The organism is Microbacterium sp. Yaish 1 (assembly GCF_002245215.1).
Lineage (GTDB): Bacteria > Actinomycetota > Actinomycetes > Actinomycetales > Microbacteriaceae > Microbacterium.
On the sequence record NZ_NPMR01000001.1, the window covers coordinates 847,673 to 905,343 of the forward strand.

The window sequence follows — 57,671 nt, forward strand, 5'->3', positions numbered from 1 at the left end:
GCGATCACGTAGGCGGTCGCGAGGTTGGCGTCGTGCGAGAGCGACAGGTGGACGGCGGTCACCCCGCGCGCCGCGACGGTCGCGGCCGTCTCGCCGGTGAGCGCGAACACCGGGCGCCCCGACGTCTCCGATGCCACCTCGATGTCGACCCAGTGCACGCCCTCGGAACCGCCCAGGGCCTTGATGAGGGCCTCCTTGGCGGCGTAGCGGGCGGCGAGCGAGCGCGGTTTGAGCGCACGCTCGCTCGGCGAGAAGAGCCGGTCGAGCAGGCGGGGCGTGCGCTCGAGCGAGCGCTCGAAGCGCGGCACGTCGACCAGGTCGACGCCGATGCCGACGATCACGGCATCCCCTTCCGCCCCGACCGGCTCACTCGACCGTGACCGACTTGGCGAGGTTGCGCGGCTGGTCGACGTCGAGGCCCTTGGCCGTGGCGAGGCCCATCGCGAAGATGTGCAGCGGCACGACGGCCAGCAGCGGCTCGAACAGCGGCTCGGCGAGCGGGATGCGCAGCACCTCGTCGGCGAACGGGAGGACGGCGGCATCCCCCTCTTCGGCCACCGCGATGATGCGGGCCCCCCGCGCGCGGATCTCCTGGATGTTGGAGACGACCTTCGCGTGCAGCAAGGGCGAGCTCGTGGGCGAGGGCACCATGACGAACACGGGCTGACCGGGCTCGATGAGGGCGATCGGGCCGTGCTTGAGCTCGCCGGCGGCGAAGCCCTCGGCGTGGATGTAGGAGATCTCCTTGAGCTTGAGAGCGCCCTCGAGCGCGATCGGGTAGCCGACGTGACGGCCGAGGAAGATCACCGAACGGGTGTCGGCCATCCAGTGCGCGAACTGCTCGATGTGCTCCTGCTCGCCCGCCAGCACGCGCGCGATCTTCTCGGGCACGGCCTCGAGCTGGGCCACCTGCTCGGCGATCGCCTCGTCGGTCAGGGCGCCGCGCACGCGGCCGACGTGCAGGGCCAGCAGGTACAGCGCCGTGATCTGCGCGACGAACGCCTTGGTCGAGGCGACGGCGACCTCGGGGCCGGCGTGCGTGTAGACGATCGCGTCGGACTCGCGCGGGATCGTGGCCCCCTGCGTGTTGCAGATCGAGAGGGTCTTCGCGCCGGCCTCGCGGGCGTACTTGACGGCCATGAGGGTGTCCATCGTCTCGCCCGACTGGCTGATCGAGACCACGAGGGTGCGGGGTCCGATGACGGGGTCGCGGTAGCGGAACTCGTGGGCGAGCTCGACGTCGACGGGCACGCGCGCCCACTGCTCGAGCGCGTACTTGCCGACCATGCCGGCGTAGGCGGCCGTGCCGCACGCGATGACGATGACGCGGTCGATGCCGGTGAACAGCTCGTCGAGACCGTCGAGCTCAGGGATCTGGACGAGGCCGTCGTGGACGCGGCCGCGGATCGTGTTGGCGACGGCCTCGGGCTCCTCCGAGACCTCCTTCGCCATGAACGACGACCAGCCGCCCTTGTCGGCGGCCGCGGCATCCCACACGACCTCGAAGGGCTCGACGTCGACGGCGTCGCCGGAGAAGTCGGTGACGGTGACCTCCTGCGGGGTGATCGCGACGATCTCGTCCTGACCGATGGCGAGGGCGTGACGGGTGTGCTCGACGAAGGCGGCGACATCGGAGCCAAGGAAGTTCTCGCCGTCGCCGAGGCCGATCACGAGCGGCGAGTTGCGCCGGGCGCCCACGACGAGACCGGGCTGGTCACGGTGCAGGGCGAGGAGGGTGAAGGCCCCCTCGAGGCGCGACACCGTCGCGCGGAACGCCTCGACGAGGTCGCCGGATGCCTGGTACTCGCGCCCCAGCAGCACGGCGGCGACCTCCGTGTCGGTCTCGCTGCGGAAGGTGTATCCCTCGGCGACGAGCTCGGACTTCAGCTCGGCGAAGTTCTCGATGATGCCGTTGTGGATGACGGCGAGCTTGTCGTCGTCGGCCAGGTGGGGGTGCGCGTTGGCGTCGGTCGGGCCGCCGTGGGTCGCCCATCGCGTGTGGCCGATGCCGGTCGTTCCGTCGGCGAGGGGATGAGCGGCGAGATCGTCGCGGAGCACCTGGAGCTTGCCGGCGCGCTTGCGCGTGCCGAGGCCGCCCTCGCCGTCGATCACGGCGATACCGGCGGAGTCGTAGCCGCGATACTCGAGGCGGGCGAGACCCGAGATGAGGATGTCCTGCGAGGGACGGGGGCCCACGTAGCCGATGATTCCGCACATGGGCTCCATCCTAGATCGGCAGCCCGGGTGCGCTCGTGTCAGGCCGGCGAGGGGCCGCGCAGCGCGGCCAGCACAGCGTCGACGACCTCGAGGTTCGAGAAGATCGCGTCGTGTCCGCACGCCCCGCCGAAGGGCGGCGCGGCGACCTGGCCCGACAGGACCATGCCGACTCCCGCGGCACCGGGCGGCAGATCCGTCCGGCACGTGATGACGGTGGTCTCGCTCGCACCGGCGAGCGCGGAGTCCTCGGCCACGAGCCCGTCACCGAGGCGGGCCTCTCCGATCCCCGTCGGCAGCGGCATCGTGACGACGGCCGATCCGGCGATCGCGTGCACGTGCAGGCCCGCGGGCCAGTCGGGCAGGTCGGCGAGGTCGGCGGACCCGGCTCGCAGCGCGGTGCCGGCCGGCCCCAGCGCCGCGATCCCCGTCCGGATGATGGGCGGCAGATCGCAGCCGCCGCGGGCGTCGGTGGCGAGCTGGTTGTTGCAGACCGCGCCGATCCAGGGCAGCACGAGGTTCTGCAGCACCGGCACCGTCGACATCGTGGCGCGGATCGCCGCGGCGATGTCGACCGCGACGTTCGCGATGTCGGACCCCTGCGAGGGGGCGGCGACGGTGACGACCTCGCCGATGAGCGCAGCGATCGCGGGGTCGTCTCGCAGCGCGTAGCGCAGCGCCAACCCGCCCATCGAGTGCGTCACGATGTCGACCGGACCGTGGACGCTGTCCGCGATCGACCGGATCGCGGCGGCGAGGTTGTCGGCCGACCCGTTCGAGCCCACCCATCCCGCCGAGTTCGCGGAGTAGTCGAAGGCGTACACCGCGAGGCCGGGCTGCGCCTCGAGCCGCTCCTGCAGCGAGGCCGTCATCCCGCGTGCCACCGGGGCGCCCGAACCGTCGCGCCACTGCACGGGACGCGAGAACGGCGATCGTGCGTAGGAACGCTGTCCGTCCGCAGCGGGGAGCACCGTGCTGAGCCAGCCGTGCACCAGCAGCACCGCCCGCGAGTCCTGCTCGCCCTCCTGGCTGAACCGCACGACGCGGTCGCCGAGCGCGGCCGCGACTCCCGAGCCGGCGGGGGCGAACGCCGACGACGCCGCCGCGGGGGCGAGCGTGGCGGTGGCCGCGAGCACGACGACCGTGCTCAACGCGACGAGCGGACGCCACCGGGAACGCCGACGCCGCACCCGCGAGCGCGCGTGTACCACAGCGCGCGCGAGCGCGCGTGAGCGCCGCCCCAGTTCCATGGATCCATACCTAGCAGGTTGCGATGACGGGTGCGTAACGGAAGACACCGGAGCTTAGCGGGGGCTCGCTGACAGAACGCCGGTGCGGGACGATCAGACCTTCCGCAGGAGCACCCGCTCGACCGCGTGCGACGCTCCCTTGTGGAGGATCAGCGTCGCGCGGTGCTTCGTCGGCAGGACGTTCTCGACGAGGTTCGGGAGGTTGATGTCGTTCCAGAAGCCGCGAGCCATCTCGACCGCTTCGTCGTCGTCGAGATCGGCGAAGGTGTTGAAGTACGACGAGGGGTTGTTGAACGCCCCGGCCTTGAGCGCCATGAAGCGGTCGACGTACCACTGGCTGATGTGCTCGGCATCCGCGTCGACGTAGATGGAGAAGTCGAACATGTCGCTGACGGCCACCTCGTGCGGCGCGGGCGGGGGCGCCAGGACGTTGAGCCCCTCGACGATCACGACGTCGGGGCGGCGGACGGTGATCTGCGCGTCGGGGACGATGTCGTACCGCATGTGCGAGTAGAACGGCGCATGCACCTCGGGGGCACCCGACTTGACCTCCGTCAGGAACTCGATGAGCGCACGACGGTCGTAGCTCTCGGGGAACCCCTTGCGCGACATGAGGCCGCGGCGCTCGAGCTCGGCATTGGGGTAGAGGAACCCGTCGGTCGTGACGAGCTCGACGCGGGGCGTGCCCGGCCAGCGGCTCATCAGCTCGCGGAGCAGACGCGCCACGGTCGACTTGCCCACCGCGACCGAGCCGGCGACGCCGACGACGAAGGGCGTCGTACTGTCCTCCTCGCCGAGGAACGCGTCGGTGTCGGCACCGAGGCGCCGAGTCGCGCTGGCGTACAGCGACAGCAGCCGACTGAGCGGAAGGTAGACCTGCGACACCTCGCCGAGGTCCATCCGGTCGCCGAGGCCGCGGAGCTGCACGATCTCGGTCTCGGTCAGCGGCTGGGTGACTCCCGCCGCGAGACGGGACCAGTCGGCGCGGTCGATCTCGCGGTACAGCGCGGGGGCGAGCGGCGCCAGCGCCTGCACATCTTCAGGGGACATCGCGCTCATCGTAGCCCCCGTGCGCCGCCCCGCCGGCGCGCCCGGCCTGCCACTACTGTGAACTCGTGCGTCTGGGAGTCCTCGACATCGGTTCGAACACCGTCCACCTGCTCGTCGCCGATGTCCGCCCCGGTGGGCGCCCGCTGGCCCGGACGAGCAAACGGACGGTGCTGCGACTCATGCGCTACCTCGAGCCCGACGGCTCGATCAGCGACGAGGGCGTCCGCGCGCTGGTCGCCGCCGTGACCGAGGCGGTCGCGGTGTCGCGCACCGAGAACGTCGCCGAGCTTCTCGCGACCGCCACGAGCGCCGTGCGCGACGCGACGAACGGACCGCAGGTGATCGCGGCCATCGAAGCGGCGCTCGGACAGGACCTGCAGGTCCTCGGCGGAGAGTCCGAGGCCCGCTTCACCTTCCTCGCGGTGCGTCGGTGGTTCGGCTGGTCGGCGGGCGAGATCCTGCTGTTCGACATCGGCGGCGGCTCGCTCGAGATCGCCGCGGGCAGCGACGAGCTGCCCGACACCGCCGCTTCGGTACCGCTGGGAGCGGGCCGCATGACCGTGCAGTTCCTGCCCGCCGACCCGCCGGGCGAGGGGGCCGTGGAGGTCTTGCGCGAGCACGCGCGGGCGACACTGGGCCCCGTGGTCTCCGCGATGTCGGCCGGTCCCCGCCCCGATCACGTCGTCGGGTCGTCCAAGACGATCCGTTCGCTCGCGAAGCTCGCGGGATACCCGGTGCCGGGCTGGTCGGGGATCGAGCGGATGACGCTGCCCCGCTCGGCGCTCGGCTCGTGGATCCCGCGGCTCGCCCGCATCCCGGCATCCGCCCGTCAGGAGCTGCCGGGTATCACGGCCGATCGCACCTTCCAGATCGTCGCGGGCGCGGTCGTGTTGCACGAGGCGATGCGGGCGTTCGACGTCGACGAGCTCGAGGTCTCGCCCTGGGCCCTGCGCGAGGGCGTGCTCCTGCGCTACATCGAGTCGTTGTCCTGGAGCGCCCCGCGCCCCTGACCGCCGCTGACGCCGACGCCCGCGCTGACGGGCACGGACGCTTCGAGCACGACGTGACGGCCGTTCTGGAACACGCGCGCCGATGGTCCGAGGCCGGCCACGCCCAGACCGGGCGCCGTGCCCGCGTCGGTTCGCAGTCTGCCGGGCGTGCGGACGCGCACCGACAGCGACGCTCCGTCGGCGGCCCCCCGGACCTCGATGTCCGCCGAGCGTGCCGCGGCGTGCTTGACCGCGTTCACGAGCCCTTCGGCGACGATCGCGACGACGCGGGTCGTCACGATCGCGTCCGACATCGCGACCGTCGCGACCGGATCCACGTCGGTGGACACCGTCAGAACGGGTCCCCAGATCGCGACGGTCTCGGCGAGGTTCGCCGATCGCGCAGCCGGGGCCCCGTCGGCACCGAGGGCATCGGACAGCCCCGCGTCGATCGCCAGCTCGAAGTCGCGGATGTCGGCGACGGTGGCGATCTCGTCGTCGACGCGGGCCGCCAGGATGACGCAGGTGGCCTGGACTCGGCTGTGGAGCACGTCGGACGCGTGCGCCAGGTCCTGCCGCGTGCTGGAGGTCTGGTCCGCGGCGGATCGGACGACCGCCTGCAGCGCGCGGCCGAGCCGGCGCGTCTCGACCCGGCCACGGTGGATCGCCTCGGCGCACAGCGCCGCGACGACCGCGATGCCCGGCAGGGCGAGGGCGGGGATGACCGGCACGAAGCTCGGCTCCCCCACGATCACGGCCGCGGCAGCGGCCACGACGAACCCCGCGACACCCCAGACCGCGACGAGGCGGATGCCGCGCTGGCGCCCGGAGCAGCGGCCGGCGAACCGGCGGGTGAGCCGGTCGACCGCGAGACAGAGCGCGAAGACGCCCGCGATGAGGACCGCCGCGACGACGGGCCCCTCGGTACGCAGCGCGAACGGCGCGCTGCCCGCGGCGAAGATGGCGCCGACGAGGCCCGGTGCGGGCGGACGCAGTCGCTCGAACAGCGTCCGCGCCGCGTCCACCACCGTTGCAGCCGCGGGGTCGGGAAGGATGCCGGTGAGCTCCGCTCCGGCGCGATCCCGAGCCCGGTGGCTCACCGAGCGGACGTTGTCGGAGAAGTCCCGCACGCGCTCGAAATCGAGCGGGGAGGCGACGAGCGCCGCCAGCGCGGTGCGCAGAGCACTGATCTCCGACGCGAGGAAGTCACGCGTCTCGCGTTCGTAGCGACCGGCGCGGCGCTGCTCATCGGTCACGGTCCGCAGCGCGTCGGCCAGACGCGTCTGCGCCGTCCGCGAGCTCGCGTAGAGCTGCTCGGTGACGGCCACGAGCGAGAGGACGCTGACCCACGCGACGACGTTCGTGACGATCCGTTCGCTCCAGGCCGGATCCGACCCGAGGCCGAACACCCCGACGGCCAGCGCGTCGTTGAGGAAGGGGCGCGAGACGGCGGCGACGGCGAGAGCAGCCAGCACGAGCGCACCGCGTGCCGCCCGCGACGGGATCCGCCGTTCCGCGAGCACGACCGGCAGCAGGCCCGCGGCCAGGACCGCGGCGGCGACCAGCCCGGAGAGCTGCGCCGCGAGGAGCTCCAGCGGCGTGTCCACGGTCGCGTAGGGCGCCAGGACGACAGCGGACACGGGGAAGGCGACGAGGGCGCTCCACCGCGTGAAGAACCTGCCGCTCGAGACGGCATCCCACCAGATCGCGACACCCGGACGAACCCGCGCTCGATGTCGCGATGTTCGCCCCCGGCTCACATCCGCCCCCTCGACTTCGGCGGGCCCCTGCCGCACCGGCCGAAATCCTAGCGAACCCGAGCGACGCCGCTGTTAACGCGCGCCGCGCATCATACGCGCGCCCCGAGGCGATGGCACGCGCTGGGATCGGCCCTGCCCCGCCCCCTAGCGTGAGCGGATGCAGAGCTACGACTACCTCATCGTCGGCGGCGGGATGGTCGCCGACGCGGCCGCCCGCGGCATCCGTGCACTCGACGAGAGCGGCACGATCGGCATCCTCAGCGCCGACGTCGACGAGCCCTATACGCGCCCGGCGCTGTCGAAGAAGCTGTGGACCGACCCCGATTTCACGTGGGATCAGGTTCCGCTGGGCACAGCGGCGGACACCGGGGCCGACGTCCGCCTGCAGGCCCTCGTCACCGCGATCGATCGCGACGGACGGTCGGTCGTCGTCGGCGACGGCGAGGGCGAACGCGTCGGCTACCGCCGGCTGCTCCTCGCCACCGGTTCGCGTCCGCACGAGATCGATGCGCCCGACAGCGACCGGGTGCTGTTCTTCCGTTCGGCGGAGGACTATCGCCGGCTGCGCAGGCTCGCGACCGAGGGCCGACGAGTCGTGGTGGTCGGCGGCGGCTACATCGGCGCCGAGCTCGCCGCGGCGCTCGTCCAGAACGACGTCGAGGTCGACCTGGTCTTCCCGAGCCGCACGCTCGGCGACGGCACGTTCCCGCCGGAGCTCGCCGAGCGTTACGAGGGCTTGTTCCGTGACGCCGGTGTGCGCCTCATCGCCGGCCGGCGAGTCGACGAGGTGGTCGCGGACGGGAAGGATGCGGCGGACGATGCTCTGGAAGTCGTCCTCGACGACGGGTCGCGTCGGGGCTGCGACGCGGTCGTGCTCGGGCTCGGCGTCTCGCCGGTGACGGACCTCGCCGAAGCGGCCGGCCTCGCCGTCGACGACGGCGTCGTGGTCGACGAGCTGCTCGCGACCAGTGATGATGCGATCTGGGCAGCGGGCGACATCGCCTCGTACCCCGATCGCCTGCTCGGCCGCACGCGCGTCGAGCACGTCGACAACGCCCAGGAGATGGGCCGCGCGGCCGGGCGCGCGATGGCGGGCAGCGGCGAGGCCTACCGGCACACCCCCTCCTTCTACTCGCAGGTGTTCGGCGTCCGGTGGGAGGCCGTCGGCACCCTCGACCCCGATCTCGACACGCTCATCGTGGACATCGGCCAGGACGAGTCGGGCCCGCGGACGGTGGTGTACTACCGCGACGAGACGGGCGCGCCGGTCGGCGTGCTGCTGTGGAACGTGGCCGGCGCGACGGATGCCGCACGCCTCGTGCTCGCCGAGTCGCCCACCGCCGCGGCGGAGTTGCGCGGGCGCATCGCCTGACCGGGACCTCAGTGAATCCTGAGCGGATTCTGATGGTTCACTCAGGCGCTGTCAAGACGTTTCCTCCGGTGAGGACGGCTCTCTAGCTTCGCGGGCAGACGCGCGCCTCAGGGCCGCCGTCGGCCGCGTGACGATGGTCGCGCGGCTCCGTTCGATGATGAGGGGGACCCGGTGGTCGATGCGAGCACGGGAACGAGGAAGCGGCCGACGACGAGAAGAGGAGGACGCGCACCCGACCGGCCACCACGACGCTGGCTGCCGTTCCTGGCAGCCGGCACCGCGCTGGGTCTGACGGCGGGCTCGCTGGGCGCCGGTGCGGCGATCGCGGCACCGACGGATCGTGCGGAGTCCGAGGCGGTCTTCCTCTCGAGCAGCGGAGCGCTCGACCTGGACAGCATCGCGGCCCTCGCCGGCGCCTACGGCGCCTTCCCGCCGGCCTCCGAGTCCTCCAGCTCGCTGGACCTCTCGCTGCTCGGCGCGATCGACATCGGTCTGGGGCTGCAGCTGTTCGGGCCGAACAGCATCGTCTCGCTCGGCGCGACCGAGCAGTATCAGCGGAGCACCGCCACCGAGGCGTACGCCGCGACCGGCCTGCTCGCGGCCGACGGCGCTATCGCCGTCGGGGACGGCAGCCCCGGTCAGAACACGACGCTCAATCTCACGCCCGTCCTCGGCGCAGTGGGTGCCGACGGGCTCATCAGCCAGCTGTCGGTGGAGCTCGGTGCGGTCTCGGCATCCGCTCTGGCGACCCGCGCCGCGGGCGGCGTGACGACCTCGGGCGACTATCAGATCGCCAGCGGGCTCGTCACCGCGAACGCCCCCGCCCTCACGGGCCTCACCACCGCGCTGGATGCCGACCTCACGACGATCGGCGAGTCCGTCACGGCGCTGGGTGCGACCGGCGGCCCCGTCGATACGACGGTCGGCGGACTGCTCGGCGGCATCGACACCGTGCTCGAGACCGCTCTCGGCGGCCTCGTCGACCTCGAGGACCCGACGGTGACCACGGGGCTCGCCCTCGACCTCAGCGGGGTCCTGGACACGGCGACGGCGACTCCGTTCGTCTCCGGTCCGCTGACGGTGACGCTCAGCACGGGCGAGATCGTCATCGATCTCGACGAGGTGTACGACCTCAACGCTCTGGCGCCCGGGACCGAGCTCATCGACGCGGCGACTCTGAACGGCGAGGTCACCGCTGCCCTCAGCGACATCCTCACCGCTCAGCTGCCCGCGCGCGTCGGAACGGCGCTGACCGCGGCGCTCAACGGGACGGCGGCCACCATCGTGATCGACACCGGTGTCGCGGTCGCGCTGCCGCTCGTGCCCCCGAGCGTCGGCGACCTCACGATCACGGTCGACGGCACCGTCGGCGGGCTGCTCGGCACGCCGGGCTCGGCCGCCCCGGTCGTGACGGCCGACGGGACTCTGCTCGGACTGCCGCTCGGCCCCCTCGCCGACCCGATCGTCGATGTCGTGGTCGGCTCGATCCTCCCCGCCGTCGGAGACCTCATCGAGACGGTGCTGAGCACCGACGCGGTCGAGGACCTCGTGACGACGGCGGCGACCGGCACCGTCACGACGCTCGCGCCGCTGGTCGACGTGCTTCAGGACGTCGTGTCCCTCACCGCGAACGTCCAGGAGGCGCCGGGTGACTTCCGTGACCCGCGCGGCCTCGACGACGGCTCCTTCACGCAGCGCGCGCTCGTCGTCGCCGTCGCTCCCGCGCTTCTGGGGGTGGAGCTGAACCTCGCGTCCGCGACCGTGCGCGCCGTGCCGCTCGCGGTTCCCGCAGACCTGGCGATCGACCCGGCTCGGGGTCCCGTGACCGGCGGAACCACCACCACCATCTCCGGAACGGGCCTCGACTCGGTGACCTCCGTCGACTTCGGCGGCGTTCCGGCGACGTCGTTCACGATCAACCCGGACGGGACGATCACCGCCGTCACCCCGCCGCAGGCCGCGGCCGGAGTCGTTCCGGTCACCGTCACGAACGTCGACGGTGCCGATGACTCGCTCGCGTTCGAGTACTTCGACGTCACCGCCGTGGATGCGATCGCACCGCCGTCGGGCTCGACGCTCGGCGGGGACACCGTCACGATCACCGGAACCTGTCTCACGGGGACGACCGCCGTCCTGTTCGACGGCGTCGCGGGAACCGACCTCACCGTCGTCAGCGACACGCAGCTGACCGTGACGACGCCGGCGGGAACCGCGGGCGCGGTCGACGTCGAGATCGTCAACCCCACCGACTGCGGCGGCACCGTCGTCGATGACGGATTCGTCTACGTCGAGCCCGGCGCACCGGCTCTCGCCTCGATCACCCCGGAGCGCGGCACCGAGCTGGGCGGCACCGTCGTGACGATCACGGGCGAGGACTTCACCGGGACCACCGCGGTCACCTTCGACGGCATCGCCGCCACCGACTTCGAGGTCGTCAGCGACACCGTCATCGAGGCGACGACGCCGGCCCACGCACCCGGTGTCGTGGATGTCGTGGTCACGAACGAGGCGGGAGCGTCAGCACCGCTGGACTTCGAGTACATCGACGTCGCCGAGATCGATGAGGTCGCGCCCGGCAGCGGGCCCGAGGCCGGCGGCAACACCGTCGTGATCACGGGCGACTGCTTCACCGGTGCGACCGGCGTCACCTTCGGCGGAGTCCCCGCGACGAGCTTCACCGTCGACGGGCCGACCCAGATCACGGCGGTCGTCCCGGCGGGGACGGCCGGCACGGTCGACGTCGTCGTGGTGGGTGCGGGCGACTGCGGCGCGGCGGAGCTCCCCGACGGCTACGAGTACGTGGCACCGCCGGTCGTGACCGATCTCGAGCCGGCAGCGGGCCCCGAGACCGGCGGGACCGTCGTGACGATCGACGGCGAGGGCTTCACGGGCACCACCGGCGTCAGCTTCGGCGACACCGCCGGCACCGACCTCGAGGTCGTCAGCGACACCGAGATCCGGGTGACGACGCCTCCGGGCGCACCGGGAACGGTTCCCGTGGTCATCAGCCACCCCGGCGGTGACGTCGTCGCGGGCGACTTCGAGTACCTGGACGTGCCCGCCGTGACGTCGATCGACCCGGCCACCGGGCCCGAGGACGGCGGCACGGTCGTGACCATCAGCGGCGAGGGCTTCCTCGGAGCCACCGCGGTCACGTTCGACGGGCTCGCCGGTACCGATCTCGAGGTCGTCAGCGACAGCGAGATCCGGGTGACGACACCCGCGCACGCACCGGCACTCGTCGACGTCGTGGTGGTGCACCCGAACGGCGACAGCGCACCGTTCGGCTTCACCTACGTCGCGGGCACCGAGATCGACGGCGTCACCCCTCCGGGCGGACCGGAGGAGGGCGGGAACACCGTCGTGATCACGGGCTCGTGCTTCACGGGCGCGACGGCGGTCCTCTTCGGCGGCGTGCCGGCGACCAGCTTCACCGTCGAGAGCGACACGCGCATCACCGCGGTCGTTCCGGCCGGCACCGGCGTGGTCGACGTCGAGATCGTGGGTGCTGCGGCGTGCGGCAGCGAGACGCTGCCGGACGGGTACGAGTACACCGACGAGCCGGTCATCGGCACGATCGCCCCGGATCGCGGGCCCGAGACGGGCGGGACCGTCGTCACCGTCACGGGAACCAACTTCACGGGCGCGACATCCGTCACCTTCGACGGGGTCGCGGGGTCGGACCTGACCGTCGTCTCGGACACCGAGCTGCGCGTGACCACTCCGGCCCACGCAGCCGGTGACGCCGCCGTCGTCGTGACCACCCCCGCGGGATCGAGCGACGCCGGTCTGTTCACCTTCTTCGCCGTGGCCGACATCGGCGGGGTCGCGCCGGGCACGGGCCCGATCGCGGGCGGCACGGTCGTGACCATCACGGGCCAGTGCTTCACCGGGGCGACGGCGGTGCTGTTCGGCGAGGTGCCCGCGCAGTTCGAGGTGGTCAACGACGGCGTGATCCGGGCGGTCTCGCCGTCGGCTGCGGCGACGGGCGCCGTTCCGGTCACGGTCGTGGGCGCGGGCGAGTGCGGCACGGCCGTCGAGCCGGGCGCGTTCACCTACACGGTCGGGGCGACGGGGTCCGCAGCGTCGGGGCCGAACGGGAACGGCAGCGCCCTCGCCGCCACCGGTGGCGACGGCGCGGGAGCGGGCGCGCTCGCGATGACGGCCCTGATGCTCATGCTGGGCGGGGCGCTGGTGATCGCGCGACGCCGACTCGCCTGAGACTTCCGTCAGACGGCACGAGCGGCCCTCTCCTCCGCAAGGAGGAGGGGGCCGCTCGGCGGTCAGAGCGCGAGACGGTCGGCCACGACGGCCGCGAGCTCGTCGGCGATGGCCCGGGCTTCGTCCTCGGTCGTGGCCTCGACCATGACGCGGACGAGCGGCTCGGTACCGGAGGCGCGCAGGAGCACGCGACCGGAATCGCCGAGGCGCGCGGTAGCCGCGGCGACGGCATCCTGGACGCCCGTGTCGCTGGCGACCCGCTCGCGATCGACGCCGCGGACATTGACCAGCACCTGCGGATACACCGTCATGACAGACGCGAGCTCGGCCGCGGTCTTGCCCTGGCGCGCCATCTCGGCGGCGAGGTGGAGCCCGGTCAGCAGACCGTCGCCGGTCGTCGCGTAACGGCTCATGATGACGTGCCCGCTCTGCTCACCACCGAGACCGAAACGGCCCTGGGTCATGCGCTCGAGCACGTAGCGGTCGCCGACGGCGGTCTGCTCGACGGTGATGCCGTGCTCGGCCATCGCGCGGTGCAGCCCGAGATTGCTCATGACCGTCGCGACGAGGGTGCTGAAGGGCAGACGTCCGCGCTGCTTCATCGCCACCGCGAGGATGGCCATGATCTGGTCGCCGTCGATGACGCGCCCCTCGGCGTCGACCGCGAGGCAGCGATCGGCGTCGCCGTCGTGCGCGATGCCGATGTCGGCCCCGGTGCGGATGACCTCGGCCGCCACCCGGTCGAGGTGGGTCGACCCGACGCCGTCGTTGATGTTGAGGCCGTCGGGGTCGGCGCCGATGACGGTGACCTTCGCACCGGCGTCGCGGAACGTCTGCGGCGACACCCCGGACGCCGCGCCGTGCGCGCAGTCGATGACGACGTGGATTCCGTCGAGCGTGTGCGGCAGCGAGCCGAGCAGGTGGACGACATAGCGGTCCTCGGCGTCGGCGAACACCCTGATGCGGCCGACATCGGCGCCCGTGGGCTGCAGCTTGGGCCCCGTGAGGGCCTCTTCGATCCGGCGCTCGACCTCGTCGGGGAGCTTGACGCCGCCGCGCGCGAAGATCTTGATGCCGTTGTCGGGGGCGGGGTTGTGGGATGCCGAGACCATGACCCCGAAGTCAGCGTCGATGTCGCCGACGAGGAACGCAGCGGCCGGAGTGGGCAGGACGCCCGCGTCGAGCACGTCGACGCCCGACGAGGCGAGCCCGGCGGCGACGGCGGCCGAGAGGAACTCCCCCGAGACGCGGGGGTCGCGTGCCACGACAGCGGTCAGCCGCTTGCCGGCGGCCTTGCGCGCCTCGGCGATACGGCCCTGGCCCAGGACGACGGCAGTCGCCTGGGCCAGGGTGAGTGCGAGTTCGGCGGTGAGGGGGCCGTTGGCCAGCCCCCGAACACCGTCCGTACCGAACAGCGCCACGGAGCTTAACGCTTCGAGTACTGCGGAGCCTTACGCGCCTTCTTGAGACCGGCCTTCTTGCGCTCCTTGACGCGAGCGTCGCGCGAGAGGAAGCCGGCCTTCTTCAGGGTCGGGCGGTTGTTCTCGGCGTCGATCTCGTTGAGCGCGCGGGCGATGCCCAGGCGCAGCGCGCCGGCCTGACCCGAGGGGCCACCACCGGAGATGCGCGCGATGACGTCGTACGAGCCGGCGAGCTCGAGCACCGTGAACGGGTCGTTGATGAGCTGCTGGTGCAGCTTGTTCGGGAAGTAGTCCTCGAGCGTGCGCCCGTTGACCGTGATGGTGCCCGAACCGGGGATGAGGCGCACGCGGGCGATGGCCTGCTTGCGACGGCCCACGGCGGCGCCGGGGACCGAGAGGACCGGACGCGGCGCGGAAGCGGCGGCGGCCTCCGAGGCGGGCGTCTCGGTCGAGTAGTTCTGGGGGGTCTCCTCGAGGGAGTCAGCGATCTTCGCCATCAGTGTTTCCTTGAGTGTTTTCGCGGCGCTTACTGGGCGACCTGGTCGAAGGTGTAGGTGGTGGGCTGCTGCGCAGCGTGCGGGTGCTCGGCACCGGCGTAGACCTTGAGCTTCGAGAGCTGCTGGCGGCCCAGGCTGTTCTTCGGGAGCATGCCGCGGATGGCCTTCTCGACCGCGCGGACGGGGTTCTTCTCGAGCAGCTCCTCGTACGAGACGGCCTTGAGGCCGCCCGGGTAGCCCGAGTGGCGGTACGCCATCTTCTTCTGGAGCTTCTGACCGGTCAGCGCCACCTTGTCGGCGTTGACGACGATGACGAAGTCACCGGTGTCGACGTGGGGCGCGAAGGAAGCCTTGTGCTTGCCGCGGAGGAGAACGGCGGCGTGCGAGGCGAGGCGGCCGAGGACGACGTCGGTTGCGTCGATGACCAGCCACTCGCGCTGGATCTCGCCAGCCTTGGGGGTGAAAGTGCGCGTCACAGTAGTGCTGCTTTCTTGAATCGAACGGAGGAGTTCGTGAATCCCGCTCCGGGGTGGTTCGTCCGAGACGAACACGCCAGTGGAGGGCTCACGTTCGTGGCGACACGCCTGCGTGGCATGCGCACCAAAGAGACAGCGTACGCTATCGGTCGACGTTATCAAAGCCGCGCCTGTCCCCCCGGGCCGTCCTCGATCTCTCATGCACCCTCGATCGGAGACCCCGGAATGCCCCTGTTCGAACCGCAGCGTGCGCGCGCCGGGCGCATCCGGGTGTTCACTCGCGCGCAGCTGCCTTTCGTGATCGGCACGTTCGTCGTGATCGCCGCTCTCGCCGTCGGGGCGCCGTCGTCGCTCTCGTCACCGTTCGTGGGCGCCGCGGTGGTCCTCGTCATCGTGGCCTCGATGGCCGGCGCGCTCGTCCCGTGGGAGCTGTTCTCGTCGTCCTGGCTGATCGCCCTGGCCGTGGCCGACATCGTCGCCGTCGCACTCCTGCGCACCGAAGTCGTCTGGCTCCTTCCCGGGGTGAGCATGCTGGCGATCTTCCCGATCCTCTGGATCGCGTACGGCTTCCCGCCGGTCGCGTTCACCGCCGCGGTGGGCGGCGCGGCGTTCATGACGTCGCTCCCCTTCATCGTCCGCGGCAGCTGGCCGGCGACGCCGCTGGAGTGGGCCAACGTCTTCACCCTGCCCGGACTCATCCTGGCCGTGGCCGTCGTCGTCAACATCGCCGCCCAGCATCTGCGGCGCAACGCACGCCGCTTGAGCGCATCGCACGAGGAGCGGGCCCGCGCGCTCGCGCGGGCGCACGACAACGAGCTCGTCCTGCGCACCGTGCTCGACACCGTCCGCAGCGGCGTCGCGCTCTACGACGATGCCGGCCGCCTCGTCCTGGCGAACCGCACGGCCGAGGACCTGTCGCGGGCGATGGGCTTCTCCCTCGACGAGGCGCCCTATGCGGGGGATGCCGTCCTCGCCGCCGATCGCAGCACGCCGGTCCCCCACAACGACCAGCTCATCCCGCGCGCCCTGCGCGGCGAGAGCGTGGGCGAGGCCGTCGAATGGGTCGGTCCGCCGGCCGAGCAGCGCGCCATCCTGGCCGACTCCGACCGGGTACGCCGCGCCGACGGCACTCTGCTGGGAACGCTCGTCGTCGCCCACGACGTGACCGAGATGGCCGACGCCGCGCAGATCCGTCACGATTTCCTGCGGACCGTGTCGCACGAGCTGCGCACGCCCCTCACGAGCGTGACCGGCTATCTCGATCTCCTCACCGAGCGGGTCCGGCCGGACGATCCGGCCGCGACGCGCTATCTCTCGCTCGTCGAGCGCAACGTCCTCGTGCTGACGGACCGGATCAACGAGCTCCTCGCCGCCGCCTCGACCGACACCGAGGTGTCACCCCGGCCCGTGGCCCTCAGCGACCTGATCGCCTCGGCGGTGCGCGCCGTCACGCCGCAGGCCGAACGACGCGGCAGCTCGATCCAGCAGATCGGGGCGACGGACGAGCGCGTCGTGCTCGACCCCGTCCGCATCCGCCAGTCCCTCGAGGAGCTGCTGGTGAACGCCGTGAAGTTCAGCCCGCCCGCTTCGGTCGTCGTCATCGGCCAGCGCGTCGACGACTCGGGCATCCACATCGTCGTCAGCGACAGCGGCCCCGGACTGACCTCGCTCGAGCGGACCCGGGTGTTCGATCCGTTCTACCGGACCCCCTACGCTCGCCAGCACGCGATCCAGGGCTTCGGCATCGGGCTCTCCGTGGTGCGCAATGCTGTCGTGGCGCACGGCGGTCGCGTCCGGGTGGCGGCATCGGCGTCGGGCGGCACCGCGATGGCCATCGTCCTGCCGACTGTCCTGCCGACCACCCCGCCGGGCGAACGGGCCCTCGAGGCCCCGATGTCAAGTCCAGGCGGGACATTCGTCGCGACAGGAGAATGATCCCGACGCTGAGACTCTCGACAACTCGGCCCGTTCGAGGTGACGACGACGATGAGCGCTTCCCCCTACGACCACGCCCCCGCGGCCGAGGCCGCCCTCGCCGGCGCCGCGACCGACTGGGCGGCGCAGGTGACGTCGGTCGGGATCGTCGAGCTCGACGACGCCGGCGTCGTGCGGTCGTGGAACCCCGGGGCGGAGCGATTGAAGCGGTACGCCGCAGCGGAGGTCATCGGCACGTCCTTCGCGCGGTTCTACCGGGCCGAGGACCGCGAGCGCGGCCGTCCGGAGCGGCTGCTCGCCACCGCGCGCGCCGAGGGCTCGGTCGAGGACACCGGCTGGCGGGTCCGCGGTGACGGCTCGCTCGTCTGGGCGCACGTGCTCATCACGGCCGTCCGCGACGAGGACGGCGCACCCGCGGGGTTCGTGAAGATCGTGCGGGATCTGAGCGAGGCCAAGCGCATCGATGACGAGAAGGACGGCTTCCTCCGCGCGTTCGCGCACGACCTCCTCTCTCCCATCACGGCCCTGCGCGGGTATGTCGACCTGCTCGAGGACGAGATCCCGGAAGCTCAGGCGGGACTGCTGCAGCACGTCTCGCGCGTCACCGACCACATCATCGCGATGGTGGGCGAGCTGTCCTCGCACGTACGGGGAGGTCACGGCGACGAGAGCGAGGAGACCGATCTGCTGGCGCTCGCCCGCGAGGCGGCCGAGCTCGTGCTCCCGGGAGACGTCAACGAACGGGTGGACGTGCGCGGCGCCGGGCACGCGCACGTGTCGACCGATCGCGCACTGCTGCGCCGCGCGCTCGCGAACATCATCGACAACGCGGCGAAGTACAGCGAGGACGCGATCGTGATCTCGGTGTCGGAGCAGCCCGATGCCGCGGTCGTGTCGGTCGCCGACAGCGGGCGAGGCATCGATCCGGCCGACCTCGCGACGATCTTCGAGCCCTACCGCCGGGGACGTCTCTCCGACCCCGGCGACGGCGGCACCGGCGTCGGACTCGCGAGCGTCCGCGACATCGCGCGCCGGCTGGGCGGCGAGGCGTTCATCGAGAGCACCCCGGGGGCCGGGACGACGGTCACCCTGCGGCTGCCGCCCTCACAGTGACGGCGGCGGGATGACCGTCTCGAGGACGACGTCGCCGCCGTCCTGGAAGACGCGGCGTCCGATGGTCCCGAGGCCGCGTCCGGGGCGCGGGGCGAGCCGGCCCGGCGAGGCGACCCGCAGCAGGAGCGATCCCGACCCGGTGACGCGTGCGATCACCTGAGCGCGACGCGCACCGGAGTGCTTGACGGCGTTGACGAGCGCGTCGGTGACGACCGAGGCGACGCGCTCGGCGGTCTCGGGGTCGCGCAGCCGCAGCCGGACGGCGTCGTCGATCCGCTGCGTGACGGCGACGGCGGGCGTCCACGCCTCGATCAGGCGATCGAGCGATTCGCCCGGCGGCATCCTCTCGTCGGATCCGGCGTGGAGGATCTCGCGGAACGCTGCCTCGGTGCGGCTCCGGAAGTCCGCGATCTCGTCGGGCGTCGGGGCGCGCTCGTCGACGCGGGCCGCGAAGACGACGCACGCGCCCTGCGCGCGGCCGTGCAGCACGTCGATCGCGCGACGCACCGGTGCGCTCTCGTCGACCTCGGCCGCCTCACGGGCGACCTCGGCCAGTCCGCCCGCCGCACGCCGCTCGTCGGCGCCGGCCCGCGAGAGGGCGTCGCGACAGAGACCGACCAGCACCGCGACGACGGGGACCGCGAGCACCGGGACGAGCCCGAGCACCCCGATGCGCGGCAAGAAGAGGTAGGTGACGACGCTCATCCCCACCCCGGCGGCGGTCCAGACGGCCACGAACGCGGCGGGACGCGGGGGACGGGCCCAGCGGCGCACGGCGGCGCCGGCGACGAGGTCGACGAGGATGCCGCCGACGAGACCCGCGAGCCCCACCCCCGCTCCGCCGGCCGCGACGGCGTAGGGGAAGCAGGCCAGGGCGTAGAGCGGTGCGACGCTGAGCCAGGGCGGAGCGACCAGCCGCATCGACAGGGGCGCGTCCGCGTCGTGCGGCAGCGCCCCCGGCGCAGCGCCGTCGTCGTTCGAGCGCAGCAACCGGTCGACGCGGTGGCTCAGTCCGCGGACGTCCTCGGAGAAGGCGCGGACAGCCTCGAAGTCGACGGGACCGTCGAGCATCCGCTCCCGGGAGCGGCGGAGTGCCGCGATACCGCTCACGAGCGCATCCCGCGCCTCCGCCGCGACGCGCTGCCGCTGCGCCTCGGCGCTCGCGACCCGCGCGAGGGCGGTGCGCAGCCGCTCGGCGGCAGCACGCGAGGCGGCGTGCCGCGAGGTGATGACGGCGACGATCGACAGCAGCGCGAGAGCGGTCACGAGGTTGGTCGCGATGCGCGAGGGCATCGGTCCGCTCGGGATGATGCCGAACAGCGCCGAGCTGATCGCGTCGTTGACGAAGGATCGCATCGTGGCCACCACGAGCAGGCCGCCGAGCACCAGCGCACCGCGGCCGGCCCGCGACGACAGGCGGCGTTCGGCGACGGCGACCGGAACGAGCAGCGCTGCGAGGACCGCCCACCCGAGGACGGCCACCGCCGCGCCGCGCAGGTAGGCCTCGATGCCGACGCCGCCGACGGAGGGCACCGAGAAGATCCCCGCCACCAGCAGTGACACGGCGGCGCTCCAGCGCGTGTAGAAGCCGCCGCCCGAGACCGCGTTCCACCAGGTCGTCATGCGGGCTCCGTGCCGGTCCGAGGACTCAGGCCGCGAACGTCCCGATGAGGGCGAGGCCGACGCCCGACAGGTTGTATACGACGTGCGCGACGACGCCCGTCCAGATGCGCCCGGTCACGAGCACGAGCCCCGCGCACACCGCGCCCACGAGCGCGATCGACAGCACGCCGTCGACGCCGAGGTCGCCGCCGACGAGATGGCTGACGAGGAAGACGGCGGTCGAGACGAGCAGGGCCGCGACACCGGCCGTCGCCGGTCCCGCGGGACGGCGCAGCAACGTGTAGACGGCGACGAGCACGACACCGCGGAAGAAGAACTCCTCCAGGACCGGCGCGACGAGGCCGGCGGCGGCGGCATCCGTCAGCCACCAGCTCGCGGGAAGCCCGCCGTCGACGAGCAGGAGCCCGGGGAAGCGGGCCTGCCCCTCGACGCTCTGCTGGATGAGCCCCTGGGCCAGACGCAGCACGGCGCCGAACCCGAGCCCGATGAGGAGGTCGGCGGGGCGGAACCGGAGGAGCCCTGCGGGCCGGGAGAGGCGCAGCGCCAGGACGACGGGGATCAGCATCCCGAGCCAGAGCGCCGCCGTCGCCGCGATGCCGGACCACGACGCCGCGGGCTGGAGCCACAGCACGAGATACCCGAGCATGATGCCGCCGCCCAAGCTGACGAGCGACCAGGCGAGCATCATCTCGCGCCAGTCGCGCACGCTGGATCCGCCCTGACGCCAGTCGATGCGACGGCGACGCGGGCGGCGCGAGCGCGACGGCTCGTGCTCCGCCGACGGGTCGACGGCGGGATCGGCGCCGGACGCGACCGGCTCGCTAGGGTGGGTGTGCACGCGCCCACGTTACCGGCGGCCCGCCGACCGCCGCTGCCCTTCTGCGGAGGTCCCCATGATCGAGATCGCGACGATCTGCACGGGGAACATCTGCCGCTCCCCCCTCGCCGCGCTGCTGCTGCAGACGCGGCTGGCCGGCAGAGACGTACGCGTCGCGAGCGCGGGGACGCGCGGCCTGGCCGATCACCCGATGACCGCCGAGGCGCAGCAGCTGGCGCTGGCTCGCGGCGTCGCGGCCCCCGATGCCGCCGCACATCGGGCGCGTTTCCTCACCGAGCAGCACCTGGGCTCGGCGGACCTCGTCCTGGCGATGGCTCGGGAGCACCGGCGCGCCGTCGCCGAGCTGGTCCCCGCCCGCACCCGCGTGGCGTTCACGGTGCGCGAGTTCGGACGCCTCGCGGCGTCGCTGTCCGACACCGCCCTGCGCGATGCCGTCGATGCGGCCGCGGACCAGGATGCCGCCGGACGCCTGCGCGCCGCGGTCGCGGCGGTCGCCGGACAGCGCGGACTCGTGCTCCCGCCGGCCGACCCCGCCGACGACGACGTCATCGACCCCTACCGGCGGTCGTGGGCGACCTACGAGACGTCGGCCGCTCAGCTCGATCCGGCCATCGATCAGGTGGTTCGCGTCGTCGAGTTCGCGACGGCGACGACGGCCTGATCCGGCACGCGCGATCCGACTCCGGCCGGAAACATGGCTGTGGCAGACTGATCCGAGTTTCCGCCGACGCCCTCGTGGCGAGCACCGAAGGGCAGCATGGAGCTCTCCGACTACATCCGCATCCTCCGCAAGAACTGGATCGTGATCCTCGTGGTCACCCTCGTGGGTGTGGGTGCGGCTGCCGCCTACTCGCTGACGCGCACGCCCACCTACGAATCGTCGAGCACGGTCTTCGTGTCGACCCAGACCTCCGGCAGCGTCGCCGAGCTGCAGCAGGGCTCGACGTTCGCGCAGGCGCGCATCAACACCTACGTCGGCCTCGTCTCGACGCCCATCGTCATGAACCCGGTGATCGCCGAGCTCGGCCTCGGCATCACGGCGGGCCAGCTCGCCGAACAGGTGAGCGCGAGCGCCGCCCTGAACACGACGCTCATCACCATCACCGTGGTCGACACCGATCCCGTCGCCGCCGCCGACATCGCCAACGCGCTGGCGGCGAGCCTGTCGGCCGCGGTCCCGGCGATCGAGCCGGCGAGCGACTCGGGCGCGAGCCCCATCCAGCTCTCGCGCGTCCGCGACGCGCAGCCGGCTCTGAGCCCGTCGAGTCCGAACGTCCCCCTGAACCTCGCGCTCGGCCTCCTCGTCGGCCTCGCGCTCGGGATCGGGATCGCGGTGCTGCGCACGGTCCTCGACACGCGCATCCGCAGTTCGCGCGACGTCGAGCAGGTCACCGAATCGCCGCTGATCGGCGCGATCGCCTTCGACCCGAAGGCGAAGGACCGGCCGCTCATCGTCCACGCCGACCCGCTGAGCCCGCGCGCGGAGTCGTTCCGAGCGCTGCGCACCAACCTGCAGTTCCTCGACATGGGCGGCCGCTCGAGCTTCGTCGTCACCAGTTCGGTGCCGAGCGAGGGCAAGTCGACCACGACGATCAACCTCGCCATCGCGCTCGCCGACGCGGGCAAGAAGGTCGCGCTGCTCGACACCGACCTGCGCAAGCCGAAGGTCGACGAGTACCTCGGCCTCGAAGGCGGAGCGGGGCTCACCGACGTCCTCATCGGCCGCGCGCGTCTGGGCGACGTGATGCTGCCGTGGGGCGGGCGGAGCCTGTACGTCCTGCCCTCGGGCAAGATCCCGCCGAACCCGAGCGAGCTTCTCGCGTCGCCGCAGATGCGCCAGCTGCTCGAGGTGCTCGAGCGCGACTTCGACGTCGTGCTGTGCGACGCCCCACCGCTCCTGCCCGTGACCGACGCGGCGATCCTCGCGCGTGCGACCAGCGGCGCGATCGTCGGCGTCGCCGCCGGGCGTACGACCCGTCACCAGCTCACCGGTGCGATCGACGCCCTGCAGACCGTCGACGCCAAGGTCGCCGGGATCGTCCTCACGATGGTGCCCACGCGCGGGCCCGACGCGTACTACGGCGGGTACGGGTACGGCTACGGCTACACCCAGGAGGAGACCGCGGCACGCGAGGCGCGACGGGGCACGCCCGCCGCGCGCGCGAAGCAGCCGCGCGGTCGGCGCCGCGGTGCGCGGACGAGCGAGCCGGCGGCCGCCCCGACGCTCGACGAGCTGGGGTTCCGCACGCGCTCGTCGGACGACTCCCGGCGCTCCGATCCCTCTGCGAGCTGATGGCGCATGGCGCGACGTGACCTGACCGGATCGCCGATCGCCCGCGCGCTGTCGGTGGCCGGGGTCGGCGTCCTCGCGCTGGTCGTGGTGGCCCTGACGGCCCTGGCGCTGCAGACCGACCGCGGCGCGCAGCCGGCCGTCGCCCCGACAGCGGGGCCGGTGCCGAGCTTCTCGTTCCGCAGCGAAGGCCGCCCGCCCGCGACCCCGTCGCCGACCCCGACCGCGGCGCCCGCCGCGAGCGGCGCCGACGAGCGGTTCCTCGCCCGTTCCGCCGAGGGCACGCTGTGGCGCGCCACGGCGGGGGCGTGCGGCGCCGAGGAGCCCGTCGTGGAACGCTCCGACGACGACGGCACCAGCTGGGTGGATGTGACGCCGCGTTCGCGCGGCATCGGGCAGGTCCGCGCGCTGTCGGGGCTCTCCGGCACCGAGGCCGAGCTCGTGGCGGACCTGGCGGAGTGCGCTCCGCAGCTGCTCCGCACGTTCACGCAGGGGCGGTTCTGGGACCCCTACCCCGATCTGCTGGCGCGCGCGACGTATCCGTCGGGATCGGCCCCGACGGTGCTCGCGTCGCCGTCGGGGGAGGCGCCCCTGCCGTGCGCCTCCCCCGCCAGCGTGCGCGTGGGAGCGCAGCAGACGGCGCTCATCTGCGAGGGCGTCCCCTACACGCGGGTCGGGACGGGCGCCTTCGCTCCCCTGCCGCTGACGGATGCCGTCGCCCTCGACGTCCTGGGCCGTTCGACGGCGGTCGCGCGTGTCCACGCCGGCACCTGCGACGGCGCCCTGTCCCTGTCGTGGGTCGACGCGGCGGGTGCTGTTTCGGCGCCCGAGTGCGTCCCCGGCACCGATCCGGCGGCCCCCGCCGCGATCGCGGCGTTCGAGGACGAGGTCATCGTGTGGGCGGGCGACACGGTCGCGACGATCGCCCGCTGACGACGCGGGGCCGGGCGAGGGGCGGACGATCCCCCCGGCCGTCCGGCCCTCACCCCACCGTTCCTTTCCATCCTCAGCGTGCGCGTCGCCGCGCGTCACCCGTCGCCGCGGAATTCACCCGCCGGTTCACCCGTCAGCGCAGGTGCCCACCGCTCACGCCGAGGTGCGCGCGCCCGCGAGTCGCGGACCGATGAGCTCGCGCGCCGTCACGTCGAGTTTTCGCATCACCCGGTACACGTGGCTCTCCACCGTGCGAGTACTCACGACGAGGGCGACGGCGATCTCCTGGTTGGTCATTCCGGAGGCGACCAGCTCTGCGACCTGGGTCTCCCGTTTGGTCAAGCGCGATGCCCACACCGAGAAGCGCGCCGAGTTGACCGTCCGATTCCCGAGCTGCTCACGCAGGGCATGCTCGAGCTGCGTCGCGACCGCCGCCGCCTCAGCATCACGGTCCTCGGCCGCCCACCCTGCGATCGCGCGGTACGCCGCCATCGCCATTCCCGACCGCCCGTAGCGCTGAAGCGCTTCCCCGGCGCTGCGCAGCGCGGCCGGGTCGCGCTCGAGAAGCGCCCGGTGGTACTCGCCCTGAGTGCGCAGGACGACGAGGTCCGGGGTGTCCTCCAGGAACCGGAGCACGCTGTCGAGCCGCTCCTGGGAGGGATGGATCTCGACGGCGGCCAGCATGCCCAGATGGGCGGCGAACAGCGCGCCCCGTCGGCGGAGCGAGAGCGCGTCGTCCCAGAGCAGCTGCGCGGCCGCCTCAGGCCTACCCGTGATCGTCTCGACCGCGGCATCGATCCACGCGAGCGACTGGCCCGGGAACGACCCACCGACGACGCCTTCCTGGCGCGCTAGGGAAGCATATTTGGTACAGAGGTCGCTCTGCCCCCGCCCGGCGGCGAGCATCGCCGCCGCCACCAGGATCATGGCGCGTCCGCCCGGCGGCAGCGGCGCGAGGGCCCCCGTCGAGAGGGCGACGTCGACCAGGTCGCCCAGCGCTCCCACGTCGCCCACGTGCAGGTGCGCGTACGCCGCTCCGCACGAGTACGCACGGAATCCATCGAGGTCGAGCGCGCCGCGAGCCTCCGCCAGACCTGTGAGCAGGTCCTGATACGCCGGCTCGAACGTTCCCCCCGCCAGCTGCGCGATGGATGCGATGATGCGCGACTCGGGGTATTCGCGCTCCGGTTCGAGTCGCCTCAACTCGGCATACGCCGCCTCGGATGCTCGCAGCGCGCCGGTGAGAGCGAAGAGGTAGACCCTCGCCTCGAGGAGAGCGATCTGCGCCTCGAGGGGCAGCCCGTCCGCGACCTCCAGCTCAGCCTCCCACCCGCGTGGCAGTGCGCGCAGGTCGGCGAGGATCGAAACGCGCGTCGCATCGAGCACCCGGCCATACCCCGACAGCTCGCCCGCCTGATCGCTGAGGAAGGCGACGGCCGCGTCAGGGTCGCCGAGACCATATGCGAGCCATCGCGCCCGCAACCGGCAGTATGCCGCGCGCGAGGCGAGATCGCCGCTGCGCGGATCGGTCATCGCGAGGACCCGTGCGATCGTCTCGGCCGACTGATTCTGGCCGGATTGCGACAGCACTGCGACATACGCCGTAGCGGTGCGCACCGTCGGGTTCGTCTCCCACTCGTAGGCGGCGACGAGTCTGCGCGTCGTCGCATTCTCTCGCAGCATCCCCGCGAAAAGGGCATCGGCAGTCTCGGCGATGGGTGCTGCCGCCCACTCGCCCAGAGCCTCGATCGCCCCCGAACTCTCGCCGAGGGTGTCGATGACCTTCTCGGTCAGCCTGATCCGCCGCGCCGACAGCGGTTCGTGCCGGAAGTAGCTCACGAAGAGCGGCGGCACCACCGAGACGAGGTTGACCGGAACCGCGCGGACGAACGCGATCATCGCACGCTCCTCGAGGAACTCGAGCGTCTCCCATTCCACGAGCCGGCGCACCGTGTCGAGATCCGGGTTGCCCATCATCGCGATGATCTCGAGCGCGTCACGCGCCGGCGGATCGAGCCCTTCGAGGTGCATCTCGACGACGCTCCGCAACGCTGGGCTCCACATCTCCCCGACCCCGGACCACACCTCGCCCGAGAGCTGAACGAGTCTGCCGTCGCGAGCCAGCGCATCCATGATGGCCAGCGCGAGCCCGACGTTGCCGCCCGAATTTGCGTAGATCCGGCGCGAGGTCGCCGAGTCGAGCGCACCGCCCAGGTGTTCGGTCAGGACGTCGTCCAGCTCTTCGAAGCGCAACGGCATCATGTCGATGGACGACGTCTGGGCCAGCGACGAGGCGGCGAGCCCGCTGGGAGTGTGCCGCGCCGACAGGCCCATGAGACGCGATATCACGACGGGAACGCCGGTGACGGCGCGGACGTAATCGATGACGCCCCACGACGACTCGTCGAGATCGTTCCAGTCGTCGAGCAGGATGGCCGTACGGTGGGCCTGTACCGTGGCGGAGAGCTGCTGGACGAAGCGCTCAGCGATCCCGTCGGTACGCATCGGCGGGGGCACCTCCGCGACGCCGGCCATGGTGATCGCGGCGAACGGGGTCGACCGCAGCGAGGCGACGCCCCGGATCGAGAGGACCAGCCACCCCTGTCCGTTGAGACGGTCACCGAGGGCGCGGAGGAACTCGCTACGCCCGCTCCCCCGAGAGCCGACGACGTCGACGCTCCGGCCCGCGGAGATGAGGCCCTCGGCTTTTGCCAGGCTGAGTTCCCTACCTCGCACGCATTCCCCTCTCCCGGCGGCCATCGCACCGGCGGATGCCGTCGGAGAAAACCCGGACCTCGTCATTCATAGCAGCACGCCCGCGCGGGCGCACTCGACGCAGAGCGTGTCCTCGTTCCCGCCCGGCGCGCGGACTGTCACACGGGCGTCACGGCGGGACAGCTCACGCTCGCAGAGGTCGCACACGCGGTCGCGTCGACGCGCGAGCAGCAGGAGGCCGAGGAGCGAGAGCAGCGCCGCCGCGGCGATCGCGGCGGCGGCGATCTGGCCGCCCGTGGCTGCGAGCCCCGGAGGAGCGTCCGAACCGTCGCCACGCATCTCCACGCCGACGTCGAAGCTGAGGATGGTCGACGGCGCCCCCAGGGCGCGCGAGCGGTCGATCTCCGCGGGCATGGCGAAGCCGACGACGATCCTCGTCTGCTCCGACCGGTCGAGCGCCAGCTGAGCGAGCTCGACTCGGCCCGACGCGGCGAGCGCGTCGAACGTCCGGCTTCCCTCGACCCCGCCCACCTCCCAGAAGATCGTGACGTCCTCGGCGAGATCCGGGTTCTCCGCCAGCGCGGGGATGTGCTGCATCGCGTCGAGGGTCACCGTCATCACGCCCGGTCCCGGCCCGGCGTTGACGACATCGAGAGCGCGCATCGCGCGGTCGCCGGGCGCCGCGGTGCGATCACCGATGAAGCTCGTCTCGGCGCGCGCATACGGCACACCTCGCCAGTCGAGGCTGACCGTGGGTCCGTTCCACTCGGCCTGGAGAGGATTGCCCGTCGGGGCGGCGCGTGCGGAGGGGTGAGTCGAGGCTTCTCGTCTCTCTGCGGCATCGTCGGCACCGACGGTATGACCGGGGGCACCCGCGAACGGCAGAGCGTTCGCCGCGGCGAGTCCGGCTACGAGGGCGAGGAGCAGCACGATGGCGAGGATCCCGGCGGCGGCGCGGCCCCGAGGTGTGAGGCCGCCGTCGGAGACGACAGACCGGGCGATGACGCGTGGAGCGGAGTGTGCGGCGGGCGGGGAGGCGGTCATTGCTCGCTCCAGTATCGGGATCCGGGCTGCCGCGGCGCGACGTCACCGGGATCTGCTTCGCGCAGGACCTGTTCGAGAGCTTCGAACAGCGGGGTGTCGAGGTGAACCTCATCGGTCGCGGGCGGGCTCGCGCTTCCCGAGGCGCGCCTGAGGGCGAGTTCCAGCTCGCGCTCGCGGAGTTCGAGCTCGCGTTCGCGCAGATCCAGCTCACGCAAGCGCAGCTCGGCATCATCGTCGCGCCGCGCGGGGGCGGGCTGCGGCATCGCGGGGATCACGGTGGTGCGCCGGCGCCGGGGAGCCCAGAGGAGCCAGGCGGCGATGAGCGCAGCCAGACCACCAGCGGCGAGCAGCGGGTTCTCCGCGATCCACTGGCGGATCCAGCCGACCCCCGGGATGCCATAGAGGAACGTGCCGCGCACCTGCTCGGGCGACACCGGGGCATCGGCGGTGGTGTTCGCATCGCCCTGGGTGATGAGACGGCAGTCCGTTCCGTCCGCGAAGGACCCGATCGTCTTGCCGACGACGCGATGCGTGACGAGGGTGGGGTCGTTGGGCTCCGGGAAGAACGTGACGATCGACCCGATCGACACGTCCGTGCACACCGTCGCCGGATCAGCTCCCGCGACGACGATGACATCGCCGGCCGAGAACGTCGGCTCCATCGAACCCGACAGGACGGTCAGGGCGTCCCCTCCGGAGACGCGGGGCACGGCCACGAGCGCGACGACAGCGGCGATCGCGATGACGACCACGGCGGAGAAGACCGCGCGGAGCGCGATCCGCCACGGGGAGTCGAACCAGCGCGCCGTGTCGCCGGCCCGTGCGGTGCGCACCGCCCCCGGGTTACGGGTCTGCAGGATCCTTCGCATCGTCCTCTCCTCGTCGGTCGTCGTCTGTCGTGGTCGGCGCTCGGCGAAGGCGTCGCTCGCCGGGGCCGTGCGACCCGCCGTCGGGCACGGCGGGTCGCACGGGGTCGCGTGCCGCGACCGGAACCGGGTCAGCTGAACTGCGCTCCGGTGTCACGCACCTGCGTGAGGTTCAGCGTGAGGTCGGCGAGGGTATCCGCCAGACGCACGTCGGTGCGGTCGGTGACGGTCTTGTCCGTGGGCGAGTAGCGGAAGTCGCCGTCGAGGTCCTCGTAGAACGATGCGTACACGACGACGTTCAGGTCGGCGGTGGTCCCGGCCATCTCGAACACCGCCGTCTGAGCGGCGACGCCGTTCACAGCGGTCGCGGTGCTGCCCAGGACGCCGTTGGTCGCGTCGCTGAGCCCGTTGGCCTGGCCGGCCGTCGGCGCCGCGAGGTACATCAGCGGCGCGTCGGCTCCGGTCGGCAGCGCGGTCTCGTTCACGAGCAGCTTGTCGCCGAAGTAGACCTCGTAGCTGTAGGACATGCCCGAGATGTTCGACTTGAGCTTGTCCAGACCGTCGAGGCCCACACGGGCGACGAGGTTGTCGCCCTCGAGCGTGACGGTCGTCTCGAAGGATGCGGCGAGCTTGTCGCCGGGCGCGATGCGCCAGGTGTCGATGTCGGCGATCAGGTGGCCCTTCTGCGAGCCATCGGTCGCCCCCACCACCGCGGTGGCATCGGCACGGTCGTTCGACACGTCCCAGAACGACGTGTCCTGCAGCTGCGCGATGTTGAGGTCTCCGGCCGTGATGGTGCCGCCCGAGAAGGTGTCGGAGGCGGACCACAGGGCGAAGGTCGAACCGCCCATGAGCAGCGCGGCCGCCCCGGCGGCAACCCAGATCGCGCCGCGGCGGCGACGCTTCTCCTCGGTGACCACGATGATCTGATCGTTGTTCGTCATGCTGGTGTTTCTCCTTGTGGTGAGCGCGGGATGAATCGGCGGGGTCGGCGCTCGTCGCCCCCGCCGAAGGCGGAAGATCAGGGGCGCCGGTCGAACGCCGGGTTCGTGTTGGTCACGAACGGCTGGAGCGAGATGACGACGTCGGGCTCGCGAGACCCGTCCGGGTACAGATCGGCTTCCCAGCGGTCGCGGTTACGCGCAGAAGAGCCGTCTTCGCCGACGCCTTCCGCATCGGCGAAGCTGCGGTAGGTGCCGCTCATGTCGAGAGCGGGCGGGGCTCCGACCACGGCGTGCCAGCGGTCCAGCGCGGTGTTCTCCGAGCCGTCCTCGCCGAAGGCCGTGACGTGCACGTCGTTGCGATAACGGCCGTCGCCCTCGTCGTTCCACTCGACGGCGACGCACCACTCATGCTCGGTGACGGTGCCGACCACGCCTGCGCCGGCGTTCTGAAGGGTCACGTCCTCGCCCGCGTAGACGTAGACGTTGCGTCCCTCCGACGCGTCTTCGGGCAGGCCCGGGATCGCAGAGCAATCGCCCCCCAGCCCGGCCCGGTACACCTTCATCGTCGACTTGGACAGAACGGTGTTGGGCTGGGCCACCCCGCTTCCCAGATCGTGCGATTCGCCGGCGTAGCGCTGTTCGCGAACGTCGACCGAGTAGTCCAGACCGGTGATTCCCAGCGCGGAGCCGGTCGCCGTGAAACGCCAGATGACCGGGCCTCCCGCGTCCTCGGGCGAGTCGAGCAGCTGAGCGAGCCGGTTGCCCGGCAGCACGACCGACACCGCTTCCCCCGCGACCGAGCCGGCAGCGGTGCCGGGCGCGGCCTCGGGCGACGCGCCGAATGCGATCGAACCGACGGGGAACTCCGGCACCGCGATGCGAGTGGCGGCGCTCCACAGAGCGTTGGCCACGAGGGCTCCGGTGAGCGAGAGACCGATGAGCCCTCCGGCGACGAGACCGTTCCGGCTGCTCCGCCTCACGTGGACCCACCCCCCGCGGCGGCGGGACGCACCTGCTGGAGCGAGATCGCGAGGTCGTCGAGGCTCCAGGACGGCGGACCGACGGACGCGGTCTGCTCCCAGCGGTACTCGCCGCCGACGCGCGCGGTGACGACGACGATCCAGTCCACTCCCTCGCCAGGGTTGGATCCTTCCAGCCCCGGGACCGTCGTCGGGGTCCCCACCGGGATGTCGTCGGTGACCGCGGCCGAGGCAGTGTCGTCCTGCCCGTCGCGCTCTACGCGATAGGTCGCGACGATCGCTCCGTCGGCGAGCCCCGAGGCCAGGGCGGCACGGGCCTCGACCGACAGCTGCGCCTGCAGGTTCTCGCCCTGGAGGACGGTGTGGACAGGGATGCGGAACTCGATGACGTCTCCCGGCATCGTCGGCACGTCGACTCGCGCCGAGCCGAGCACGCCGGAGGCGGGCGACGCCACACCCGGCGTGACCTGCCGCCATGAGCCGTCGCCCCGCGACAGCTCGAGGTCTCCCGCGGTCACCGGGCCGCCGGCGAAGGAGACGGAGCTCGACCACAGCGCCAGGGTGGCACCGCCGGCGCCCGCCAGAACAGCGGCGAGCGCGCCCGCCACCAGAAGGGCGGTCGTGTTCCGGGCCCGGGACGCGGAGCGGTCAGGCGTAGCGGTGCCCGAGCGCAGCATCCGCCGGGTGATGGCGACGGACTCGGCGGCGGTCATCCGGCACTCCCGACGGTGGTGTCGACGGGAATCAGCGAGGCGCAGGACGAGAGGGCCGCGCTTCGGCCGATCTCGATCTGGTCGATCGTTCCGATAACACCGCCGTCGCCCAGCCGGGTGTCGCTGTCTGTCACGACGACGCCCGTCAGCCGGGTCGCCCAGTCGTCAGCGGACACGTTGGTCACGGTGTAGACGAAGCAGACCGCCTGACCGTCGGTGAGACGGGTCCCGCTCAGCGCCTCGGTTCCGGTCGCCATGATCCGCTCCGGCGACGACGAATCGGTGACGCCGACGAACGCGCGCTTGTCGATGCGGATGGTGGGGTCGGTCGCGAAGAGCCGGGCCGTGACCGGAGGCACGACGAGCCGATCGTAGTTCGGGTCATCGGAGGACAGCGCCGATGCGATGACGACGGGCGTGCCCGCTGCGACGTCACCGGCCTCGGCGGTCACCCGGATGGGCGTCGAGGATGTCGCCGCCGGAGCGATGACGGCGCTGGGGTCGCTGATGCTCACACCGAGGTCGACGCCTGCCTGGTCGAGCGACGACGCGAAGCGCAGCTCAGCGGTCGGCAGCGGGGCCCCGGTTCGGAGGTCGAAGGAGAACTGCTGCCCGAGCGGGTCGCCGGTGACGAGGGCGAACTGAGCGGGACGGGCGACGACCGGGTTCGTGAAGACGACCCAGGCCTCGTCGTCCACCGCGGGCTGCGGGTTCGAGACACCGCCGAGGCCCGACACCCGGCCGGCGGGGATCGCGAGGTGCACGCGGGCGGAGTCGTCGACGTGCACCACCACGGAGAACTCGCGGCTCGAGGAACCGGGCACGGCTTCGACGGAGACAGAGCGCGGCGCGATGCGCGCGGCGTCGATCGTCTCGTCGACGGCCTCGGCGGAGATCTCGAGGGCGGCGCCGGTCACGGATGCCGGATCGAGCGGGAGGGTCGACGTGATCGTGAAGTTCAGGTCGCGGGCGAGCGTCGGAGAGTTCTGGCCCTCCGTCCGCTCGATCGTGATCTGCGGCCGGCAGTTGCCCGACACCGGCACCAGTCGCGAGTACTGCGACGACTGTCCGGCCTCGGTCCGGGTCTGCACGCGCAGATAACCCGTGGCCTCCCCGGTCTCCGGGTCGACGGCCACGACATCGCGCGTCGCGCCCGGCTCGGTCGTGGGCAGCGGGACAGCACCGACGGGGAGGTCGACGCGAATGACACCTGACGATCCCGACACTCCGGAGGCACGGCCGAGGTAGACGTCCGCCGTGCGGTCAGCCGTCCAGAAGATGTCCAGGTCGGCATCGCCCGACGGCGCCTGAGCGCCCGTCGGCGCCGTGACGTCGACGACCGCGGGGCACAGCCATGCCCCGTCGGCGAAGGGCGACCGGGCCACGACGGTGCCGGTCGGCGCGTCGGCCGTGAGGACCTGGGCATCCGACGACGGATACCACGTCGCCACCTGGCCGTTGGCGTTGGTGATGTTGCTCAGCAGGGTCGGGGTCGCCGTGCGGGTCTCCTCGGTGACTCCCGGGCGGGGCTGGCTGGCGCTTCGGTCGCCGAAGGTGTTGCGCTCGACCGCGACGTCGCCCGTGTTGGTGAGCGCGATAGAGGTCCCGGTGTACCCGTCGAAGAAGTTGTCGGCGATCGTGAGGTCGCCCGCGTTGCCCGCCGTGGTGTTGCCGTTCCATGAGATCGCGAAGGTCTGTCCGCTGCTGGCCCGGACGAATTCGTTCCCGACGATGCGGTTCACCCCGCCCATCCCACCGTGGGGCAGCCGGATGAAGGCCGAGTTCGCGCCGGTCCCGGTTCCCTGCACGTTGATGAAGCGGTTGTTCTCGATCACGATGTTCGACGCCCGCACGCTCGACGAGAGCGCACCGTTCGAGAAGGGGAAGGCTTCGCGGTTGCGCATCCCGATCACATCGCTGCTGACGAAGGCGAAGCCGTCGAGGACGACGTTCTGGCTGCGGGGGTTGAACTGCAGGAGGTCGGTGAAGCACCCCGAGCCGTTGGAGGAGCTGCAGGTCGACCCCGACGGGTACGTGACCGTCACGTTCTCGACACGCAGATTCTCGACGGGCGTTGCGTCCTGCGCGTTGACGAGGAAGATCCCGGTGCGTGCCGCGTTGTAGAACCCGCGCACCTCGTAGTTGCGGATCGTGATGTTCTTCGCGCCCTCCCGGACGAGCACGAAGCGCTCGGCGTAGTAGTCGCGGTCGGTGTTCGTCGACCCCCCGTCGAGCACAAAGCCATCGGCCTCCGGTCCGAGCGACAGCGAGGTGCGGCCGGAGAGGATCTGCGTCATGTTCCGGAATTCGACGTCGGGGCCATTGATGTAGAACAACGCGGACACCGTGTCTCGGCTGGTCTGCATCGTCACGCGGTTCTGAAGGTCGATGACGACCGGCGCGGTGACCGCGAAGTGGGCGCCGTTGTCCCACGAGTTCACCGACGAGTTGTGCATCCGGAACGCCGTGCCGTCCCGCGCGTCGATGTTGCCGGTGAGACCGTCGGCGACCGTGATCGTGATGGCCCCGGGCGGGAGGTTCAGCGCGTTGGACTCCTCGAGGGCGGCACGCATCGTGCAGGTGCCCGCGCTCGTCTCGCAGACGCCGTTCCCGACGTTCACGCCCGCGGCGGCCGCGGTCGCGTCGAGGGAGTCGATCACGAACGTGTGCGTGACAGCCTGCGCGCTGGCTGCGACGACCAGCGACCCTGCGACGACGGCGACGGTGGCGGCGACGGCGGCCGAGAGACGACGCCATCTCCGCTTCGCGAGGCTGCCCGCGGGCGCCTGCCGCACTGCGGTTCGATCGCGTCGTGTCATTGCCGTCCTCCGTCTGAACCTGCCGTTCGGGGTTCCAGGTTCAGACGGGACGGTGACGCGAATTGGGTGTCGGCGGAGCTTTACGTAGCCGAGCCGAGCTACTGAAGTAGCGGGCGAGCGCGTCTACGTGGTCGGTGGATAGGTCTCCGTATCGCGATGGATTCGCGGTTCATGAGTCCCGGCGCCCAGTCGTTCGCGCAGGGCTCCGAGGAGAGCACCCGCCCGCGCTCCGAGGAAGGCCCGCTGGTCCTGCGAGATCTCGTGGATGTAGAGGCGGTCGAACCCGGTCTCGACGAGCTCGGCGAGCCGGTCGGCCAGGTCGGCGATGCCGCTCGGCGAGTCGAGGCCCACGATGACGTGCTCGGCGAGCTCGGCGTCGCTGGGGTCGCCGGCCCGGGCGGCGAAGTCCTCGGGCTGGGCGATGTCCCAGGCCTCCGGTGGCGTCACGACCCCGTGCAGCCACTGGTCGCGCACGAGCGCGGCGGCTTCCTCCCGCGACCCGGCGAGCGCGATGTGAACCTGCAGGCAGGTGGGCCCGAGGCCACCGGCATCCAGGTACGCGTCGACGATCTCGGCGACCTGGTCGCGGCTCGTGCCGACCGTGACGAGCCCGTCCGCCCACCCGGCGGCCCAGCGTGCGGTCTCGGGCGAGGCGGCGGTGGCCATGAGGGTCGCGGGTCCGGTGGGCAGGCTCCACAGGCGGGCCTCGTGGACCCGGATGCGGCCGTCGTGATCGACCCGCTCGCCGGCGAGCAGTGCGCGCATGACCTCGACGCACTCCCCCAGGCGCGCGGTTCGTTCGTCCTTCGCGGGCCACGCGGCGCCGGTGACGTGCTCGTTGAGCAGCTCGCCGCTGCCGAGCGCGGCGAAGTAGCGCCCCGGGAACATCTCGGCGAGGGTGGCGATCGCTTGCGCGCTGACGACGGGGTGGTACAGCTGCCCAGGGGTCGAGACCGACCCGATGGGGAATCGCGTCGAGGCGAGCGCGGCCCCGAGCCAGGCGATCGTGTTGCCCGAGTGCCCCTGGCGCGGGGTCCAGGGCGCGAGGTGGTCGGCGCTGAACGCCCCGTCGAAGCCGACGCGTTCGGCGGCGATGACGGCTTCCAGGAGCGCGCTGGGCGCGAGCTGTTCGTGCGAAGCGTGGTATCCGATGAAGGCCATGCCCCAGTCTTTCGGCAGCGCGGGGCCGATGACCTCCGGTTGCCCGATCGGGCCCGTTGCGGTACGGGGCCGGCGTCAGGCTCGGCCGCTGGTGTCGTGGAGGCGTGTCAGCGCTTCGCGGATCTCGGCCAGCCGGCCGCGCTCGACGGCGCGACGGCGGAGGCGGGCGAGGATCCAGGCGCGCACGGTGCCCGCGCCCGCGTCGAACCAGCGCGCCTCGCGCCAGACGTCGAGGAAGGCCTGGCGCACGGCGTCCTCGGCGGCCTCCCGGCTCGCGGTCAGCCGCAGCGCGAGCCCGAAGGCGGCGCCGGCGGTGGCGTCGTACAGCTCGGCGAACGCACTCCGGTCGCCCGCGGCGACAGCGGTGAGGAGGGCGTGGAGCTCGGCCTCGGAGCCGGGACGCGAGGGCTCGTCCGCGGCCGTGTCCGGCGCGAGCAGATCTGTCATGAGGGAATCGTGCTGCGCGACCGCCCGGGCGGGAAGCGCTTGAGTCTCCACGCCGCCCGTGGTAGGCGGATGCAGTCAGATGAATACATCCGCCCGGGGTGCGCCCCGCAGGCGGACAGCGAAGCGCCCCGGGGCCGTAGACCCCGGGGCGCTCGCGTGAGGGAGCGTCTTACTTGAAGGCGTCCTTGACGTTCTCGCCGGCCTTCTTGACGTTGGCGGCGGTCTGGTCCTTGTGGCCTTCGGCTTCGAGACGCTCGTTGTCGGTCGCCTTGCCGGTGGCCTCCTTGGCCTTGCCGGCGACGTCCTGAGCTGCGTTCTTGATCTTGTCGTCGAGTCCCATATCGGCCCCTTCCGTCGATCTGCGTCCGGGTCTGATCCCGGATGCCGGGACGGTTCATCCCGGTCCCCAAACGGTAGGTCGGCCGCATCCGCCCGCGCACCCGCTCGCGTTACGGCCGGGAATGCGGTATGGCCGGCCGTCAGTTCTGCATGTTGATCTGCTGCCCCTTCACGAGCGGATAGTGCACGAGCGTGTCGGCGTCGAGATCCTCGCGATGCATGTCGACGCCGGAGATCTGGCTGTTCTCGTACGTCGTGTAGTAGTAGACGCCGGTGTCGGTGTTGCAGCACGACGAGTAGATCGTGATCTCGTACTTGCCCTCCTCGCCGACGTGCACGCAGCCGCGCTGCTGAGCCACCGAGCCCAGGATCTGGAAGAACTGGCTGATCGACTCCGACTCGGACTCTCCCGCGACGGAGTTCATCCTCGTGAACGCGGCCTTGACGAAGCGCGAGGACGACGAGAGATCGCCAGGGAGCCCGATCGCGCCCATGCCCCGGCTGTACTGGTCCAGCGCGAGCTCGGGAGCGAAGGTGTTCTCGGGCGGATAGGTCGACAGGTGCATGTAGTTGTTGAGTCCGAACAGCTGGATGTCGAAGGTCGGGTTGTTCGTCAGCACGCCGACGGGGTTGTCGTACACCCGCAGCCCCTCCCGGACGCTCTCGACGGTGATCGACCGTGATCGATCCGCGATGATCCAGTGCAGCGGCGACGCGCGGAAGGCGTCGCTGAACGAGACGTCGGTGATGGTGACGTCGGCGAGCGCCGCCTCGACCTCGTCGACGGTCCCGAAACGACCGAGGACCCAGGGGATGAACTCGAAGGACGCGATGTTGGTCGTCCCCGCCTTCTCGGGCTTGTAGTCGGCGTTGTCCGGGAAGTTCAGCCCCGCCATGCCGAGCCCGCGCTCGTTGACCGCGTCGTAGTACAGCGGGTAGCCGTCGGCGATCGTCGCGATGCCGATGATCGCGTGGTGATTCTCGAGCGCGTCGGTCGCCCGGAACCGGAAGGGGAAGTTGCGCGGGGTCACGACCACCTCCTCGTGATACGAGAACTCGAGGTCGAGATTGCGGCCGAAGTAGTGGTTCTGAGTGGTGTAGCTGACACCTGTGCACACGGTGCGCCTCCTGTCACGATGGGCCGCCCGTCGGCCCTCGCCCCACCCCTACCCGACGGCCGGCACCGGCCGGCAGGGCACTTGACACGCCGTCACCCGGCCGGCGACCCGAAACGCTCCCCGAGTCGCGTCCACGGTGTGAGCGCTCACCTCGCGATGACGGGTTGTTGCGCGTTCCGCCGCCGCCTGGCCCGCAGTTGCCGATTCGTTACCGATGCAGCCCTTGACACGACCCGCGTTGTGAGCGCTAACATTCGAGCGTCCCCCCGAGGTGACATGCATCAGAGATCCGGCGACGCCGCCGGACGAAACGAGGAGGTTTCCGATGTCCCAGGTGAAGTCCGTCGTCACCGCGATCGCCATGCTGGGCGTCGTCGCACTCAGCGCCACCGCGTGCGCGAGCTCCAGCTCGCCGGGCGGCTCCGGCGGCGACGACGTCATCACGGTCGGGTTCGCCCAGACCGGTTCCGAGAGCGGATGGCGCAGCGCCAACACCGAGTCGATCAAGGAGGCGTTCTCGGCCGAGAACGGATTCGACCTGATCTTCAACGCCGCCGACAACAAGCCCGAGGCCCAGATCGCCGCGGTGCGCAGCTTCATCAACCAGGGCGTCGACGCGATCGTCCTCGCCCCCATCGTCAGCGACGGCTGGGACGACGTCCTGAAGGAGGCGAAGGATGCCGGCATCCCCGTCATCCTCGAAGACCGCACCGTCTCGGCATCCGAGGATCTCTACGCCAGCTGGATCGGGCTCGACTTCGAGCAGGAGGGCAAGACCGCCGGCGAGTGGGTCGCCGAGAACTTCGGCTCGAAGCCGACGAACATGGTGATCCTCGAGGGAACGACCGGCTCCTCCGCCGCCACCGACCGGCAGACCGGCTTCGACGCCGCCGTCGCCGGCACCGACATCACGGTCCTCGACTCGCAGACCGGCAACTTCACCCGCGCCGAGGGCAAGACGGTCATGGAAGGCTTCCTGCAGAAGTTCGGCTCCGAGATCAACGTCCTCTTCGCACACAACGACGACATGGGTCTCGGCGCCCTCGACGCGATCAAGGCGGCCGGCATGAAGCCGGGCACCGACATCCAGATCGTCACGATCGACGCGGTCAAGGACGGCATGACGGCCCTGGCGAACGGCGAGTTCAACTTCATCGTCGAGTGCAACCCGCTGCTCGGCGAGAAGACGGCCGAGGTCGTGAAGTCGGTCCTCGCGGGCGAGACCGTCGACAAGAAGTACATCGTCGAGGACCAGAGCTTCACGCAGGAGCAGGCGAAGGAAGTCCTCGACAGCCGCCCCTACTGATCCGACACCCGAGTGGCGGCCGGCACGCCGGCCGCCACTCTCCCCCTCCAGAAAGCGGGTCGATGATGACCACGGAACGCCCGGTCGCAGTCGCGATGCGCGGGATCACCATCCAGTTCCCCGGCGTGAAGGCGCTCGACGCCGTCGATCTCACGCTCTACGGCGGCGAGATCCACTCCCTCATGGGAGAGAACGGCGCCGGCAAGTCCACGCTCATCAAGGCGCTCACCGGCGTCTATGCGATCGACAGCGGCAGCATCGTCGTCGACCAACGCGAGCGCTCGTTCCGCAGCACGGCCGATGCGCAGGCCGCGGGCATCTCGACGGTCTACCAGGAGGTGAACCTCTGCGCGAACCTGTCGGTCGCCGAGAACGTGATGCTCGGCAACGAGGTGCGCCGGGGCGGACGCATCGACTGGCGCGCGACCCACGAGGCGGCCGCCGGACATCTCGCGGAGCTCGGTCTCGACATCGACACGCGCTCCGTGCTGGCCAGCCACTCGATCGCGGTGCAGCAGCTCGTCGCCATCAGCCGGTCGATGGTCATCGACACGCGCGTCCTGATCCTGGACGAGCCGACGTCGAGCCTCGACCGCAGCGAGGTCGAGCAGCTGTTCGCGGTCATGCGGCGACTGCGCGACCGCGGCGTCGCGATCCTGTTCGTCTCGCACTTCCTCGACCAGATCTACGAGATCTCCGACCGCCTGACGGTGCTGCGCAACGGCGGGCTCGTCGGGGAGTATCCCATCGCCGAGCTCGGCCGCGAGGCCCTCGTGGCACGCATGATCGGGCGTGAGCTGAGCGCCCTCGACGCCCTGTCGTCGACGGCGGAGCGCGAGATCGATCGCGACGCCGTCCCGGTCCTGCGCGCCCGGGGCGTCGGCCGGCGGGGCGTCATCGAAGCCGCCGACCTCGACGTGCATCGCGGCGAGGTCGTCGGGCTCGCCGGCCTGCTGGGCTCGGGCCGCACGGAGCTGGCGCGCCTGCTCGCCGGCGCGGACCGCTCGGACGGTGGCACCGTCGAGGTCGACGGCGCCGCGACACGTCTGACCAGCCCGCGGCACGCGCTCGACCGCGGCATCGCGTTCTCGTCCGAGGACCGCCGCTCCGAGGGCATCGTCGCCGACCTCACCGTCGCCGAGAACATCGTGCTCGGCGTTCAGGCGCGGCGCGGCGCACTGCGCCGGGTCCCCCAGAGCGAGCGCGATGCGCTGGTCGCGGAGTACCTCGAAGCGCTCGGTGTCCGCCCCGCCGACCCCAACGCCCTCGTCCGCAACCTCTCGGGCGGGAACCAGCAGAAGGTGCTGCTGGCACGGTGGCTCGCCACCGCCCCCGAACTGCTCATCCTCGACGAGCCCACCCGCGGCATCGACGTCGGCGCGAAGGCCGACATCCAGCGCAAGGTCGCCGAGCTCGCGGCCCAGGGACTGGCCGTGGTGTTCATCTCCTCGGAGCTCGAGGAGGTGCTGCGCATCGCGCAACGCGTCGCGGTCCTGCGCGATCGCCGCAAGATCGGCGAGCTGATGACGCAGGATGTGGACGTCGACACACTGGTCGCCTTCATCGCCGAGGGCGACGCCGAGGACCCCTCGGGTAAGGAGAAGATCGCGTGAAGAAGCTGTTCACGCACCGGCTCGTCTGGCCGGTGCTCGCCCTCGTGGCCCTGATCGCGGTCAACACCGTGTCGCGGCCCTCGTTCCTGAGCGTGACGGTGCAGAACGGGCAGCTGTACGGCTCGCTCATCGACATCCTCCGCAACAGCGCCCCGCTCATGCTCGTCGCCCTCGGGATGACGCTCGTGATCGCCACGCGAGGGATCGACCTCTCGGTGGGTGCGATCATGGCGGTCTCGGGCGCCGTCGCCCTGACGATCATCGAGGCCTCGCCCGAGCCGGGGAACCTCGGCGTCGTCGCGATCGCCATCGCGGCCGGCGTGGGCACCTCGCTCGTCCTCGGCGCCTGGAACGGCTTCCTCGTCGCCGTGCTCGGCATCCAGCCGATCATCGCCACGCTCGTCCTCATGCTCGCCGGACGCGGTGTCGCTCTGCTCATCACGCGCGGATTCATCACGACGATCAACAGCGAGCCGTACCAGTTCATGGCGCAGGGATACGTGTTCGGCCTGCCCTTCGCCCTGTGCGTCTCGGTCGCCGCGATCATCGTCGTCGCCGTCGTCCAGCGGCGCACCGCCCTCGGGATGCTGACCGAGGCCGTCGGCATCAACCCCGAGGCGAGCCGCCTGGCGGGCGTCCGCTCGCGCGGGATCATCTGGGGCACCTACATCGCCAGCGGCACCCTCGCCGGCATCGCGGGCATCCTCTACAGCTCGAACATCATGGCCGCCGACGCGAACGCGGCCGGCATGTACATCGAGCTCGACGCGATCCTCGCCGTCGTGCTCGGCGGCACCTCGCTCGCGGGCGGCAAGTTCAGCATCGCCGGCACCGTCATCGGCGTGTTCACGATCCAGACCCTCAAGACCACGATCACCTTCCTCGGGGTCCCGCCCGCGGTGAGCCCGGTGTTCATGGCCGGAGCGGTGCTCGTGGTCGTCCTGCTGCAGTCGCGCCGCGTGCGCGGCTGGTTCACCTCCGGCGCCCGTCCCGCGGCCCGCCCGGTCTCCACCCGCTCCGACGCGAAGGTGCTGTCATGACATCGCTCACCGCTGCCCCCCGCGCGCACGAGCGCGCCCTGACCCCCTGGCGCCGCTTCCTCAGCCGCCACATCGCCCTCGTGCCGGTGTTCGCCGCCGCCGCGATCCTCGTCGTGATGATCGTGGGCGCGATGATCAACTTCCCGAACTTCCAGCTGCCCCGCATCCTGTCGTCGATCCTGCTCGACAACGCCTACCTGCTGGTGCTCGCGGTGGGGATGACCTTCGTGATCCTCACCGGCGGCATCGACCTCTCGGTCGGCGCCGTGATGGCATTCACCGGCATCCTGTGCGCACGCCTGCTGTCGGAGGGAGTGCCCGTCGCGGTCGCCGTCCCGGCGATGATCGTGATCGGCGGCGCGATCGGCCTGCTGATCGGCGTGCTCGTGCAGTTCTTCGACGTGCAGCCCTTCATCGCCTCGCTCATCGGGATGTTCCTCGCCCGCGGCCTCGCCTTCGTCGTGAGCCTGGAGTCGATCAAGGTCGCCGACGACGGGCTGCTGTGGCTGCAGTCGACCCGGCTGTCGGTCGGGGGCGGCTGGTACATCACGCCCACCGGCATCCTGGCTCTGCTCACCGTCGTGCTCGCGGCCCTCGTGCTGCGCTACACGCGCTTCGGCCGCACCGTCTACGCGATCGGCGGCAGCGAGCAGTCGGCGCGCCTCATGGGTCTGCCGGTGGTCCGCACCCGCCTGCTGGTGTACGTCATCAGCGGCGTGTGCGCAGGTATCGCGGGCATCGTGCTCACGGCGTACTCGGGCGCGGGCTATCCCCTCAACGGCGTCGGGACCGAGCTCGACACGATCGCCGCGGTGGTCATCGGCGGCACCCTCCTCACGGGAGGAAGCGGCTTCGTCGTCGGGTCGCTCATCGGCGTGTTCGTCTACGGCCTCATCCGCACGATCATCTCGTTCCTGGGCGCCGAGCAGTCGTGGACGCGCATCACGGTGGGCGCACTGCTGCTCGTGTTCGTCGTGGTGCAGCGGGTGATCGTCAGCCGATCCGCGACGCGGCGGTGACGGCCCGCCGCGCCGCGGCAGCGCGGCGGGGCGTCGGGGCGGCATGATGGTGCGCATGGATCCCGAGGCGGCGCCGACGCTCGAGGTGCGCGGCGCCGACGTGCGCTTCGGCCCCGAGCAGGCGCTCGCGAACGTCGATCTGCGGCTGTTCGCGGGCGAGGTGCACTCGCTGATGGGCGAGAACGGCGCCGGGAAGTCGACGCTCATCAAGGCGATCACCGGAGCGCTCCGCCTGGACGCCGGCGAGATCCTGCTCGACGGGGCACCGGTGCACCTGGCTCGCCCCGCGGACGCGCTCGCGGCGGGCATCTCCACCGTCTACCAGGAGATCGACCTGCTGCCGAACCTCACGGTCGCCGAGAACGTCTCGCTCGGGCGCGAGCCGCGTCGGTTCGGGATCATCGACCACGGCGAGATGCGGCGACGTGCGGCGACGGCGCTGGAGTCGCTCGGGGTCTCGATCGACCCGGGTTCGCTGCTGTCGTCGCATTCGCTCGCGGTGCAGCAGCTCGTGGCCATCGCGCGGGCGGTGTCGGGCGCGAACCTCCGCGTGCTCGTGCTCGACGAGCCGACCTCGAGCCTCGACGCCGACGAGGTCGCCGAGCTGTTCCGCGTCGTCCGCGAGCTGACGGCCCGCGGCATCGCCGTGCTGTTCGTGTCTCACTTCCTCGACCAGGTCTACGAGCTGTGCGACCGCGTCACGGTGCTGCGCGGGGGCCGCTTCGTCGGCGAGTACTCCACCACCGAGCTGCTGCGCGTCGAGCTCGTCGAGAAGATGCTCGGCGACTCCGCGGCCCGGCTCGCCGCGATCGACGAGGAGACCCCGCCGCCGAGCGAAGGCCCCCTCGTGCTGTCGGCCCGCGGCGCCCGCTCGGGCCGGACGCGGCAGCCGTTCGACCTGGAGCTGGTCGAGGGCGAGGTGATCGGTTTCGCGGGCCTGCTCGGTTCCGGGCGCACCGAGTTCGCGCGTGCCCTCACGGGAGTCGACGGTCTCGACGAGGGCACGGTGCTCCTCGACGGCACCCCGCTCGGGGGGCGCGGGCCGCGGGCGGCGATCGGTCGGGGCGTCGTGTATTCGTCGGAGAACCGTCGCACCGAGGGCGTGCTGGGCGACCTCAGCGTGCTCGAGAACATCACGCTCGCCCTGCAGGCGCAACGCGGCATCCTGCGTCCCGTGGGCGCCGCGCGCGCTCGCGAGCTCGCCCGGAGCTGGATCGAGGCCCTCAACATCCGGCCCGCCGACATCGATCGCCCGGTCCGGGAGCTCTCGGGCGGCAACCAGCAGAAGGTCCTGCTCGCCCGGCTGCTCGCCCTGTCGCCGCGCGTCGTCGTGCTCGACGAGCCGACGCGCGGCATCGACGTGGGCGCGAAGGCCGAGGTGCAGCGCCTGGTCGGCGAGCTCGCCGACAACGGCGTCTCCGTCGTCTACATCTCGGCCGAGCTCGACGAGGTGCTGCGCGTCTCGCACACCGTCGCGGTCGTCCGTGACGGCCGTATCGCCCATGTCGTGCCGGCCGCGGATCTCACCTCCGACCTGCTGATCGCGCTCGTGGCGCGCGCCGACGAATCCGCCGCCGAATCCGCCGACGAATCCGCCGCCGACAAGACCGAAGAGGCCGATGACTGACGCGCGCACGCCCCGGGCGGCGAACATCTTCGACGTCGCGAGACTCGCCGGCGTCTCGCACCAGACGGTCTCGCGGGTGCTCAACGACATGCCGAACGTGCGGCCCGCGACGCGCGAGCGGGTGGAGAAGGCGATCGCGCAGCTGCGCTACAGCCCGTCCCCCGCGGCGCGGGCGCTCGTGACCCGCCGCACCCGGACGATCGGCCTCATCACCCCCGGCACCGTCCAGTTCGGCCCGACGTCGGTCGCGACTCACTTCAACTTCGCCGCGCGGTCGGAGCGCTACAACGTCGACGCGATCAGCTCGCCCGAGAGCGATGTCGTCGCTGTGCGCGCGGCGATCGACGGGCTGCTCCGGCAGCGCGTCGACGCCATCGTCCTCATCGTGGTCGATCTCGACGTGCTCGCGGCCGTGCAGGGGCTCGAGCTCGACATCCCGCTCGTCGCCGTCGCCGCCACCAGCCGCCCGCACCCGCAGCTCGTGGCGATCGACCAGTACCGCGGTGCGCGCAGTGCCGTACGCCACCTCGCCGAGAGCGGGCACCGGCGCATCCATCACATCGCGGGCCCGGCCCGTAACCCCGATGCCGCCGAGCGCGTGCGCGGCTGGCGCGACGAGCTCGTCGCGAGGCGGCTGGACATCCCACCGCTCACGTACGGCGACTGGTCGGCCGCGAGCGGCTTCGGCATCGCGATCGACAGCGACATCGCCCCCGGCGACGGCATCTTCGTGGGCAACGACCACATGGCGATCGGCGTGCTCTCCGCCCTCCGCGAGCGCGGGCTCCGGGTGCCCGAGGACGTCGGCATCGTCGGCTTCGACAACGTCCCCGAGGCCGCCTTCCTCTACCCCGCGCTCACCACGGTGGAACAGGACTTCCCGGCGCTCGGCGCCCTGATCATGCAGAAGGTGCTGCTCGTGGTGGAGCAGCCCGACGTCGTGACCGAGGCCACCCCGCTGCCGACCCGCCTCATCGTCCGGCAGTCGTCGGTCTCGGACGGCTGAGCGCCGCTCCCAGCGTTCTCGTGACCGGGTGCGGCACGATCGTTCCCATGGCCTCTCGATCCCGGATGCGGCGGCGCCGTCGCCGGATCGGGATCGCCGCGGTCCTCGTGCTGGTCCCCGTGCTGCTGGTCACGGTCATCGTGGCGATCGGCGTGACCGCGACGAACCTCGCGCTGCGTCCGGGCGGCGCGCCGCCGCCGGGCGAACCGCCGCGCGCCCTCCCGCCGAACGTCGGCGCCATCGACCCCGGCAACCTCATCGACGACGCGCTGTTCTTCGACCGCGACGCGCTCTCCGCCGCCGAGATCCAGCAGTTCCTCGACGACCGGATCGGCGAATGCGGGAACGGGGCGTGTCTGAACGTCGCGACCGCCGGCATCTCCTCCCGCGAGGCGCGCGTGTCCGAGCGCACGGGCGAGGTCATCTGCCGGGCGATCGAGGGCGGCGAGCTGCCCGTCGCGGAGATCATCCACCGCGTGCAGGAGGCCTGCGGGATCTCGGCGCGCGTCATCCTCGTGACCCTCCAGAAGGAGCAGTCGCTGGTCGAGGGGCGCGCGGCCCGGGCGCCGTCGGAGGGCCGGCTGCGCGCCGCGATGGGCGCGAGCTGTCCCGACACCGCGCCGTGCGATCCGCAGTACGAGGGCGTGGGCGCGCAGATCGTGGCCGGGGCGACCGACCTGGCCTCGTACCGCGCGTCCGACTTCATGCGTCAGCCCGGCACGCATTTCATCGCCTTCCACCCCGACCCCGCGTGCGGCGGGACGGATGTCGCGATCGCGAACGACGCGACGGCGGCGCTGTACAACTACACGCCCTATCAGCCCGACCCGGCCGCGATGTCGGCGGGCTGGGGCCCGGGCGGCCCGTGCTCGTCATACGGCAACCGCAACTTCGCCTACTACTTCGCGCTGTGGTTCGGTTCGGTGCGAGCCGGATGAGGGTCCGAGCCGGATAAGCGCCCGCTGTGCGCCTGCTCTGCGCGCACAGGCGGAAGCACTATCGTGCGTCAGGTGACGACATCCCTCCGCGACCTGCGTTCGTTCGCCGCGGGCGCCGGCTCCTGGCTGCGCCACCGCCCGGTGACGCTCCTGATCGCGATCCTCACGATCGGGCTGAGTGTCGCGGGGATGATCTTCGAGCCGATCGACTGGGGTTTCATCCCCGCCCAGGACGCCGGTGGCGCCGGCGCGGCGACTCGTCACTGGTGGAGCTCCGTGACCTCGCTGTTCGTCGTCGAGACGGTGCCGGCCCTCATCGTGTTCGTCGTCCTCGTGCTCGTGGTGGTGGGTGCCGCCGAACGGGCGATGGGGAGCGTGCGCACCGTGATCGCGTACCTCGTGGGTGGCGTCGCGGCATCCTTCCTGGGTTTCGCGATCGATCTGTTCGAGCAGACCTACCTCGCCGGCATCCCGTTGAACGCCCCTGCCGTCGACGTGTTCTCCCCCACCGCCCCGTTGCTGGCCACGGCGATGGCGGCCAGCTCGTTCTTCGGTACGATCTGGCGGCGTCGCACTCGACTGCTGGCGGTGCTCTCCGCCGTCACCCTCTATCTCTACTCGGGCGGCGCGAACGACCTGTTCTCGCTCCTCGCCGTGCCGGTGGGGTTCGTGCTCGGCTTCGCGCTCGGTGGGCGCAGCAGCGGTTTCCGCCTCGTGCGCAGCTCGTACTACGAGAAGCGGGTGCTGCTCGCAGCCATCGTCGCGATCACGGCGATCGGCCCGGTCGTCGCGACCGCCTCGGGGTCGGGCGCGGGTCTGCTGTCGATCTACGGCTATCTCTCGATCGACCCGCTGAGCATCGTCGACGGCCAGGTGTGCGCGTTCGGCTCGGCCGGCGCCCCCTGCCCCGATGACTTCTCCTCCATCGCCGATCTGCAGGGGTGGTCGAGCGTCGTGGCGCTGCTCCCGCTGGTCGTCCTCCTGCTCGCGGCGCGGGGCATCCGCAACGGCCGACGTATCGCGCTCGAGGTCGCCGTCGCGATCAACCTCGCGATGTTCGCCGGCATGCTCTACACCTTCTTCGTGATCGAGCCCGACACCGTCGCCGCCATCGGTGAGGCGGTCAACGCCGAGACCGCGGATTTCGTGTGGCAGACCCTCACCGGGGTGATCGTCGGCGCCCTCGTGCCGCTGGCCGTCGCGATCGTGCTGATCGTGTTCCGGGGAGCCGCCCGGGTGACGACCACCGCGGCGGCCAAGCGCACGTTCGTCCTGACGGTCGTGATCGGGACGGCGGCGACGCTCGTCGTCTCGTTCGTCGGAACGCTCCTGATCGCCGACGGCTTCCAGCCCGGGGTCGACGCGCTGATGGTGTTGCGCGCGTTGCCGCTGCGTCTCGTGCCGCCGACCCTCATCCCCTCGGACGTCATCGAGTTCGTGCCCGAGTCCGGTGTCGCGCAGGCGATCTGGTACCTCCCGTCGCTGGTGTTCTGGCTGATCCTGGTCGTCGCCGTCGCCCGCGTGCTCGTCGACTCGCGCACCGTGCTCGACGCACCCGACCGGCTGCGCGCCCGGCGCGTGCTCGAACGCGGTGGCGGCGACACGCTGTCGTTCATGTCGACGTGGCGGGGCAACTCGTACTGGTTCGCCCCCGATGCCGACGCCGCGATCGCCTACCGCGTGCGCGGCACGATCGCGGTGACCCTCGGCGGTCCGTTCGGCCCCGACCACGACCGGCCCGACGTGGTGTCGGGCTTCGTGGAGTTCTGCGGTGCGCACGGCTGGACCGCGACCTTCTACAGTGTCGACGCGCGCGAGGGCAGCGTCTTCGATCACCTCGGCTGGCAGCGGATGCCGGTGGCCGAGGAGGCCGTGCTGCGCCTGCCCGACTGGAACACGGCGGGAAAGAAGCGACAGGACATCCGCACCGCGACCAACCGCGCGTCGCGCTCGGGGATCACGGCTGTCTGGACGTCGTGGCGCGAGCTCACGCCGGGTCAGCACGCGCAGATCCGCGAGATCTCCGAGGGCTGGGTCGCCGACCGGACGCTGCCCGAGATGGAGTTCACCCTCGGCGGTGTCGACGAGCTCGACGACCCCGCGGTGCGTCTGATGATGGCGGTGCACGAGAACGGCCGGATCGAGGCGGTCACGAGCTGGCTGCCGATGTTCGAGGACGGAGCCGTGACCGGGTACACCCTCGACTTCATGCGCCGGCGGGGCGACGCGATGAACGGGATCATGGAGTTCGTGATCGGCGCCGCCGCCGACCGGATGAAGGGCGACGGGCTCACCCTGCTGAGCCTGTCGGGCTCGCCGCTGGCCTCGACGCAGCTCGGCGACGACGCCGCGCCCACCAATGTCGCCCGCCTGCTCGACCTCCTGGGCGGGCTGCTCGAGCCGGCGTACGGGTTCCGGTCGCTGCTGAACTTCAAGCGCAAGTTCCAGCCCGAGTTCGTGCCGCTGTGGGCCGTGTATCCCGACCCGGCGATGCTGCCCGCGCTGGGCGTCGCTCTGACGCGGTGCTACCTGCCCACCCTCACCCTCGGGCAGGCGGTGCGGATGGCCGGGGCCCTGCGCGAGCCCGCCGTCAGCGGCCGAGCCCCCAGTGGTCCGCGATGATCTCGAGCCCCTGCTGGAAGATGTAGGTCCAGGACGCCGCATCGTGCGCGCTCCCCTGCGCCTCGACGTAGGTGGCATCCATCCCCGCCGCCTGCGCCGCCTGGTAGATCCGCTGCACGCCCGGGAGGAACCCGGCGTCGTTGCTCCCGACGCCGAACACCGCGGTCATGTTGCGGTACGGCGCATGGGCCGCCATGATCGCGGCGGGCTTGGCCGCCTCGTACGCGGCACGGTCGCCGCCGAAGCCCTGCGCGATCGTCGTCGCCTCGTCGCCGAGCGAGGGGAACTCCTCACCCGAGGCGTCGAGGATCGCGCTGAAGAGCTCGGGGTGGGCGGAGCCGAGCTGGATCGAGCACGTGCCGCCCTGCGACAGGCCCCCGATCCCCCAGAAGTCGGGGGCATCCAGAACCGGCAGGTTGGCTTTGATCCAGGTCGGCACGTCGACCGTCAGGTAGGTGGCCGACTTCCCGAGCGGCGAGTCGATGCACATCGGGTTGGCGTCGGGAGAGCCGAGCTGGTCGGGCGAGACGACGATCGGCGCGAGGCCGTCGTGCGCCGCGGCGTACGCGTCGAGCGACTGCTGCAGATGCGCGGCGATCAGCGGGTCCTGGGGCTGTCCGGGCTGCCCCGACAGCACGATCAGCACGGGCAGCAGCGGCGGGTTCTCGGTGAGGGCTGCGGGCGGGCGGTAGATGACGGCCGGGCGGGCGGTGAAGCCCGAGGCCGTGGCGGGGATCGTGACCGTGCCGACCTCGCCGGTCGAGGGCATCCCGTCGGGGGCGGTCCAGTCGGCGATCGTCGGACGGTCGGCGCCGCTGCCGAGGGACGGCAGATCAGCGGAACCGAACGCGGGCATCCCGAGGGCGAGGCGCACGGTCGGGTACTGTCCGAATGCGATGTTCACGCCCATGGCGGCGGTGAGCGCGAAGAGCACGATCGCCAGCGGCGCGGCGACGGCCCGGCGCCACGTGGGACGCCAGAGCGACACCAGGGCGACCCCGATGGCGGCGAACCCGAGCGCGATCCACATCCGTGAGTCGGCCGTGAGCACGACGCCGAACAGGTTGTAGTGGTCCGCGAGCAGCCAGGTCAGGCCCATGCCGATCAGCCCGGCGGCGACGGCCGCCGTCGCCGCCGTCAGCGTCCAGCGCCGGCGCAGCCAGCGGTTGCTCGGCCGCAGCACGACGAGGAGCACGAACGCGAGGGCAGCCGCGATGCACGTCGCGACGACGGCCGGTCCGGAGAGGATGTTGATGTTGAGCAGCCAGTTCACATCGACCTCCCGAGGATCGCGTCGAGCCGGAGTGGCGCGGCGGGCTCACCGATCCGTCCACAGCGTAAACCGGGCCGCGTGCTCGCATGCGCACGCGGCCCGGTTTTCGCGGCGGTTTCATCAGCTGAGAGACGACCGCGACCCCGCGAACTCGGTCCGCGAACTCGATCGGCGGACTCAGTCGGCGTGCTCGGGCGGCCACACGACCGAGAAGCGCTCGAAGACGATGTCCTCGTCCTCCGACCACTCGGCGCCGCGGGCCGCCGCGACGCGCGTCCAGTAGCGCCGGTGCTCGCGCTGCCAGCTCTCGAGCGAGAGGTCGTCCTCGCCCTCGTCGGCGGCGAAGGCGGCGTCCGCGCTCGTGAACGGCCCGAGGCGCAGCTCGGTCGTGCGGATGATGATGCGCGGGGCACCCGTGCTGTCGCAGGCGATCCAGTGCGAGCCGATCCGCGGGATGAGGTCGCCCCGCGCGACGAAGTCGGCGACGAGCTCGGCGGTCGCCCGCTTGCCGCCCGCGAGCACGATGCCGAGCAGCTCGTCGGCCAGGCGAGCGTTGTCGCCGAAGTGCTCGACCGTGTACTCGGGAGCCGCGAGCACGGCCTCGGGGTGCGCGGCGCGGTACTGCTCCCACATCTCGGCCGCGGCGGCCTCGTCGAGGGGCAGGACGCGGGAGGACCCGGTGGTTTCGGTCATCCCTCCATCCTGGCACCGGCCGGTGCGGCCACCCGGTAGGTGCGCACCTCGAAGGGCCGGAGCTCGAGGGCCACGCGGCCGGCGTCGTACACGATCTCGCCGAGGTCGTCCTCGATGAGCGATGCCTCGCGGATCGTCTCGGCGCCCTCGATGCGCAGTTCGCCCGCGACGCGTCGACCCGCGGGCTCGTACACGCGCACGACGAGGTCGCCCGAGCGGTCGGCGGCGAGCTTGACCCCCGAGACCAGGATGCCGGGCGTCGCGGTGACCAGCGGCGCCACGGGCGCCCCGGTGCGCTCGCGCAGGGCGGTGTTCAGCGCGAGGCCGGCGGCCGTCGCGGCCTCGATGTCGGCGCCGATCACGAGACCGTAGCGGTGGGTCTGCTCGCCCTGATCGGTCTCGGGGTCGGGGAAGCGCGGGGCGCGCAGCAGCGAGAGCCGAACCGTCGTGGTGACGCCCCGGTCGGGATCGGCGTCGCGCGTGACGTCGTACCCGTAGGTCGAGTCGGTCACGAGCGCAGCCCCGAACCCGGCTTCGGCGACGTGGACGAAGCGGTGCATCGACGTCTCGAACTTCGCCGCCTCCCAGCTGGTGTTGGTGTGGGTCACCCGCTTGGCGTAGCCGAACTGCGTCTCGGCGGCGGTGTGCTCGGCCTGGATCGCCAGCGGGAACGCGACCTTGAGGAACTTCTCGACCTCGTGCCAGTCGGTCCGCTGCGTGATCTCGATCGTGCGGGACCCGGGGCGCAGCACGAGCTCCTGCGTGAGCGTCGAGGCCGAGAACGAGCGGGCGATGCGCACGTGGGCCGCGCCGTCGCGCGTGTCGACGGTGAGCGCGTCGACGGCCGTGAGGTCGGTGACGCGATTGCGGTAGAAGCGGTCGACATCCCAGGCATCCCACATGTTGGGGAAGTCCTGGTGCAGCTGCAGGAGGTTCGCCGGCTCGCCCGCGGGAATCGTCTCGCGGCCCGTGGCGAGCTCGACCGCCGAGGTGATGAGGCCGCCCGCCGAGATCGTCACCCGGACGAGATCGTTGGTGAGCACGAACCCGCCGTCGTGCTCGCGCACCTCGACCGCGCCGGCCGGGGGCGCGGCGGGCGCGGCGCCGAGACCCGGGACCCCGTCGCGGGTCAGCGGCGAGGCGTTGAAGACGACGCGCTCGCCGCCGCTGCCGGCCAGCAGCTCCTGGGCGCGGTCGATGAGCGCCTCGGCGGCCGCCGCGACGCGCTCGTACTGCTCGACGGCCTCGCGGTGCACCCAGGCGATCGAGGTGCCGGGGAGGATGTCGTGGAACTGCTGCAGCAGCACCTGCTGCCACAGCGCGTCGAGCTCGTCGTAGGGGTAGTCGGCGCCGGTGCGCCAGGCGGCGGTCGCCCACCAGGCCTCGGCCTCGATCAGCAGGTGCTCGGTGCGCCGGTTGCCCTGCTTCGTCTTGTGCTGGCTCGTGAGGGTCGCCCGGTGCAGCTCGAGGTACAGCTCCCCCACCCACACCGGCGGCTTCGGCAGCTCGGTCATCGCGCGCTCGAAGAACGCGTCGGGATGCTCCCACTGCACGCGCGCGCTGCCCTCGAGGTCGGCCAGGCGCTCCGCCTTGCCGGTCATCTCGCGGGTCGTGCCGCCACCGCCGTCGCCCCACCCGACCGGGGCGATGGATCCGGATGCCACGCGGGACTCGCGGAACTGCCGCGAGGCCTTCGCGACCTCCATGCCCGACAGCTGCGAGTTGTAGGTGTCCATCGGCGGGAAGTGGGTGAACATCCGCGACCCGTCGATCCCCTCCCACGCGAAGGTGTGGTGCGGGAACCTGTTGACCTGGTTCCACGAGATCTTCTGCGTGAAGAACCACTCGAACCCCGCGCGGCGCATGAGCTGAGGCAGCGCCGGGGAGTACCCGAACGAGTCGGGCAGCCAGACTCCGCGCGAACGGATGCCGAACTCCTCCTCGAAGAAGCGCTGCCCGTAGAGGAACTGGCGGACGATCGCCTCACCGGTGGGCATGACGGTGTCGGACTCGACCCACATGCCGCCCAGCGGCAGGAAGCGGCCCGCCGCGACGGCATCCTTCACCTTGGCCCACACCTCGGGACGATGCTCCTTGAGCCAGGCGTACTGCTGCGCGCTCGACATCCCGTACCGGAAGTCGGCGCTCTCGCCCAGCAGCTCGGTCATCGTCGTGCTCGTGCGCGCGACCTTGCGGATGGTCTCGCGCACCGGCCACAGCCACGCGGAGTCGATGTGCGCATGGCCGATCGCCGAGATGCGGTGCGCGCTGGCCTCGGCAGGCGACGCCAGCACCTCGGCGAGCGCGGCGCGAGCGTCGCCGGCGGTCTCGGGGATGCGCTGCAGGTCGAGACGGTCGAGCGCGTCGTCGAGCGCCTGCAGGATGCGCATGCGGCGGGGCGCGGTCTCGGGCAGCTCGGCCTGCAGCTCGACGAGCACCTCGAGGTCGAGCGCGAGCTCGTGCACCTCGGGCTCGAACACGGCGAGGTCCATGTGCCGCACGGCGTAGAGGGGGCGCGACGAGGACGTCCGGATGTCGCCCTCCTGCGTCGGGAGGAAGGGGTGGTAGTCCAGCAGCACGGGGTTGGCCGCGGCTTCGATGTAGAACTCGACCTCCTCGTCTCCGGCTGCCTCCTCGGCGATGCGCACCCACTGGTTGCGCGGGTTGAGCGACTTCACGGGTTCGCCGCTCGGCAAATAGACGAGCCCCTCGCACTGGAAGCCGGGCATGTTCGGATCGAAACCGAGGTCGACGAGGGCCTCGACCCGGCGTCCCGCCCACTCCGACGGAACCCGGCCGCGGACGCGGAACCACGTCGTCGACCAGGCCGGCCCCCAGGACGATCCCGCCTCGAACGGCTCGAACTCCAGCGCCAGACCGTCGGCGGCGGGGATGGGCTCGCCCGGCAACCGGTTCGCCGCGATCTCGAGCGGGATGCGCCGGGAGTGGATGGCGGGGCGGATGCGCTCGCTGAGCACGCGCGCGGCGCGGCCGGTGGTGAGGGGGATGTCGTCGTGCATGGGCGGGTGGGTCCGTTCGGTCGGGCGGTCGGTCGTCGTCGGTCGTGCGGGGGGTCGGGTCGTCTCAGGGCATGGTGGCGGCGGCGCCACCGCCGAGGACCGGCGCGGCGGTGCCGCTACCGGCATCCACCCGCTCCATCCTCTCGATCCCGCGTGCGGCCAGCTGCGCGGTGTCGGCTTGGCGCGAGGCGAGGACGATCTGCGGGCCGCGGCCATCGCGCTCGGCGGCGCGCACCCAGGCTTCGAAGAACGCCCCGCCGGGGGCGCACGCGGTGCGGTACGGGCCGGAGTCGTCGAGCACGAGGCCGACCGGGGATGCCGCGGGGCGGGGCGCATCGCGCAGTTCGCGCGCCAGCTCGGCGAACCGGCGGCCCGTGGGTTTGACCACGCCGTCCTCGTCGATCAGCCCGAGGTCGTACTCGACCGGCGGGAAGTCGAGCATCGAGCGCGCGACGTCGTGGGAGCACCACCACGTGATGCCGGAGAGGACGGGGACGTCGGCGGCACGGCGCACCGTCTGCTCGAGGAAGTCGGCGGCGTCGTCACGATCGACGACGGTGACGGGAGCCCCGACCTCCTGCAGCCAGACGGGGCGGTCGGCCTGGGCGTGCCAGGCGGCGGCGAGCTGGACGAGGTACTCGGCGTGGCGCACCGAGCCGGCGCCGAGGCCGCCGTGCCGCTGGGCCGCACCGTTGAAGACCCAGGAGTGGACGATGGTCTCATCTCCGTGCTCGGCGGCGTGACGCGGCAGGAAGGGCTGCCGCTCGTCGTACCAGGTCGCGTCGTAGGCGGCGTGCGTGATGAGGCCCGGCGCGCTCGCGCGGGCGACGCCCAGCAGCCGCACGAGCCATTCCTCGGCCTGCGCCTCGTCGATCGGGTGCGGGTGCGGGTGCGGCCGGGCCGCGAACTGGTTGACCTCGTTGCCGAGGGTGAGTCCCATGACATTGGGGCGCCCGCGCAGAACCTCGCCGAGGGCCCGGAGGTACGCCTCCTCTCCCGCGAGGGCGACGGGGTCGGTGAAGATGTTGCGCTCGTGCCACGTCGTGACCCAGGCGGGCAGGAAGTCGAAGCTCGACAGGTGACCCTGCAACGCATCGACGTTGACGTCGAGATCGAACTCGGCCGCGGCATCCACCACCCCGCCGATGTCGGCGAGCGCCGCCGGGCGGAGCAGGCCCCGGTTCGGCTGGACGAGGTGCCACAGCGGGAAGAGCCGCACGTGGTCGGCCTCGAGCCCGGCGATCGCCTCGAAATCGCGGCGCACCTCGTCGAGGTCGAGGTCGAGCCACGCGTGGAACCAGCCGGAGCGGGGCGTGTAGTTGACGCCGAATCTCATGGCGGGGTGGATCAGGGAGGTCATGGGGCCTTCCGGGGTCGGGGGCGGCGGCGGGGCGGCGGGGCGGCGGGGCTCAGCCCTTGACCCCGCCCTCCTCGACGCCCTTGAAGAAGTGGCGCTGCAGCACCGCGAAGACGATCGCGATCGGGATGAACGCGATCATCGAGCCCGCGGCGATCATGCGCTGGTCGTTGGAGAACGTGCCCGACAGGTACTGCAGGCCGATCGTCAGGGTGAACTGGTCGGGACTGGTGAGCACGATGAGCGGCCAGAGGAAGTCGTCCCAGGCGCCGATGAAGCTGAAGATCGCGATGACGGCGACCGTTCCCTTCACCGAGGGGAGCGACACGCTCCAGAACCGCTGCAGGGCGTTGGCGCCGTCGATGATCGCCGCCTGGTCGATCTCTTCGGGCAGCACCCGGAACGCGTTGTACATCAGCAGCACGTTGAGGGTCGCGACCATCCCCGGCAGCGCGACGCCGAGAAGCGTGTCGGCGAGGCCGAGGTTCCGGATCGTGACGAAGTTGGCGATGATCGTCGCCTCGCCCGGCAGGATCAGGGTCGCCAGGAACAGCCCGATGACGATCCTCCGCCCCCGGAACCGCAGACGCGACAGCGCGAAGCCGGCCAGCGTGGAGAAGACGACGTTGCCGCCGACCGCGAAGACCGCGACGAAGAGCGAGTTGCCGATGAACTGCCACACCGGGATCGCGTCCATGACGCGCGCGTAGTTGTCGAGCGTCGGCTGGGACGGCCACAGCTGCGGGATGCGGGTGTAGATGTCTTCGCTCGTGCTCTTGAGCGAGGTCGACAGCTGCCACAGGAAGGGTCCGATGCTGATGAACAGCACGAACACCAGCAGGGCGTAGCGCGCGACGATCTCGCGGGGGCGCATCGACCCGAATCCGCCGACGCCCCGGCGCCGTCGCGGTCTTCCGACCGGCACGGGTCCCAGCTCGGCCTGCTCGCGGGTGACGGTGCTCATGCGCTGCTCCTGCTGTTGATCTTGGCCAGGACGAGCATCGGCACGAGGGTCACGAAGAACATGAGGATGCTGAGCGCGCTCGCGTAGCCGAGATCGCCCGAGAACCCGCGGGCGTACTGCTGGATCAGCATGACCATCGTCATCGCCTCGCCGCCGGCGCCGCCCGTTCCGCCGGTCATGATGAACACCTCGCTGAAGACGCGCAGGGCTGCGATGCACACCAGCACGGCGATGAGGAACATCGCGCCCCGGACGGCCGGGAGGGTCACGGAGAAGAAGCGACGCATCGCGCCGGCGCCGTCCATCGCCGCGGCCTCGTGGAGGTCGCGGCTGACGTTGCCGAGGGCGGCGAGGTAGATGATCATGTAGAACCCGAGCCCCTTCCAGACGGTCAGGCTCACGGCGCTGAGGATGATCAGCCAGCGGTCGGTGAGGAAGGGCAGCGGCTGCTGGATGATCGACATCGCCTGGGCGAGTCCGTTCACCAGCCCCCGGTCGTCGAGCATGAAGGTCCAGATGAGGGCCACGACGACGGCGGAGGCGATGACGGGTGTGTAGAACGCGGTGCGGAAGAACGCGATGCCGGGCAGCTTCTTCTCGACCAGGATCGCGATGAGCAACGGGAGGATCGTCAGCAGCGGCAGGCACACGAGCATGAACACGACGCTGTTGAGGAGCGCGCCCATGACCTGGTCGTCGCGGAGGATCAGCTCGAAGTTCCGGAATCCGACGTACTGCTCGTTGCCGCCGAGCGGCTTGGCGTTCGTGAACGCCATGCGGATGGTGTTGAGCGACGGCCAGATCGAGAACACCGCGAGCCACAGCAGGGCCGGGGCGAGGAAGAGCCAGGGCGTCCAGGCGCGCGTCGCGTTCGCGGGCCCGTGTCCGACGGTCATGGCCAGACCTACTGGCGTGCCAGCAGGTCGTTGAGCTTCTCGACCGACTTGTCGAGCGCTTCCTGGCCCGTGATGTCACCGCGGATGGCGAGGGCGATCTGCTGGTTCAGGTAGTCGTTCATCGCGCCGTTGACCGAGTAGGGCGTGAGCACCTCGGCGGTCTTCAGCGACTCGAAGCCGGTGATCCGGGCCTTCGCGGAGGGCGTGCCGTCGTCTTCGGTGAAGTAGGGGTCGGCGTCGGATCCCTGCGTCGAGGGGAACACGTTCGCGATGTGCGCGAAGGCGTTCTGGTTCTCGGCGTTGGTGACGAACTCCGCGAAGGCCAGCGCCGCGGCGAGGTTCTCGCTGCCGGCCGCGACGCTCACGCCCTGCACGTACAGGGGCGAGATGTTCAGGGCGGGGCTGATGGCGACGTTGCCCTTCAGGCTCGGGTTGTTCTCCTCGAACGAGTCGATGGCGGTCGCGCCACCGGTCGTCCACGCGACCTTGCCCTGCGTGAACAGCTGGGCGTTGCCGAGGTAGTCGGCGTTGAGCACGGTCGGCGGCATCTCGCCGTTCGCGTACGCCTCCGCGTAGCGGTCGACCAGGGCCGCAGCCTCGGGGGTGTTGAAGACGAACTCGGTGCCGTCGTCGTTCAGGATGTCGATGCCCTCGAGCGTGAAGTCGCCGATGCCGGGCACGCGGCTGATGAGGTAGTTGTCGGGGCAGGCATCCGCCATCGTGGCCGCCTGGGCGAAGAGCTCGTCGGTCGTCTTCGGCGGGTTCGCGGAGTCGAGCCCGCACGCGTCGAGCTGGGTGGAGTTCCAGTAGTTGACGTCGGTGCCGAGATACCAGGGGTAGCCGTACACGCCCTCGACGCCGTCGAAGCGGTAGGCGTCGACCGACCCCTCGAAGTAGGTCGACTCGAGGTCGGTGGCTGTGCTGACGTCGTAGAGCAGGTTCTGCTTGGCCAGGGGCAGCGCGAAGTCGGGCGGCAGGTTGATGACGTCGGGGAGTGTGTTCGTCGACGCCTGCGAGAGCACCTTCTCGGAGTATCCGTCGCCGGGCTGGTCGAGCAGTTCGACGGTGACGTCGGGGTACTTCTCCTGGAAGGCGTCGATGACGCCGTCGAGGTATTCGGCATAGGTCGGCGTCAGCGACCAGGTCTGGAACCGGATCGAGCCCGCGAC

Annotated in this window: 44 protein-coding genes (2 of these 44 running past the window's edge); 16 read left to right on the plus strand and 28 right to left on the minus strand. The window is 71.4% G+C overall.

What is annotated here, in order from left to right; all coding sequences use genetic code 11:
• From CI089_RS04060 to coaA, 4 genes are all read right to left on the minus strand, one after another.
• Positions 1-341 carry the 5' portion of a holo-ACP synthase gene (locus CI089_RS04060; protein ID WP_094260373.1) on the minus strand. Its footprint begins 16 nt before the window's first position, so 341 of the gene's 357 nt are visible here — the first part of the coding sequence; it begins with the start codon at positions 339-341; its stop codon lies off the left edge, out of view.
• A gap of 25 nt (positions 342-366) precedes the next feature.
• Positions 367-2,217, minus strand: coding sequence for a glutamine--fructose-6-phosphate transaminase (isomerizing) (glmS, locus tag CI089_RS04065; RefSeq protein ID WP_094260374.1), 1,851 nt, complete (start codon positions 2,215-2,217; stop codon positions 367-369).
• A 38-nt stretch (positions 2,218-2,255) separates the two neighbouring features.
• Positions 2,256-3,365: an esterase/lipase family protein gene (locus CI089_RS04070; protein ID WP_143738875.1), complete on the minus strand. Its 1,110-nt coding sequence runs from the start codon at positions 3,363-3,365 to the stop codon at positions 2,256-2,258.
• Between the two features lie 192 nt (positions 3,366-3,557).
• A complete protein-coding gene (gene coaA, locus CI089_RS04075; RefSeq protein WP_094260376.1) occupies positions 3,558-4,514 on the minus strand; it encodes a type I pantothenate kinase in 957 nt (318 codons plus the stop codon).
• Positions 4,515-4,579: 65 nt separating this feature from the next.
• On the opposite strand from coaA, the gene CI089_RS04080 reads away from it, so the two are divergent.
• On the plus strand, positions 4,580-5,524 hold the full coding sequence (locus tag CI089_RS04080) for a Ppx/GppA phosphatase family protein (protein ID WP_094260377.1): 945 nt from the start codon (positions 4,580-4,582) through the stop codon (positions 5,522-5,524).
• On the opposite strand, the gene CI089_RS04085 is transcribed toward CI089_RS04080, so the two are convergent.
• Positions 5,485-7,263, minus strand: coding sequence for a hypothetical protein (locus CI089_RS04085; RefSeq protein WP_143738876.1), 1,779 nt, complete (start codon positions 7,261-7,263; stop codon positions 5,485-5,487). The two genes, CI089_RS04080 and CI089_RS04085, sit on opposite strands and share 40 nt — an antisense overlap.
• Positions 7,264-7,420: 157 nt before the next feature.
• Here CI089_RS04085 and CI089_RS04090 point away from each other — a divergent pair, with 157 nt between their 5' ends.
• Together CI089_RS04090 and CI089_RS04095 are read left to right on the plus strand one after the other, a co-directional pair.
• Complete coding sequence (locus CI089_RS04090) at positions 7,421-8,635, plus strand: NAD(P)/FAD-dependent oxidoreductase (protein ID WP_094260379.1); 1,215 nt, start codon at positions 7,421-7,423, stop codon at positions 8,633-8,635.
• Positions 8,636-8,806: 171 nt separating this feature from the next.
• The gene (locus CI089_RS04095; RefSeq protein ID WP_094260380.1) at positions 8,807-12,856 is read left to right on the plus strand and encodes an IPT/TIG domain-containing protein; all 4,050 of its coding nucleotides are present in this window, start codon (positions 8,807-8,809) and stop codon (positions 12,854-12,856) included.
• 62 nt (positions 12,857-12,918) lie between these two features.
• On the opposite strand, the gene glmM is transcribed toward CI089_RS04095, so the two are convergent.
• The 3 genes from glmM to rplM are packed head-to-tail and all read right to left on the minus strand — an operon-like array spanning position 12,919 to position 15,250.
• The gene (gene glmM, locus CI089_RS04100; protein WP_094260381.1) at positions 12,919-14,277 is read right to left on the minus strand and encodes a phosphoglucosamine mutase; all 1,359 of its coding nucleotides are present in this window, start codon (positions 14,275-14,277) and stop codon (positions 12,919-12,921) included.
• A gap of 5 nt (positions 14,278-14,282) precedes the next feature.
• A complete protein-coding gene (gene rpsI, locus CI089_RS04105) occupies positions 14,283-14,774 on the minus strand; it encodes a 30S ribosomal protein S9 (RefSeq protein ID WP_094260382.1) in 492 nt (163 codons plus the stop codon).
• 29 nt (positions 14,775-14,803) lie between these two features.
• Positions 14,804-15,250 carry a 50S ribosomal protein L13 gene (gene rplM, locus CI089_RS04110; RefSeq protein WP_023954326.1) on the minus strand — a complete coding sequence of 149 codons (447 nt, stop codon included), beginning with the start codon at positions 15,248-15,250 and terminating at the stop codon, positions 14,804-14,806.
• Positions 15,251-15,475: 225 nt separating this feature from the next.
• Here rplM and CI089_RS04115 point away from each other — a divergent pair, with 225 nt between their 5' ends.
• The gene (locus CI089_RS04115; protein WP_179223219.1) at positions 15,476-17,185 is read left to right on the plus strand and encodes a sensor histidine kinase; all 1,710 of its coding nucleotides are present in this window, start codon (positions 15,476-15,478) and stop codon (positions 17,183-17,185) included.
• Between the two features lie 51 nt (positions 17,186-17,236).
• Positions 17,237-18,298 carry a sensor histidine kinase gene (locus CI089_RS04120; protein ID WP_143738877.1) on the plus strand — a complete coding sequence of 354 codons (1,062 nt, stop codon included), beginning with the start codon at positions 17,237-17,239 and terminating at the stop codon, positions 18,296-18,298.
• Here the strand turns inward: CI089_RS04120 and CI089_RS04125 are convergent.
• Positions 18,290-19,921, minus strand: a complete 1,632-nt coding sequence (locus CI089_RS04125; RefSeq protein WP_094260385.1) for a hypothetical protein — start codon at positions 19,919-19,921, stop codon at positions 18,290-18,292. The two genes, CI089_RS04120 and CI089_RS04125, sit on opposite strands and share 9 nt — an antisense overlap.
• 25 nt (positions 19,922-19,946) lie before the next feature.
• The gene (locus tag CI089_RS04130) at positions 19,947-20,759 is read right to left on the minus strand and encodes a CPBP family intramembrane glutamic endopeptidase (RefSeq protein ID WP_094260386.1); all 813 of its coding nucleotides are present in this window, start codon (positions 20,757-20,759) and stop codon (positions 19,947-19,949) included.
• 55 nt (positions 20,760-20,814) lie between these two features.
• On the opposite strand from CI089_RS04130, the gene CI089_RS04135 reads away from it, so the two are divergent.
• The 3 genes from CI089_RS04135 (at position 20,815) to CI089_RS04145 (ending at position 23,982) form a co-directional block, all read left to right on the plus strand.
• On the plus strand, positions 20,815-21,420 hold the full coding sequence (locus tag CI089_RS04135; RefSeq protein WP_094260387.1) for an arsenate reductase/protein-tyrosine-phosphatase family protein: 606 nt from the start codon (positions 20,815-20,817) through the stop codon (positions 21,418-21,420).
• Positions 21,421-21,516: 96 nt separating this feature from the next.
• Positions 21,517-23,052, plus strand: coding sequence for a polysaccharide biosynthesis tyrosine autokinase (locus CI089_RS04140; RefSeq protein ID WP_094260388.1), 1,536 nt, complete (start codon positions 21,517-21,519; stop codon positions 23,050-23,052).
• Positions 23,053-23,058: 6 nt separating this feature from the next.
• Positions 23,059-23,982, plus strand: a complete 924-nt coding sequence (locus CI089_RS04145; RefSeq protein WP_094260389.1) for a hypothetical protein — start codon at positions 23,059-23,061, stop codon at positions 23,980-23,982.
• Between the two features lie 153 nt (positions 23,983-24,135).
• On the opposite strand, the gene CI089_RS04150 is transcribed toward CI089_RS04145, so the two are convergent.
• From CI089_RS04150 to bsh, 11 genes are all read right to left on the minus strand, one after another.
• Positions 24,136-26,718 carry a LuxR family transcriptional regulator gene (locus CI089_RS04150; RefSeq protein ID WP_094260390.1) on the minus strand — a complete coding sequence of 861 codons (2,583 nt, stop codon included), beginning with the start codon at positions 26,716-26,718 and terminating at the stop codon, positions 24,136-24,138.
• A 66-nt stretch (positions 26,719-26,784) separates the two neighbouring features.
• Positions 26,785-27,741, minus strand: coding sequence for a hypothetical protein (locus CI089_RS04155; RefSeq protein WP_094260391.1), 957 nt, complete (start codon positions 27,739-27,741; stop codon positions 26,785-26,787).
• Entirely contained in the window at positions 27,738-28,610 is an 873-nt protein-coding gene (locus CI089_RS04160) for a signal peptidase I (protein ID WP_094260392.1), read from the minus strand. The genes CI089_RS04155 and CI089_RS04160 overlap by 4 nt, the downstream gene beginning before the upstream one ends.
• A gap of 128 nt (positions 28,611-28,738) precedes the next feature.
• Complete coding sequence (locus CI089_RS04165; protein WP_094260393.1) at positions 28,739-29,551, minus strand: alternate-type signal peptide domain-containing protein; 813 nt, start codon at positions 29,549-29,551, stop codon at positions 28,739-28,741.
• A gap of 77 nt (positions 29,552-29,628) precedes the next feature.
• Positions 29,629-30,531: a hypothetical protein gene (locus tag CI089_RS04170; protein WP_094260394.1), complete on the minus strand. Its 903-nt coding sequence runs from the start codon at positions 30,529-30,531 to the stop codon at positions 29,629-29,631.
• Complete coding sequence (locus CI089_RS04175) at positions 30,528-31,244, minus strand: alternate-type signal peptide domain-containing protein (RefSeq protein ID WP_094260395.1); 717 nt, start codon at positions 31,242-31,244, stop codon at positions 30,528-30,530. Before CI089_RS04175 ends, CI089_RS04170 begins: the two co-directional genes overlap by 4 nt.
• Positions 31,241-34,063: a hypothetical protein gene (locus CI089_RS04180; protein ID WP_143738879.1), complete on the minus strand. Its 2,823-nt coding sequence runs from the start codon at positions 34,061-34,063 to the stop codon at positions 31,241-31,243. The genes CI089_RS04175 and CI089_RS04180 overlap by 4 nt, the downstream gene beginning before the upstream one ends.
• Positions 34,064-34,186: 123 nt before the next feature.
• Positions 34,187-35,224, minus strand: a complete 1,038-nt coding sequence (locus CI089_RS04185; protein ID WP_094260397.1) for an LLM class flavin-dependent oxidoreductase — start codon at positions 35,222-35,224, stop codon at positions 34,187-34,189.
• Between the two features lie 75 nt (positions 35,225-35,299).
• Positions 35,300-35,671 (minus strand): sigma factor, encoded by a 372-nt coding sequence (locus CI089_RS04190; RefSeq protein WP_094260398.1) that lies wholly within the window; start codon positions 35,669-35,671, stop codon positions 35,300-35,302.
• 169 nt (positions 35,672-35,840) lie between these two features.
• Entirely contained in the window at positions 35,841-36,011 is a 171-nt protein-coding gene (locus CI089_RS04195; protein ID WP_094260399.1) for a CsbD family protein, read from the minus strand.
• 139 nt (positions 36,012-36,150) lie between these two features.
• Complete coding sequence (bsh, locus tag CI089_RS04200) at positions 36,151-37,128, minus strand: choloylglycine hydrolase (RefSeq protein ID WP_094260400.1); 978 nt, start codon at positions 37,126-37,128, stop codon at positions 36,151-36,153.
• A gap of 325 nt (positions 37,129-37,453) precedes the next feature.
• On the opposite strand from bsh, the gene CI089_RS04205 reads away from it, so the two are divergent.
• The 8 genes from CI089_RS04205 (at position 37,454) to CI089_RS04240 (ending at position 48,299) form a co-directional block, all read left to right on the plus strand.
• Entirely contained in the window at positions 37,454-38,434 is a 981-nt protein-coding gene (locus CI089_RS04205; RefSeq protein WP_094260401.1) for an ABC transporter substrate-binding protein, read from the plus strand.
• Between the two features lie 65 nt (positions 38,435-38,499).
• Positions 38,500-40,047: a sugar ABC transporter ATP-binding protein gene (locus tag CI089_RS04210; protein ID WP_256977470.1), complete on the plus strand. Its 1,548-nt coding sequence runs from the start codon at positions 38,500-38,502 to the stop codon at positions 40,045-40,047.
• Positions 40,044-41,087: an ABC transporter permease gene (locus tag CI089_RS04215; RefSeq protein WP_094260403.1), complete on the plus strand. Its 1,044-nt coding sequence runs from the start codon at positions 40,044-40,046 to the stop codon at positions 41,085-41,087. The genes CI089_RS04210 and CI089_RS04215 overlap by 4 nt, the downstream gene beginning before the upstream one ends.
• Positions 41,084-42,106, plus strand: coding sequence for an ABC transporter permease subunit (locus CI089_RS04220; protein ID WP_094260404.1), 1,023 nt, complete (start codon positions 41,084-41,086; stop codon positions 42,104-42,106). The genes CI089_RS04215 and CI089_RS04220 overlap by 4 nt, the downstream gene beginning before the upstream one ends.
• A gap of 46 nt (positions 42,107-42,152) precedes the next feature.
• Positions 42,153-43,733: a sugar ABC transporter ATP-binding protein gene (locus CI089_RS04225; RefSeq protein WP_373441588.1), complete on the plus strand. Its 1,581-nt coding sequence runs from the start codon at positions 42,153-42,155 to the stop codon at positions 43,731-43,733.
• Positions 43,726-44,739 carry a LacI family DNA-binding transcriptional regulator gene (locus tag CI089_RS04230; protein WP_094260406.1) on the plus strand — a complete coding sequence of 338 codons (1,014 nt, stop codon included), beginning with the start codon at positions 43,726-43,728 and terminating at the stop codon, positions 44,737-44,739. Before CI089_RS04225 ends, CI089_RS04230 begins: the two co-directional genes overlap by 8 nt.
• Positions 44,740-44,786: 47 nt before the next feature.
• On the plus strand, positions 44,787-45,677 hold the full coding sequence (locus CI089_RS04235; protein ID WP_143738881.1) for a hemagglutinin: 891 nt from the start codon (positions 44,787-44,789) through the stop codon (positions 45,675-45,677).
• Positions 45,678-45,749: 72 nt separating this feature from the next.
• Entirely contained in the window at positions 45,750-48,299 is a 2,550-nt protein-coding gene (locus CI089_RS04240; RefSeq protein ID WP_143738883.1) for a bifunctional lysylphosphatidylglycerol flippase/synthetase MprF, read from the plus strand.
• Here the strand turns inward: CI089_RS04240 and CI089_RS04245 are convergent.
• The 7 genes from CI089_RS04245 to CI089_RS04275 form a co-directional block, all read right to left on the minus strand.
• On the minus strand, positions 48,268-49,572 hold the full coding sequence (locus CI089_RS04245; protein ID WP_094260409.1) for an alpha/beta hydrolase: 1,305 nt from the start codon (positions 49,570-49,572) through the stop codon (positions 48,268-48,270). The genes CI089_RS04240 and CI089_RS04245 overlap by 32 nt on opposite strands.
• 177 nt (positions 49,573-49,749) lie before the next feature.
• Entirely contained in the window at positions 49,750-50,265 is a 516-nt protein-coding gene (locus CI089_RS04250; protein WP_094260410.1) for an ASCH domain-containing protein, read from the minus strand.
• The gene (locus CI089_RS04255; RefSeq protein ID WP_094260411.1) at positions 50,262-53,285 is read right to left on the minus strand and encodes an alpha-mannosidase; all 3,024 of its coding nucleotides are present in this window, start codon (positions 53,283-53,285) and stop codon (positions 50,262-50,264) included. The genes CI089_RS04250 and CI089_RS04255 overlap by 4 nt, the downstream gene beginning before the upstream one ends.
• 64 nt (positions 53,286-53,349) lie before the next feature.
• On the minus strand, positions 53,350-54,645 hold the full coding sequence (locus tag CI089_RS04260) for a glycoside hydrolase 5 family protein (protein WP_256977471.1): 1,296 nt from the start codon (positions 54,643-54,645) through the stop codon (positions 53,350-53,352).
• Positions 54,646-54,694: 49 nt separating this feature from the next.
• Positions 54,695-55,606 carry a carbohydrate ABC transporter permease gene (locus CI089_RS04265; protein ID WP_094260412.1) on the minus strand — a complete coding sequence of 304 codons (912 nt, stop codon included), beginning with the start codon at positions 55,604-55,606 and terminating at the stop codon, positions 54,695-54,697.
• Positions 55,603-56,502, minus strand: a complete 900-nt coding sequence (locus CI089_RS04270) for a carbohydrate ABC transporter permease (RefSeq protein WP_094260413.1) — start codon at positions 56,500-56,502, stop codon at positions 55,603-55,605. Before CI089_RS04270 ends, CI089_RS04265 begins: the two co-directional genes overlap by 4 nt.
• An 8-nt stretch (positions 56,503-56,510) precedes the next feature.
• Positions 56,511-57,671, minus strand: partial view of an ABC transporter substrate-binding protein gene (locus tag CI089_RS04275; RefSeq protein WP_218823013.1) — the 3' portion only. The gene runs 111 nt beyond the window's last position; 1,161 of the gene's 1,272 nt are visible here — the last part of the coding sequence; the start codon falls outside the window, past its right edge; its stop codon occupies positions 56,511-56,513.

Bases quoted from the DNA above. Each gene is read 5' to 3' on its own strand.
- glmS (WP_094260374.1), bottom strand. From the start codon at position 2,217: ATGTGCGGAATCATCGGCTACGTGGGCCCCCGTCCCTCGCAGGACATC.
- coaA (WP_094260376.1), bottom strand. From the start codon at position 4,514: ATGTCCCCTGAAGATGTGCAGGCGCTGGCGCCGCTCGCCCCCGCGCTG.
- CI089_RS04090 (WP_094260379.1), top strand. From the start codon at position 7,421: ATGCAGAGCTACGACTACCTCATCGTCGGCGGCGGGATGGTCGCCGAC.
- rpsI (WP_094260382.1), bottom strand. From the start codon at position 14,774: ATGGCGAAGATCGCTGACTCCCTCGAGGAGACCCCCCAGAACTACTCG.
- CI089_RS04115 (WP_179223219.1), top strand. From the start codon at position 15,476: ATGCCCCTGTTCGAACCGCAGCGTGCGCGCGCCGGGCGCATCCGGGTG.
- CI089_RS04120 (WP_143738877.1), top strand. From the start codon at position 17,237: ATGAGCGCTTCCCCCTACGACCACGCCCCCGCGGCCGAGGCCGCCCTC.
- CI089_RS04125 (WP_094260385.1), bottom strand. From the start codon at position 19,921: ATGACGACCTGGTGGAACGCGGTCTCGGGCGGCGGCTTCTACACGCGC.
- CI089_RS04135 (WP_094260387.1), top strand. From the start codon at position 20,815: ATGATCGAGATCGCGACGATCTGCACGGGGAACATCTGCCGCTCCCCC.
- CI089_RS04140 (WP_094260388.1), top strand. From the start codon at position 21,517: ATGGAGCTCTCCGACTACATCCGCATCCTCCGCAAGAACTGGATCGTG.
- CI089_RS04145 (WP_094260389.1), top strand. From the start codon at position 23,059: ATGGCGCGACGTGACCTGACCGGATCGCCGATCGCCCGCGCGCTGTCG.
- CI089_RS04155 (WP_094260391.1), bottom strand. From the start codon at position 27,741: ATGACCGCCTCCCCGCCCGCCGCACACTCCGCTCCACGCGTCATCGCC.
- CI089_RS04160 (WP_094260392.1), bottom strand. From the start codon at position 28,610: ATGCGAAGGATCCTGCAGACCCGTAACCCGGGGGCGGTGCGCACCGCA.
- CI089_RS04165 (WP_094260393.1), bottom strand. From the start codon at position 29,551: ATGACGAACAACGATCAGATCATCGTGGTCACCGAGGAGAAGCGTCGC.
- CI089_RS04175 (WP_094260395.1), bottom strand. From the start codon at position 31,244: ATGACCGCCGCCGAGTCCGTCGCCATCACCCGGCGGATGCTGCGCTCG.
- CI089_RS04180 (WP_143738879.1), bottom strand. From the start codon at position 34,063: ATGACACGACGCGATCGAACCGCAGTGCGGCAGGCGCCCGCGGGCAGC.
- CI089_RS04185 (WP_094260397.1), bottom strand. From the start codon at position 35,224: ATGGCCTTCATCGGATACCACGCTTCGCACGAACAGCTCGCGCCCAGC.
- CI089_RS04190 (WP_094260398.1), bottom strand. From the start codon at position 35,671: ATGACAGATCTGCTCGCGCCGGACACGGCCGCGGACGAGCCCTCGCGT.
- CI089_RS04195 (WP_094260399.1), bottom strand. From the start codon at position 36,011: ATGGGACTCGACGACAAGATCAAGAACGCAGCTCAGGACGTCGCCGGC.
- CI089_RS04205 (WP_094260401.1), top strand. From the start codon at position 37,454: ATGTCCCAGGTGAAGTCCGTCGTCACCGCGATCGCCATGCTGGGCGTC.
- CI089_RS04210 (WP_256977470.1), top strand. From the start codon at position 38,500: ATGACCACGGAACGCCCGGTCGCAGTCGCGATGCGCGGGATCACCATC.
- CI089_RS04220 (WP_094260404.1), top strand. From the start codon at position 41,084: ATGACATCGCTCACCGCTGCCCCCCGCGCGCACGAGCGCGCCCTGACC.
- CI089_RS04225 (WP_373441588.1), top strand. From the start codon at position 42,153: ATGGTGCGCATGGATCCCGAGGCGGCGCCGACGCTCGAGGTGCGCGGC.
- CI089_RS04230 (WP_094260406.1), top strand. From the start codon at position 43,726: ATGACTGACGCGCGCACGCCCCGGGCGGCGAACATCTTCGACGTCGCG.
- CI089_RS04235 (WP_143738881.1), top strand. From the start codon at position 44,787: ATGGCCTCTCGATCCCGGATGCGGCGGCGCCGTCGCCGGATCGGGATC.
- CI089_RS04250 (WP_094260410.1), bottom strand. From the start codon at position 50,265: ATGACCGAAACCACCGGGTCCTCCCGCGTCCTGCCCCTCGACGAGGCC.
- CI089_RS04255 (WP_094260411.1), bottom strand. From the start codon at position 53,285: ATGCACGACGACATCCCCCTCACCACCGGCCGCGCCGCGCGCGTGCTC.
- CI089_RS04260 (WP_256977471.1), bottom strand. From the start codon at position 54,645: ATGACCTCCCTGATCCACCCCGCCATGAGATTCGGCGTCAACTACACG.
- CI089_RS04265 (WP_094260412.1), bottom strand. From the start codon at position 55,606: ATGAGCACCGTCACCCGCGAGCAGGCCGAGCTGGGACCCGTGCCGGTC.
- CI089_RS04270 (WP_094260413.1), bottom strand. From the start codon at position 56,502: ATGACCGTCGGACACGGGCCCGCGAACGCGACGCGCGCCTGGACGCCC.